The sequence below is a fragment of the Pseudomonas sp. 1 genome (assembly GCF_056626735.1).
The window spans coordinates 52908-109660 of the sequence record NZ_JBWXMQ010000015.1 but is presented as its reverse complement, the minus strand read 5'-3'; the positions used below and the strand labels follow the sequence as shown (position 1 = coordinate 109660).

Annotated in this window: 53 protein-coding genes (2 of these 53 cut by a window edge); 19 read left to right on the top strand and 34 right to left on the bottom strand. The window is 58.9% G+C overall.

The window, feature by feature from the left end; translation table 11 throughout:
- On the bottom strand, positions 1–269 hold the 5' portion of the coding sequence (locus AC1MDC_RS21915; RefSeq protein ID WP_480393633.1) for a sigma-54-dependent Fis family transcriptional regulator. It extends 1597 nt beyond the left edge of the window; only the first 269 of its 1866 coding nucleotides appear in the window; the start codon lies at positions 267–269; the stop codon falls past the left edge of the window.
- A 363-nt stretch (positions 270–632) separates the two neighbouring features.
- Here AC1MDC_RS21915 and AC1MDC_RS21910 point away from each other — a divergent pair, with 363 nt between their 5' ends.
- Genes AC1MDC_RS21910 through AC1MDC_RS21885 form a run of 6 tightly spaced genes read left to right on the top strand, consistent with a single transcriptional unit; the run spans position 633 to position 6585 of the window.
- On the top strand, positions 633–1727 hold the full coding sequence (locus AC1MDC_RS21910) for an ABC transporter ATP-binding protein (protein ID WP_085690014.1): 1095 nt from the start codon (positions 633–635) through the stop codon (positions 1725–1727).
- Positions 1727–2839, top strand: coding sequence for an ABC transporter ATP-binding protein (locus AC1MDC_RS21905; protein WP_085699085.1), 1113 nt, complete (start codon positions 1727–1729; stop codon positions 2837–2839). Before AC1MDC_RS21910 ends, AC1MDC_RS21905 begins: the two co-directional genes overlap by 1 nt.
- On the top strand, positions 2836–3702 hold the full coding sequence (locus AC1MDC_RS21900) for a carbohydrate ABC transporter permease (protein ID WP_007951487.1): 867 nt from the start codon (positions 2836–2838) through the stop codon (positions 3700–3702). Before AC1MDC_RS21905 ends, AC1MDC_RS21900 begins: the two co-directional genes overlap by 4 nt.
- A 9-nt stretch (positions 3703–3711) precedes the next feature.
- A complete protein-coding gene (locus AC1MDC_RS21895; protein WP_007951486.1) occupies positions 3712–4512 on the top strand; it encodes a carbohydrate ABC transporter permease in 801 nt (266 codons plus the stop codon).
- A 10-nt stretch (positions 4513–4522) separates the two neighbouring features.
- Entirely contained in the window at positions 4523–4795 is a 273-nt protein-coding gene (locus AC1MDC_RS21890) for a DUF2160 domain-containing protein (RefSeq protein ID WP_039767461.1), read from the top strand.
- A 47-nt stretch (positions 4796–4842) separates the two neighbouring features.
- Positions 4843–6585, top strand: a complete 1743-nt coding sequence (locus AC1MDC_RS21885; RefSeq protein WP_085699089.1) for an ABC transporter substrate-binding protein — start codon at positions 4843–4845, stop codon at positions 6583–6585.
- Positions 6586–6628: 43 nt separating this feature from the next.
- Here AC1MDC_RS21885 and AC1MDC_RS21880 read toward each other — a convergent pair whose 3' ends face one another.
- The 19 genes from AC1MDC_RS21880 to AC1MDC_RS21790 all read right to left on the bottom strand — a co-directional run bounded on the left by AC1MDC_RS21880 (position 6629) and on the right by AC1MDC_RS21790 (position 26739).
- Positions 6629–7507, bottom strand: coding sequence for an alpha/beta fold hydrolase (locus AC1MDC_RS21880; protein ID WP_480393632.1), 879 nt, complete (start codon positions 7505–7507; stop codon positions 6629–6631).
- Complete coding sequence (locus AC1MDC_RS21875) at positions 7504–8454, bottom strand: class I SAM-dependent methyltransferase (RefSeq protein ID WP_480393631.1); 951 nt, start codon at positions 8452–8454, stop codon at positions 7504–7506. Before AC1MDC_RS21875 ends, AC1MDC_RS21880 begins: the two co-directional genes overlap by 4 nt.
- Positions 8451–9674, bottom strand: a complete 1224-nt coding sequence (locus AC1MDC_RS21870) for a YcaO-like family protein (RefSeq protein WP_480393630.1) — start codon at positions 9672–9674, stop codon at positions 8451–8453. Before AC1MDC_RS21870 ends, AC1MDC_RS21875 begins: the two co-directional genes overlap by 4 nt.
- A gap of 50 nt (positions 9675–9724) precedes the next feature.
- Positions 9725–9853 (bottom strand): hypothetical protein, encoded by a 129-nt coding sequence (locus AC1MDC_RS21865; protein WP_256574697.1) that lies wholly within the window; start codon positions 9851–9853, stop codon positions 9725–9727.
- 257 nt (positions 9854–10110) lie between these two features.
- Positions 10111–10344, bottom strand: coding sequence for a hypothetical protein (locus tag AC1MDC_RS21860; protein WP_480393629.1), 234 nt, complete (start codon positions 10342–10344; stop codon positions 10111–10113).
- 179 nt (positions 10345–10523) lie between these two features.
- Positions 10524–11987 (bottom strand): NADH-quinone oxidoreductase subunit NuoN, encoded by a 1464-nt coding sequence (nuoN, locus tag AC1MDC_RS21855; protein WP_011334964.1) that lies wholly within the window; start codon positions 11985–11987, stop codon positions 10524–10526.
- Positions 11988–11994: 7 nt separating this feature from the next.
- Positions 11995–13527 carry an NADH-quinone oxidoreductase subunit M gene (gene nuoM / locus AC1MDC_RS21850; RefSeq protein ID WP_085699097.1) on the bottom strand — a complete coding sequence of 511 codons (1533 nt, stop codon included), beginning with the start codon at positions 13525–13527 and terminating at the stop codon, positions 11995–11997.
- A 39-nt stretch (positions 13528–13566) separates the two neighbouring features.
- Positions 13567–15420 (bottom strand): NADH-quinone oxidoreductase subunit L, encoded by a 1854-nt coding sequence (nuoL, locus tag AC1MDC_RS21845; protein WP_085699099.1) that lies wholly within the window; start codon positions 15418–15420, stop codon positions 13567–13569.
- Entirely contained in the window at positions 15417–15740 is a 324-nt protein-coding gene (gene nuoK / locus AC1MDC_RS21840; protein WP_085699101.1) for an NADH-quinone oxidoreductase subunit NuoK, read from the bottom strand. The genes nuoL and nuoK overlap by 4 nt, the downstream gene beginning before the upstream one ends.
- A 3-nt stretch (positions 15741–15743) precedes the next feature.
- A complete protein-coding gene (nuoJ, locus tag AC1MDC_RS21835; protein ID WP_085690004.1) occupies positions 15744–16244 on the bottom strand; it encodes an NADH-quinone oxidoreductase subunit J in 501 nt (166 codons plus the stop codon).
- Between the two features lie 9 nt (positions 16245–16253).
- The gene (gene nuoI, locus AC1MDC_RS21830) at positions 16254–16802 is read right to left on the bottom strand and encodes an NADH-quinone oxidoreductase subunit NuoI (RefSeq protein WP_085690002.1); all 549 of its coding nucleotides are present in this window, start codon (positions 16800–16802) and stop codon (positions 16254–16256) included.
- A gap of 11 nt (positions 16803–16813) precedes the next feature.
- On the bottom strand, positions 16814–17821 hold the full coding sequence (gene nuoH, locus AC1MDC_RS21825) for an NADH-quinone oxidoreductase subunit NuoH (RefSeq protein ID WP_007951460.1): 1008 nt from the start codon (positions 17819–17821) through the stop codon (positions 16814–16816).
- Positions 17818–20532 carry an NADH-quinone oxidoreductase subunit NuoG gene (nuoG, locus tag AC1MDC_RS21820; RefSeq protein ID WP_480393628.1) on the bottom strand — a complete coding sequence of 905 codons (2715 nt, stop codon included), beginning with the start codon at positions 20530–20532 and terminating at the stop codon, positions 17818–17820. The genes nuoH and nuoG overlap by 4 nt, the downstream gene beginning before the upstream one ends.
- A gap of 135 nt (positions 20533–20667) precedes the next feature.
- Positions 20668–22023, bottom strand: a complete 1356-nt coding sequence (gene nuoF / locus AC1MDC_RS21815; RefSeq protein ID WP_480393627.1) for an NADH-quinone oxidoreductase subunit NuoF — start codon at positions 22021–22023, stop codon at positions 20668–20670.
- On the bottom strand, positions 22020–22517 hold the full coding sequence (gene nuoE / locus AC1MDC_RS21810; RefSeq protein ID WP_003223804.1) for an NADH-quinone oxidoreductase subunit NuoE: 498 nt from the start codon (positions 22515–22517) through the stop codon (positions 22020–22022). The genes nuoF and nuoE overlap by 4 nt, the downstream gene beginning before the upstream one ends.
- Before the next feature lie 2 nt (positions 22518–22519).
- Positions 22520–24304, bottom strand: a complete 1785-nt coding sequence (gene nuoC / locus AC1MDC_RS21805) for an NADH-quinone oxidoreductase subunit C/D (protein WP_085699107.1) — start codon at positions 24302–24304, stop codon at positions 22520–22522.
- 69 nt (positions 24305–24373) lie between these two features.
- On the bottom strand, positions 24374–25048 hold the full coding sequence (locus AC1MDC_RS21800) for a NuoB/complex I 20 kDa subunit family protein (protein WP_007951456.1): 675 nt from the start codon (positions 25046–25048) through the stop codon (positions 24374–24376).
- A 10-nt stretch (positions 25049–25058) separates the two neighbouring features.
- On the bottom strand, positions 25059–25472 hold the full coding sequence (locus AC1MDC_RS21795; RefSeq protein WP_003223812.1) for an NADH-quinone oxidoreductase subunit A: 414 nt from the start codon (positions 25470–25472) through the stop codon (positions 25059–25061).
- 505 nt (positions 25473–25977) lie between these two features.
- Positions 25978–26739 carry an SDR family NAD(P)-dependent oxidoreductase gene (locus AC1MDC_RS21790; protein ID WP_480393626.1) on the bottom strand — a complete coding sequence of 254 codons (762 nt, stop codon included), beginning with the start codon at positions 26737–26739 and terminating at the stop codon, positions 25978–25980.
- A gap of 330 nt (positions 26740–27069) precedes the next feature.
- Here AC1MDC_RS21790 and AC1MDC_RS21785 point away from each other — a divergent pair, with 330 nt between their 5' ends.
- The 8 genes from AC1MDC_RS21785 to AC1MDC_RS21750 all read left to right on the top strand — a co-directional run bounded on the left by AC1MDC_RS21785 (position 27070) and on the right by AC1MDC_RS21750 (position 34870).
- Positions 27070–28314 carry an aminotransferase class I/II-fold pyridoxal phosphate-dependent enzyme gene (locus AC1MDC_RS21785; protein WP_480393625.1) on the top strand — a complete coding sequence of 415 codons (1245 nt, stop codon included), beginning with the start codon at positions 27070–27072 and terminating at the stop codon, positions 28312–28314.
- Complete coding sequence (locus AC1MDC_RS21780; protein ID WP_480393624.1) at positions 28314–29141, top strand: HpcH/HpaI aldolase/citrate lyase family protein; 828 nt, start codon at positions 28314–28316, stop codon at positions 29139–29141. The genes AC1MDC_RS21785 and AC1MDC_RS21780 overlap by 1 nt, the downstream gene beginning before the upstream one ends.
- A 10-nt stretch (positions 29142–29151) precedes the next feature.
- Complete coding sequence (locus tag AC1MDC_RS21775) at positions 29152–29676, top strand: MaoC family dehydratase (RefSeq protein WP_085699115.1); 525 nt, start codon at positions 29152–29154, stop codon at positions 29674–29676.
- A gap of 84 nt (positions 29677–29760) precedes the next feature.
- Positions 29761–30750 (top strand): ornithine cyclodeaminase family protein, encoded by a 990-nt coding sequence (locus AC1MDC_RS21770; RefSeq protein WP_480393623.1) that lies wholly within the window; start codon positions 29761–29763, stop codon positions 30748–30750.
- A 63-nt stretch (positions 30751–30813) separates the two neighbouring features.
- Entirely contained in the window at positions 30814–31791 is a 978-nt protein-coding gene (locus AC1MDC_RS21765) for an NAD(P)-dependent oxidoreductase (RefSeq protein WP_085703311.1), read from the top strand.
- A complete protein-coding gene (locus AC1MDC_RS21760; protein ID WP_085703237.1) occupies positions 31784–32527 on the top strand; it encodes a class II aldolase/adducin family protein in 744 nt (247 codons plus the stop codon). The genes AC1MDC_RS21765 and AC1MDC_RS21760 overlap by 8 nt, the downstream gene beginning before the upstream one ends.
- A 62-nt stretch (positions 32528–32589) precedes the next feature.
- Complete coding sequence (locus tag AC1MDC_RS21755; RefSeq protein ID WP_480393622.1) at positions 32590–33669, top strand: pyridoxal phosphate-dependent aminotransferase; 1080 nt, start codon at positions 32590–32592, stop codon at positions 33667–33669.
- 46 nt (positions 33670–33715) lie between these two features.
- The gene (locus tag AC1MDC_RS21750; protein ID WP_227232934.1) at positions 33716–34870 is read left to right on the top strand and encodes an MFS transporter; all 1155 of its coding nucleotides are present in this window, start codon (positions 33716–33718) and stop codon (positions 34868–34870) included.
- A 135-nt stretch (positions 34871–35005) separates the two neighbouring features.
- Here the strand turns inward: AC1MDC_RS21750 and aceA are convergent, their stop codons facing one another.
- The 10 genes from aceA to AC1MDC_RS21700 all read right to left on the bottom strand — a co-directional run bounded on the left by aceA (position 35006) and on the right by AC1MDC_RS21700 (position 46500).
- Positions 35006–36331 carry an isocitrate lyase gene (gene aceA / locus AC1MDC_RS21745; protein WP_039767419.1) on the bottom strand — a complete coding sequence of 442 codons (1326 nt, stop codon included), beginning with the start codon at positions 36329–36331 and terminating at the stop codon, positions 35006–35008.
- A gap of 475 nt (positions 36332–36806) precedes the next feature.
- A complete protein-coding gene (locus AC1MDC_RS21740) occupies positions 36807–37559 on the bottom strand; it encodes a secretin N-terminal domain-containing protein (RefSeq protein ID WP_007951453.1) in 753 nt (250 codons plus the stop codon).
- Positions 37560–37691: 132 nt separating this feature from the next.
- A complete protein-coding gene (locus tag AC1MDC_RS21735; protein WP_007951452.1) occupies positions 37692–38117 on the bottom strand; it encodes a GNAT family N-acetyltransferase in 426 nt (141 codons plus the stop codon).
- Entirely contained in the window at positions 38110–39285 is a 1176-nt protein-coding gene (locus tag AC1MDC_RS21730) for a ribosomal protein uL16 3-hydroxylase (protein ID WP_085699125.1), read from the bottom strand. The genes AC1MDC_RS21735 and AC1MDC_RS21730 overlap by 8 nt, the downstream gene beginning before the upstream one ends.
- 86 nt (positions 39286–39371) lie before the next feature.
- A complete protein-coding gene (gene purB, locus AC1MDC_RS21725; protein WP_480393621.1) occupies positions 39372–40742 on the bottom strand; it encodes an adenylosuccinate lyase in 1371 nt (456 codons plus the stop codon).
- A gap of 127 nt (positions 40743–40869) precedes the next feature.
- The gene (gene hflD / locus AC1MDC_RS21720; protein ID WP_011334953.1) at positions 40870–41493 is read right to left on the bottom strand and encodes a high frequency lysogenization protein HflD; all 624 of its coding nucleotides are present in this window, start codon (positions 41491–41493) and stop codon (positions 40870–40872) included.
- The gene (mnmA, locus tag AC1MDC_RS21715) at positions 41490–42614 is read right to left on the bottom strand and encodes a tRNA 2-thiouridine(34) synthase MnmA (protein ID WP_085699129.1); all 1125 of its coding nucleotides are present in this window, start codon (positions 42612–42614) and stop codon (positions 41490–41492) included. Before mnmA ends, hflD begins: the two co-directional genes overlap by 4 nt.
- A gap of 59 nt (positions 42615–42673) precedes the next feature.
- Positions 42674–43120: an NUDIX hydrolase gene (locus AC1MDC_RS21710; RefSeq protein WP_085699131.1), complete on the bottom strand. Its 447-nt coding sequence runs from the start codon at positions 43118–43120 to the stop codon at positions 42674–42676.
- A gap of 77 nt (positions 43121–43197) precedes the next feature.
- Positions 43198–43863: a hypothetical protein gene (locus AC1MDC_RS21705; RefSeq protein ID WP_085703233.1), complete on the bottom strand. Its 666-nt coding sequence runs from the start codon at positions 43861–43863 to the stop codon at positions 43198–43200.
- A 411-nt stretch (positions 43864–44274) separates the two neighbouring features.
- Positions 44275–46500 (bottom strand): NADP-dependent isocitrate dehydrogenase, encoded by a 2226-nt coding sequence (locus AC1MDC_RS21700; protein ID WP_480393620.1) that lies wholly within the window; start codon positions 46498–46500, stop codon positions 44275–44277.
- Positions 46501–46981: 481 nt separating this feature from the next.
- Here AC1MDC_RS21700 and icd point away from each other — a divergent pair, with 481 nt between their 5' ends.
- Positions 46982–48238, top strand: a complete 1257-nt coding sequence (gene icd / locus AC1MDC_RS21695; protein WP_085699137.1) for an NADP-dependent isocitrate dehydrogenase — start codon at positions 46982–46984, stop codon at positions 48236–48238.
- A gap of 78 nt (positions 48239–48316) precedes the next feature.
- Here icd and AC1MDC_RS21690 read toward each other — a convergent pair whose 3' ends face one another.
- Positions 48317–48598, bottom strand: a complete 282-nt coding sequence (locus AC1MDC_RS21690; protein WP_085699139.1) for a cold shock domain-containing protein — start codon at positions 48596–48598, stop codon at positions 48317–48319.
- Between the two features lie 224 nt (positions 48599–48822).
- Between AC1MDC_RS21690 and clpS the strand changes: the two genes are divergently transcribed.
- Complete coding sequence (gene clpS, locus AC1MDC_RS21685; protein ID WP_011334948.1) at positions 48823–49206, top strand: ATP-dependent Clp protease adapter ClpS; 384 nt, start codon at positions 48823–48825, stop codon at positions 49204–49206.
- Between the two features lie 30 nt (positions 49207–49236).
- Positions 49237–51507, top strand: coding sequence for an ATP-dependent Clp protease ATP-binding subunit ClpA (clpA, locus tag AC1MDC_RS21680; protein ID WP_085699141.1), 2271 nt, complete (start codon positions 49237–49239; stop codon positions 51505–51507).
- A gap of 164 nt (positions 51508–51671) precedes the next feature.
- Here clpA and infA read toward each other — a convergent pair whose 3' ends face one another.
- The 3 genes from infA to aat all read right to left on the bottom strand — a co-directional run bounded on the left by infA (position 51672) and on the right by aat (position 53450).
- A complete protein-coding gene (gene infA / locus AC1MDC_RS21675; RefSeq protein WP_002553999.1) occupies positions 51672–51890 on the bottom strand; it encodes a translation initiation factor IF-1 in 219 nt (72 codons plus the stop codon).
- A 112-nt stretch (positions 51891–52002) separates the two neighbouring features.
- A complete protein-coding gene (locus AC1MDC_RS21670) occupies positions 52003–52710 on the bottom strand; it encodes an arginyltransferase (protein WP_085699144.1) in 708 nt (235 codons plus the stop codon).
- Positions 52711–52769: 59 nt separating this feature from the next.
- Positions 52770–53450: a leucyl/phenylalanyl-tRNA--protein transferase gene (gene aat, locus AC1MDC_RS21665; protein ID WP_085699146.1), complete on the bottom strand. Its 681-nt coding sequence runs from the start codon at positions 53448–53450 to the stop codon at positions 52770–52772.
- A 520-nt stretch (positions 53451–53970) separates the two neighbouring features.
- Between aat and AC1MDC_RS21660 the strand changes: the two genes are divergently transcribed.
- Positions 53971–56379 (top strand): DNA translocase FtsK, encoded by a 2409-nt coding sequence (locus tag AC1MDC_RS21660; RefSeq protein ID WP_085687381.1) that lies wholly within the window; start codon positions 53971–53973, stop codon positions 56377–56379.
- A gap of 78 nt (positions 56380–56457) precedes the next feature.
- Positions 56458–56753 carry the 5' portion of an outer membrane lipoprotein periplasmic chaperone LolA gene (gene lolA, locus AC1MDC_RS21655; RefSeq protein WP_011334944.1) on the top strand. Its footprint extends 325 nt past the window's final position, so 296 of the gene's 621 nt are visible here — the first part of the coding sequence; the start codon lies at positions 56458–56460; its stop codon lies off the right edge, out of view.

Below are 56753 nucleotides of genomic sequence, written 5' to 3'. Positions count from 1 at the left end.
GTGCCCCAGGACGTCAAAACCTGGCCCTGATTGTCGGCCAGCATGATCAGGCAGTTGGAGTTGCTCAGGATGTTCTCGTAATACGGCAGCACTTCCTGGTGAGTGGTCTGCACCAGCGAACGATGACGGTCGAGCAACTGCGCGATGCCGGCGGCAGGCAGCTGATCGAAGGCCGGGGCGCTTTGATGATTGAGACCGAAGGCACGGCAACGGGACCAGGAGTCCTGGACGATCGCATCGTGGGTAAGCGGCGGTGCAGGTGCGGCCATGGCAGTCAGCCTCTGAATACAGCATTTTTATTATTGTTATTGAGATCTCTGTGGGAGCGAGCTTGCTCGCGATAGCGATGTGTCAGTTACATCAACGGTGAATGACATACCGCCATCGCGAGCAAGCTCGCTCTCACAGGATCCGTGCCAAAAAGCATCCATAGAGTGTTGTTCACGATTGTTCATTGTCAATCGCGCGACTGTTCAATTGTTCAGTCACAACTGTTCATTTGTGTTCAGCTACGAACCACGGTTTGCGTGGCTTTCAGTGAATTTGAAGGTAAATCAACAGCTTGCCGTTTCTGGCACGAATGTCGCTCTACAGGACAGGTCGCTTGACTCCAATAATAAAAAGGCCGAGCAATGTCACTCACCCTGGAGCACGTCAGCCGTACCGTCGAGGGCCAGACCTGGATCGACGATGCGAGCCTGAAATTCGAACCTGGATCCTTTAACGTTTTGCTCGGACGCACGCTGTCCGGCAAAACCAGTCTGATGCGCCTGATGGCCGGTCTGGACAAGCCCGACAGCGGCCGCATCCTGATGAATGGCGTCGACGTCACTCAGCGCCCGGTGCGTTTGCGCAACGTGTCGATGGTCTATCAGCAGTTCATCAATTACCCGACCATGACGGTGTTCGAGAATATCGCGTCGCCGCTGCGCCAGGCCGGGATCTCCAACGAGCAGATCCAGAGCAAGGTGCAGGAAACCGCGAAGATGCTGCGCATCGAGAAGTTTCTGAAGCGCTATCCGCTGGAACTGTCCGGCGGCCAGCAGCAGCGCACCGCCATGGCGCGAGCGCTGGTCAAGGATGCCGAACTGATCCTGTTCGATGAGCCGCTGGTCAACCTCGACTACAAATTGCGCGAAGAGCTGCGCCAGGAGATGCGCGAGCTGTTCAAGGCGCGCCATACCATCGCCATCTACGCCACCACCGAACCCAACGAAGCGCTGGCGCTGGGCGGCACCACTACCATTCTTCACGAAGGTCGGGTGATCCAGAGCGGCCCTTCGACCGAGGTCTATCACCAGCCGAAAACCGTGCTGGCGGCCGAATTGTTCTCCGAGCCACCGATCAACCTGATGCCGGGACGTATCGCCGGCAATGAAGTGAGCTTCGCCAACTTCGTACACTTTCCGTTGAACGTCGATCTGCGGCCGGTGGGCGAGGGCGAGTTCCGTTTTGGCGTGCGCCCGAGCCACATCTCGCTGGTGCCGAGCAACGATGACGACCTGGAACTGGCAGTGACCGTCGAGGTGGCGGAGATCAGCGGTTCGGAAACCTTCCTGCACGTGCGCAACGAGCATTTCCTGCTGGTGCTGCATCTGCCGGGTGTTCACGAATACGACGTCGATGCGCCGATCCGCATCTATATCCCGACCCATAAACTGTTTGTGTTCGATGCGCAGGGCCGGCTGGTGCAGGCACCGGGCCGGCGTGTCGCGAGGGTTGCCTGATGGCCGAAATCCGTTTGCAGCACCTCGCCCACAGCTACAGCAAAACCCCGAGCGGGCCCGAGGATTACGCGATCCGTGAGATGGACCACATCTGGGAGCAGGGCGGCGCGTATGCCTTGCTCGGCCCTTCGGGCTGCGGCAAATCGACCTTGCTCAACATCATTTCCGGTTTGCTCAGCCCGTCCCAGGGGCATGTGTTGTTCGACGGCAAAGCGGTCAACGACCTGACCCCGGAGAAGCGCAACATCGCTCAGGTTTTTCAGTTTCCGGTGGTGTACGACACCATGACCGTGTTCGACAACCTGGCCTTTCCCTTGAGAAATCAGGGCCTGGCCGAGGCGAAAGTACACAGCAAGGTGCAGGAAATCGCCGAAGTCCTCGATCTGCAAAACCTGTTGAGCAAAAAGGCGCGCAACCTCACCGCCGACGAAAAACAGAAAGTCTCCATGGGCCGTGGCCTGGTGCGCGACGACGTGTCGGCGATCCTCTTCGACGAGCCGCTGACGGTGATCGACCCGCACCTGAAATGGAAACTGCGGCGCAAGCTCAAGCAGATCCACGAGCAGTTCAACATCACCATGGTCTACGTCACCCACGATCAGCTGGAGGCGTCGACCTTCGCCGACAAGATTGCGGTGATGTACGGCGGGCAGATCGTCCAGTTCGGTACGCCACGGGAATTGTTCGAGCGGCCGAGCCACACCTTTGTCGGCTACTTCATCGGCAGCCCGGGGATGAATCTGATTGAGGTACAGCCGCAACCGGGCGGGGTCGGTTTCAACTCGACCCATCTGCCGTTGTCCGACGCCTTGCAGCGCCATATCGAACACGGCCAGTGGAAAAATCTGAAGGTCGGCATCCGCCCCGAGTTCATCCATGTGTGGGACGAGCCGTTTGATGACGCGATGCAGGCACGGGTCGTACACGTCGAAGACCTCGGCACCTACAAGATCATGACCCTGGACCTGGACGGCGCCCCGCTGAAGGTGCGTCTGGCCGAAGACAAACCGGTGCCGCAGGGCACGGCTTACATCAGTTTTCCGGCGCAGTGGCTGATGGTCTATGCCGACGAGTTTCTGCTGGATGCCACCGACAGCGAGGTACAGCCATGAACAAGGTGCAAAACAACAAGGCCTGGTGGCTGGTGTTGCCGGTGTTCCTGCTGGTGGCCTTCAGTGCCGTCATTCCGATGATGACCGTGGTCAACTATTCGGTGCAGGACATCTTCGACCAGTCCAGCCGCTACTTCGTGGGCGCCGACTGGTACAAGCAGGTGCTGCTCGATCCGCGTCTGCACGATTCGTTGTTGCGTCAGTTCATCTACTCGGCGTGCGTGCTGCTGATCGAAATCCCGCTCGGCATCGCCATCGCGCTGACCATGCCGACCAAGGGGCGCTGGTCGTCAGTGGTGCTGATCGTGCTGGCGATTCCGCTGCTGATTCCGTGGAACGTGGTCGGCACCATCTGGCAGATTTTCGGCCGCGCCGACATCGGCCTGCTCGGGTCGAGCCTCAACGCCATGGGCATCAGCTATAACTATGCGGCCAACACCATGGACGCCTGGGTCACCGTGCTGGTGATGGACGTGTGGCACTGGACTTCGCTGGTGGCGCTGTTGTGTTTCTCCGGGCTGCGGGCGATTCCCGATGTGTACTACCAGGCTGCGCGTATCGACCGGGCCTCGGCCTGGGCCGTATTCCGGCACATTCAGTTGCCCAAGTTGAAGAGTGTGCTGCTGATCGCGGTGATGCTGCGCTTCATGGACAGCTTCATGATCTACACCGAGCCGTTCGTGCTCACCGGCGGCGGGCCGGGTAACTCGACGACCTTCCTGAGTCAGACCCTGACCCAGATGGCCGTAGGCCAATTCGACCTGGGGCCGGCGGCGGCATTCTCGCTGGTGTACTTCCTGATCATCCTGCTGGTGTCCTGGCTGTTCTACACCGCCATGACCCACAACGATGCCAACCGCTGAGGCCCGGCCATGAGCAAAAGAAAGCTGATTCCCCTGCTGCTCTACATCCTGTTCCTGCTGGTGCCGATCTACTGGCTGCTGAACATGTCGTTCAAGAGCAACACCGAAATCCTCGGCGGACTGACCCTTTTCCCACAGGATTTCACGCTGGCGAACTACAAGGTGATCTTCACCGACCCGAGCTGGTACACCGGGTATATCAACTCGCTGTACTACGTCAGTCTGAACACGATCATTTCTCTGACCGTGGCACTGCCGGCGGCCTATGCGTTTTCGCGTTATCGCTTTCTCGGCGACAAGCACCTGTTCTTCTGGCTGCTGACCAACCGCATGGCGCCACCGGCGGTGTTCCTGCTGCCGTTCTTCCAGCTGTATTCGTCGATCGGCCTGTTCGACACCCACATTGCCGTGGCGCTGGCGCACTGCCTGTTCAACGTGCCGCTGGCGGTGTGGATCCTCGAAGGCTTCATGTCCGGGGTGCCGAAGGAAATAGACGAAACCGCCTACATCGACGGCTACAGCTTTCCCAAGTTCTTCGTGAAGATCTTCATCCCGCTGATCGGCTCCGGCATCGGTGTGACGGCGTTTTTCTGCTTCATGTTTTCCTGGGTCGAGCTGTTGCTGGCGCGCACGCTGACCTCGGTGAACGCCAAACCGATCGCAGCGGTGATGACGCGCACGGTGTCGGCGTCCGGCATTGACTGGGGTGTACTGGCGGCGGCGGGGGTGTTGACTATTCTCCCCGGCATGCTGGTGATCTGGTTCGTTCGCAACCACGTGGCCAAGGGCTTTGCCCTGGGCCGGGTCTGAGGAACTGATGATGGAATGGATGAGCTGGACCGTCCCGACGGCGGCGTTTTTCATCGTGATTGGTTTGATCCTGGTGGGCATGACCACCTGGGAACTGCGCTCGCCGAGCATCTTGCGGCGAGGGTTTCTGCCGATTGCCACCACCCGTGGCGATCGCTTGTTCATCGGTCTTCTCGGCAGCGCCTACCTGCATTTGCTGGTAATTGGCGTGACCGACTGGAGCATCTGGGTAGCGTCCGCGTTGTCCCTGGTGTGGCTGTTGGCTGTGATGCGTTGGGGCTAGTCGAATCGCTCGGCAATCTTGCTCCGAAAACCTAACAGGAGGTCTCTATGTTCGATAAGAAAAATAAGCTGCGACATAGCATTTCATTGGCAGCCATGCTGGCACTCAGCGGTTTGAGCGCGTCCGCCTGGGCCGACGCCTACGAAGATGCCGCAAAAAAATGGATCGGCAGCGAGTTCAAGCCGTCGACCCTGACAGCCGAGCAGCAGCTCGAAGAACTGAAGTGGTTCATCAAGGCGGCCGAGCCGTTTCGCGGGATGGACATCAAGGTCGTCTCGGAAACCCTGACCACCCACGAATATGAATCCAAGGTACTGGCCAAGGCCTTCAGCGAAATCACCGGCATCAAGCTGACCCACGACCTGTTGCAGGAAGGCGACGTCGTGGAAAAAATGCAGACCGTCATGCAGTCGGACAAGAACATCTACGACGGCTGGGTCAACGACTCGGACCTGATCGGTACGCACTTTCGCTACGGCAAGACCGAGTCGATCACCGACCTGATGGCCAACGAAGGCAAGAACTTCACCTCGCCGACCCTCGACATCAAGGACTTCATCGGCATCTCCTTTACCACCGCGCCGGACGGCAAGATCTACCAATTGCCCGACCAGCAGTTCGCCAACCTGTACTGGTTCCGCGCCGACTGGTTCGAACGCCCCGACCTGAAAGCCAAGTTCAAGGAAAAGTACGGCTATGAACTGGGCGTGCCGGTGAACTGGTCGGCCTATGAAGACATCGCCAGGTTCTTCAGCGAAGACGTCAAGGAAATCGACGGTAAGCGCATTTACGGACACATGGACTACGGCAAGAAAGATCCGTCCCTGGGCTGGCGCTTCACCGATGCCTGGTTCTCCATGGCCGGTGGCGGCGACAAGGGCATTCCCAACGGCTTGCCAGTGGACGAGTGGGGGATTCGTGTCGAGGATTGCCACCCGGTCGGTTCCAGCGTGACCCGCGGCGGCGACACCAACGGCCCGGCCGCGGTGTTCGCCACCACCAAATATGTCGATTGGCTGAAGAAGTACGCGCCACCGGAAGCGGCGGGCATGACGTTCTCCGAGTCCGGCCCGGTGCCGTCCCAGGGCAACATCGCCCAGCAGATCTTCTGGTACACCGCGTTCACCGCCGACATGACCAAACCGGGCCTGCCGGTGGTCAACGCCGACGGCACGCCGAAATGGCGCATGGCGCCGTCGCCACGCGGGCCTTACTGGGAAGAGGGGATGAAACTCGGTTATCAGGACGTGGGTTCCTGGACCTTCATGAAATCCACGCCTGAGAAGCAGAAACTCGCAGCCTGGCTGTACGCGCAGTTCGTGACCTCGAAAACCGTGTCGCTGAAGAAAACCATCGTCGGCCTGACGCCGATCCGCGAGTCGGACATCAACTCGCAAGCGATGACCGATCTGGCGCCGAAACTCGGTGGTCTGGTCGAGTTCTACCGCAGCCCGGCCCGGGTGCAATGGACGCCGACCGGCACCAACGTGCCGGACTATCCACGCCTGGCGCAACTGTGGTGGAGCCACATCGCCGAAGCCGCCAGCGGCGAGAAGACCCCGCAACAGGCCCTCGATGGTCTGGCCAAGGATCAGGACGCGATCATGACTCGCCTGGAACGCTCCAAGGCCCAAGCGGTGTGCGCACCGAAAATGAACCCCGAGCGCGACGCGCAATACTGGTTCGACCAGCCGGGCGCACCAAAACCGAAACTGGCCAACGAGAAACCAAAAGGCGAAACCGTGAGCTACAACGAACTGCTCAAGTCGTGGGAGGCGGCACGCAAGTAAGCGCTTTTGCAGGACGGAACGGCACCTTCGGGTGCCGTTTTTTTTAGCCTTCGATTTCACGTTTCACCGCCCGGCGCACCGCTTTGAGTGTGGCGTTTTCAAAAGCGTTGTGCCCGGTGTGCAGCAGTCGGCAGTGGATATTCATGCGTTGCCTGAGCCAGCGCACGCTGGCCATGCCATGGGTGTCGCGAATGCCCTGGATCAGCTGGGTGTTGTCATCGAGAGTCAGATCTTCATCCTTTGGCGTGAAGCCGTAGTTCTGCAGGTGGTAATGCAGTTCGAGGCGGATGGCGAGCACCGCTTCCTGATCGACAAAGCGCTCCAGGGTGTCGGGGCAGATCGTCTGTCCTGTGCGACGTAGAACAGCGTTCAACCATTCGATGGCGGCGCGGTATTGCTGCGATGGGCGGCCTTCGCCGAGTATCCGGTAGATGTCCCTGGCGCGTTGGCCGGACGATGATTCTGGCGATTGCCTCAGCCCGTCATTGAGCGCCTGATCGTAAGCCCGGACATTGGCGGCAAACGGCACGAATACCGAAACCAGCGTGGTTTTCAGCAGGTGCTGCGGGTAACGCTGCTGGTACTGAATCGCCAGCCAACTGCCCCATGACACCCCCAACACACTGATTCTTTCGAAGCCGAAATGCTGGCGCAGGGCATCGATGTCTTCGACACACAACCCGGTGGTGTTGTACTGCAGCTCGCCGTAGGGCGTCGAGCGCCCGCAACCTCGTTGGTCAAACAGAATGATGTCGAACCGGCCCAGGTCGAAAAACTGCAGATGGTGACGACTGATACGTCCGCCGGGGCCGCCATGGAGGAAAAACACCGGTTCGTGTCCCGGAACACCATGGCGTTCCCAATAGAGCCGATGGCCGTCACCAGTCGGGTAATAACCTCGGCTGTGCAGGGAAAAGGTCATGACGCGTGAACCGTCAGACGATAAAACTGGAACAGCTCGACTTGCCCCGGCCGGGCCGCGACGCTGGATTCAAGTTTCAGGTGGTGGATGGAGGCAAGCCAGGTGACCGGGATCAGCACCGGGGTGTGACCGAAAACGAGGATCGTGCCGCCGGGCTTGACGCAGCGGATCAGCGACTCGAATGCGGTTTGCGCCTCTCGGCGGGTCAAGACTTCGGCGTTGAGGAAACGCAGGATCAAGACATCGCAGCGAATCCCGGTATCGAAGGCCTCACTCGCCTCCAGCACGTCGAACTCGACGGATGTTCCGCTGTGCCATCGCCTGGCATGTTCGATCATCGAGGCCGAGCGGTCACTGCCCAGGCAAAGACAATCGGGCAGGGCGCGGGCGAGATGGGCGATGAACGCGCCCGTTGAACAAGCCGGGTCGTAAACCAGTGCGCCTTTTTCAGTGATGGCCTGGAGCAGCCCGGCGCAGTATTCGCGCAGGTGGTGCTCGTCAGTGTTCAGCTGTTCGGCCAGTGATTCGTTGCCTTGCCAGAACTCTGCCGGGCAGACCGCTTCCCGGCCCGCCTCATCCAGCAGTGGAAAGGGAGCCAGGATCTCGCTGTCAGCCTGGTGCAATGCATGTTCGAAGACCTGCGTTTTCTCCGCAGGGGAGGCCGTTCGATAGCCGATCGACAACCCGTCATCCCCCCACAATGAATGCAGATGCGGGCCAAACAACATGCCGGGTTTGAGCACGCTGCTGGCCTGCCAGCGAAAATGCCGGTCACGTTGCAGGAGCTTGCGGCCGACCCAGAGCTCATCGCTCACCCGCAGGAAAAAAACCTGATGCAGTCCGCTGCCTCGCGGTTCGAGGAAGTGGCCAACAGCGCCGTTCTCATTGAGATGAAGGCGCATGGATCGGGCCAATGTCAGTTCCCGGGTGCGATCGAGTCGGTTCATGGGGCTCGCCTCTCCAGCGTACGGCCCCGGGCTTGCGGGATGACGACGTTGCCGCTGGAAACCACGAAGAAGCGCTCAAGGCCGGGGATCACCACGTTGAGCAGGGTGGTGTCGAGCTCGGTTCGTTGCAGGACGGCTGTACCCAGCGTACGGCCATGAATCCGCAGGTCTTGAGTCAGCAAGTACAGCTGGTTTTCCACTGACAGGTTTTTAGCGCAATCCGGCAGTCTCACCTCGTGTTGAACGCAGCGATGCAGCAGCGTCTGCGTATCGAACTGCGCGCAGCGCAGCAGGCGCGGGAAGGGTCGCAGGTTGCGTAACGCATTGGCCAGCGTCTGGCAGTATTCGGGTTCGGCGGCATTCAGTTGCAATTGCACCAGTTCAGTGAGCGCCCGCCATGCCGCGTGGCGCGGGTCGAGAGAGCTGCCGCTGCCAAACACCTGTGGGTGAACGCCCGGCCTGGTCGTGAAGGCCAGAAAGGTCCGTACCTTGAATTCGGTGCTGATATCCACCAGGACGATCTCGCCGTCGATTTCCTGTTCGGCATCGGCCCACAGACGCCCGAGTGGGTCGCTTTCATTGAGACGCGCTACCCGTCGCAGCGGCGGATGGTTCTGGTAATAAAAATGATCAAGCAGAAACAACGACACGGCATCGCGCTCGATGCATTCGTTGGCGGCGTGCAGCATCGCTTCGTTGTAAGTGGCGCCAATCGCGGTGCCGCTGTTGCTGGCGTAGCGCCGCACGGCGCGGTAGTCCGCCATGCCCGGTGACGAGGGCAAACGTGAACCGTTCGGCGAAGTCAGCGCAACCGGATAGGAAAACCGGTCATGCCACGGCGGACAGACATAAGTCCGGCAGGCGATGCGCACGTTTTGCTGGCAGGTGAGCCTGTGCAGAAGCGAGTCATCGGCAAACATCGGCGCATCTTTGAAATAACCTTCTGTCTCGTGGTGAACATCGGAGGTACAGAGCTCATCGGTCCAGTAGTGTTCGAGTGCTTCATAAAGCGCACCCAGGTGTGCCTGATCGGCATAGCCTTTGCCGCAGCCACGGGCATGACGGTTGTCGCTGCCCTGCAGACTTGCGTGAACCGCAACGACTTTGCTGCCGAGGGTGCGGGTGTGCGGCGTGAGGCCCAGGCGTGAAAGTTCGGTATGAATACGCCGTTCTGCCTGATCGGCCGTGAGATTACGCTCGGCCAACGTTGTCTTGTCCATGATTCCCTTCCTGGAAAGCCTGCGAGGGCGCAAGGCCCTCGCAGGTTCTGTCACTCGGCGTTCAGCTCTGCCTGTTCTTCCTCGGTCAGTTGCAGTGCTTCGATCTGCTCTGCCGAGGGCGCTTCCTGCTCTTCAAGTTCGTCGATGTGGTTGGCATTCCAGTTGCCCATATAGCCCATGATGTCGCTCCTAAGTTGTTGGGGGAGTGTGCTGTTGCAAGCACGAGCCGAATCTAAAAGCGCGGTGAGGGCGGGTCAAAAATGTCCAGACGTTTCCAGCAGCGGGTTTCAGCGGTGTCGAAATACGTACTGATAAAACGTGAATTGACGCCGGGCGGACGTGTTTCTGAGAGGGGTAGCCCTGCGTGGGAGCGGGCGAACCAGGCGAAAGGAATCAGCTGTCTCAGGTGTTCTATCTGTTGTCGCTGTCAGACGTTTCAGCGCAGGGGGGGAGGCAAATTCTTACTGAAGGATTTACGAGGCTGTATGCAGCACTTGTGCGGCGATTTTTCCCATGGAGTTTGAGAAAAAACCGCACAAATCGGCTTGAGGGTTCTGTGCCGTTCCCGGTTCGTCGCGGGAAACAGCGTTGCGGCCGTCACCGGCATCACCGTGGACGACCCGACGACCACTACCAGAGCGGCCATCGATATTTTTGTATTGTTAACCATTAATCGCTCCTGAGTTCGGCAGACGGGAACGTGCTTCGGCGTGGGTTTTATTGTTCGACGGGCAAGGGCCCGCCGGCAGGGTCGCCGAAAGGGGAGGGTGTAGAAAATGGAAATCCCGCAAAAACAGAAACGGCACCCGAAGGTGCCGTTTCCGTTTGTAGCCGACTATCGCTGAGCGATCAGCCCGCCAGGCCCGATTGCTGAACCAGCGTCAGCAATGGTTGCGGGTAGACGCCGAGGAAGAACGCGACAACGGCGATCGCCAGCAGCATCACGCCGCCTGCTTTCTGTTCCCAGTGCAGCTGGGCGTCGTGGCGGCGCAGGTTCGGTTCGATCAGGTACAGGGTCACCATCACGCGCAGGTAGTAGAACACACCGATTGCGCTGCCCAGTACCAGCGAACCTACCAGCCACCATTGGTGCGACTCGACACCGGTAGCGATGATGTAGAACTTGCCGATGAAGCCTGCGGTCAGCGGGATACCGGCCAGGGACAGCATCATCACGGTCAGTACGGCGGTCAGGTACGGACGGCGCCAGAACAGGCCGCGGTACTCGTACAGCGCATCTGCGTCACGGCCGTTGTACGGCGAGGACATCAGGGTGATCACGCCGAACGCGCCGAGGCTGGTGATCACGTAGGTGACCAGGTACACGCCGATGGCTTCCACCGCCAGACCCTTGCTCGCCACCAGTGCGATCAGCAGGTAGCCGAAGTGCGCGATGGAGGAGTAACCGAGCAGACGCTTGAGGTTGCTCTGGGTCAGGGCCAGCAGGTTACCGAACAGGATCGAGGCGATGGCGATGATGGTCAGCACGTTGCTCAGTACGCCACTGCTTGCGGCAGGGGAGATCTGGAACAGGCGAACCATGACCGCGAACACAGCCACTTTCGACGCGGTGGCGAGGAACGCGGCCACCGGCGCCGGAGCACCTTCGTACACGTCCGGCGTCCACAGGTGGAACGGTACCAGCGACAGTTTGAACGCCAGACCGATCAGCATCATGCCCAGGCCCAGTTGCGCCAGCGAGCTTGGCAGGCCGGTTGCGGCCAGTGCCTGACCGATGCCGACGAAGCTCAGCGAACCCGAGTCTGCGTACAGCAGCGCCATACCGAACAGCAGGAACGCGGAACCGGCGGCCGACAGCACCATGTACTTGATGCCGGCTTCCAGCGAACGCTTGTTGAAGAAGGCGTAGGCCACCAGACCGTAGACCGGCACCGACAGCAGTTCCAGACCGATGAACAAGCCGGCCAGGTGCTGCGCGCTGACCAGAACCAGACCACCGGCGGCGGCCATCAGGATCAGCAGGTACAGTTCTTCACGGTTGCCCGGGTAACCCGAACCGCCATCGCCGAGATAGGCGTGGGCGAGGGTGACGCAAGCGAGGGTGGCGACCAGGATCAGCGCCATGTACAGGCAGGCAAAAGTGTCGATCTGCAGCAATGGAGTCACGGCCAGAGGCGCGACTTTCAGGGCCGGCAGGATCGACAGCAAGGCCAGGTTCAGACCCGCCACCGAAATCAGGAAGGTCTGCGAGTGGTTGCGGCGCCAGGCGATTGCCAGCATCACCACGATAATGGTGAGGCTGGTGATCAACAGTGGCGCTAGCGCAATAAAGTGTTGAATCGTGAATTCCATAGCGCTCTTACCGGGCCGAAGCGAGTTGAGTGAAGGCGGTGCCGAGCCACTGCTGCACGCCATGCATCGTGGCGGCAGAGGTGTCGAGGAACGGTTGCGGGTAGACGCCGAGGTAGACCAGCAGCACCGCAAGGCCCAGCACCATGATCAGTTCGCGAGCGTCCATGCCGTGCAGGATCGAATCCGATTTGGACGGACCGAAGTAGGCACGGTGGATCATGATCAGCGAGTAGACCGAACCGAACACCAGACCGGAGGTGGCAATTGCGGTGATCCATGGCGCGCTGGCGAAGGTACCGATCAGGATCAGGAACTCGCCGACGAAGTTACCGGTGCCCGGCAGACCCAGCGAAGCGGCTGCGAAGAACAGGCTGATCGCCGGCAGGTATGCGATACGCGACCACAGACCGCCCATCTCACGCATGTCGCGAGTGTGCAGGCGCTCGTACAGCTGACCGCTGAGGATAAACAGCGCGGCTGCCGACAGACCGTGGGCCAGCATCTGGACCACGGCGCCTTGCAGCGCCAGTTGGCTGCCGGAGTAGATGCCGATCAGTACGAAGCCCATGTGGGAAACGGACGAAAAGGCGATCAGACGCTTGATGTCGGTTTGTGCGAAAGCGAGGAACGCACCATAGAAGATCCCGATCAGACCGAGGGTCATGGCGATCGGCGCGAACTCGGCCGAGGCGTTCGGGAACAGCGGCAGGGCGAAACGCAGCAGACCGTAGGCCGCGGTTTTCAGCAGGATACCGGCGAGGTCGACGGAACCTGCAGTCGGTGCCTGGGCGTGAGCGTCAGGCAGCCAGGAGTGGAACGGAACCACTGGCAGCTTGACCGCGAAGGCGATGAAGAAGCCGAGCATCAGGATGTACTCGGTGGTCATCGACATCTTGGTCTTCAACAGATCGGCGTAGTTGAAGGTGATCACGCCGGTGCTGTTGTAGTTGACCAGGACCAGACCCAGGATCGCCACCAGCATGATCAGGCCGGAAGCCTGAGTGAAGATGAAGAACTTGGTCGCGGCGTAGATACGGGTTTTCTTGCCGTCCGAAGAACTGTGACCCCAGAGCGCGATGAGGAAGTACATCGGCACCAGCATCATTTCCCAGAAGAAGAAGAACATGAACAGGTCGAGGGCGAGGAACACGCCGACGACGCCACCCAGGATCCACATCAGGTTCAGGTGGAAGAAGCCAACGTGACGCTGGATCTCTTTCCACGAGCAGAGTACCGACAGGATGCCCAGCAGACCGGTCAGCAGGATCATCAGCAGCGACAGACCGTCGAGGGCCAGGTGCACGTTGATGCCGAAGCGCTGGATCCAGACATGCTTGAACTCAAGCGCCCAGGTCGGATCGGCGCCAGGCGCCGGAGCAAATGAATAGTCACCGTGGGCCCACAGCCAGAGGCCGAGGGCGAGTTCCAGGGTCATGGTCAACAGCGCAATCCAGCGGGGGAGGGTAGCGCCGAAGCGCTCACCCATCCAGCACAGCAGGCCGCCGATGAAGGGGATCAGGATTAGCCAAGGCAGAATCATGACGGGCTCGTTTCCTTTCGCAAATTCGCAAGGTTCATATCAGACCGCTACCAGCACGACAGCACCGATGACCAACACGGCACCAGCAGCCATCGAAGCAGCGTACCAACGCAGTTGACCGGTTTCGGTACGGCTGAGGGCAGTGTGACCACCCTTGGCCATGCGCGGGATCAGACCGATGGTCTGGTCGAGCGGGTCTTTGCGCAGCATGTGGCTGATCGCAAGGTACGGCTTGACGAACAGTTTGTCGTAGATCCAGTCGAAGCCCCAGGCAGCGAACCACCAGGCCGAAAGGAGACGGCCGATGCCGCTGTTGGCGATCGCGGTCACGAAGCGACGCTTGCCAAGGAACAGCAGGGCCGCCAGCAGGATACCGGCCAGGGCGATGGCGCCCGAGGCGATTTCCAGGCTGTGCTTGGCTTCGCCACCGGCATGGCCAACGCTCTCGGGCAGTACGCCGTGCAGCGGTGGAACGATCATGGCGCCGACGAAGGTCGACAGCACGATCAGCACCGACAGCGGCAGCCAGTGAGCGATGCCGTGACCGGCGTGGGCTTCGGTCTTGGCTTCACCGTGGAACGCGATGAAGATCAGGCGGAAGGTGTACAGCGACGTCATGAATGCGCCGACCAGACCTGCATAGAGCAGACCGTGGTTGCCGCTGGCGAACGCTTCCCAGAGGATTTCGTCCTTGGAGTAGAAACCTGCGGTCACCAGCGGCAGGGCGGCCAGGGCGGCACCACCGACGATGAAGCTGGCGTAGGCCAGCGGCAGTTTCTTCCACAGGCCGCCCATCTTGAAGATGTTCTGCTCGTGGTGGCAGGCAACGATCACCGCACCGGAGGCAAGGAACAGCAGGGCCTTGAAGAAGGCGTGGGTCATCAGGTGGAAGATCGCGCCTTCCCAGGCGCCAACGCCCAGCGCCAGGAACATGTAGCCGATCTGGCTCATGGTCGAGTAGGCGAGGATACGTTTGATGTCGGTTTGCACCAGCGCGGCGAAACCGGCCAGTACCAGGGTCACACCACCGACGATGCCGACTAGGTGCAGGATATCCGGCGCCAGGGCGAACAGACCGTGGGTACGGGCGATCAGGTAGACACCCGCAGTCACCATGGTTGCAGCGTGGATCAGTGCCGAAACCGGGGTAGGACCGGCCATCGCGTCCGCAAGCCAGGTCTGCAGCGGCAGTTGAGCCGACTTACCGACTGCACCACCCAGCAGCATCAGGGTCGCCAGCACGATCCAGAAATCGCCGACCTTGAAGTGCTCAGGCGCCTTCACCAGCAGTTCCTGGACGTTCAGCGTGCCCAGTTGCTGGAACAGGATGAACAGGCCGATCGCCATGAACACGTCGCCGATGCGGGTGACGATGAAGGCTTTGAGTGCGGCGTTACCGTTGTTGCGGTTGCTGTAGTAGAAACCGATCAACAGGTACGAGCACAGGCCCACGCCTTCCCAACCGAAGTAGATGAACAGCAGGTTATCGCCCAGGATCAGGAACAGCATGCTGGCGATAAACAGGTTGGTGTACGAGAAGAAGCGCGAGTAACCGTCTTCGCCACGCATGTACCAGGAGGCAAACAGGTGGATCAGGAAGCCGACACCGACGACCACACCGAGCATGGTCACGGACAGACCATCCAGGTACAGCGCAAAGTCAGGCTGGAAACCTTCCACCGATATCCAGCGCCACAGCACCTGGGTGTAGACGCCACCTTCCGGTGGAGCGACGTTGAACTGCCAGATCACGTAAGCCGCGACGATGGCAGACAGGCCGATGGAGCCGACACCGATCAGCGCCGACAGGTTTTCCGAGAAGCGGCCGCGCGAGAACGACAGCAACAGGAACCCGATCAGAGGGAATACGAAAGTCAGAAAGAGTAGGTTCATCCGCGCATCTCACTGGCAGCGTCGATATCGAGCGTGTGGAAGCGGCGATACAGTTGCAGCAGGATCGCCAGGCCAATACTGGCTTCGGCGGCTGCAAGGCTGATCACCAGGATGAACATGATCTGTCCATCCGGTTGCGCCCAGCGGGCGCCCGCGACGATGAAGGCCAGTGCAGAGGCGTTCATCATCACTTCCAGACTCATCAACACGAACAAAATGTTGCGGCGGACCATCAGGCCGACCAGACCAAGGCAGAACAGGATGCCGGCAACGGCCAGGCCATGCTCCATAGGTATAGAACCGAGAGGGATAACAGGCATGTTCTACTCCTTAGCCTCATTACGGCCCAAATGGAACGCCGTGACGGCTGCAGCGAGCAGCAGCATCGAGGCGAGTTCGACCACCAGCAGGTACGGACCGAACAGGCTGATGCCCACGGCTTTCGCGTCAACGGTGGTTTGACCGATGGCCTGACCGCTCTGGTGAGCGAACAGCACATACAGCAGTTCGGCCAGCAGCAGGGCGGCGAGAATCACCGGTCCTGCCCAGATGCCGGGCTTGAGCCAGGTGCGTTCCTGCTGAACCGAGGCCGGGCCAAGGTTCAGCATCATCACCACGAACACGAACAGCACCATGATGGCGCCGGCGTAGGCGATCACTTCCAGCACGCCGGCGAACGGTGCGCCGAGGGCGAAGAAGGTCATGGCCACGGAGATCAGCGAAATGATCAGGTAGAGCAGGGCGTGCACAGGATTGGTGTTGGTGACCACACGCAGTGTGGACACAACAGCGATACCCGATGCGAAATAGAAAGCGAATTCCATCGTTCTTCCTTAAGGCAGCAAGCTCTTCACGTTGATCGGCTCGGCTTCGTTTTGTGCGGCGCCTTTCGGCTTGCCCGCAACGGCCATACCTGCAACACGATAGAAGTTGTAATCAGGGTTTTTGCCGGGGCCGGAGATCAGCAGATCTTCTTTCTCGTACACCAGGTCCTGACGTTTGAACTCGGCCATTTCGAAATCCGGGGTCAACTGGATCGCGGTGGTCGGGCAGGCTTCCTCGCAGAGACCGCAGAAAATGCAGCGCGAGAAGTTGATACGGAAGAAGTCCGGGTACCAGCGACCGTCTTCGGTTTCAGCTTTCTGCAGCGAGATGCAACCCACCGGGCATGCCACGGCGCACAGGTTGCAGGCTACGCAGCGTTCTTCGCCATCGGGGTCGCGGGTCAGGACGATGCGGCCACGGTAGCGTGGCGGCAGGTAGACCGGCTCTTCCGGGTATTGCAGGGTGTCGCGCTTGCGAAAGCCATGGCCGAAGATCATGACCAGGCTGCGCAACTGGGTACCGGTACCCTTAACGATGTCGCCAATATATTTGAACATGGGTCAAATCCTCACTGAACCGCAACCGCAGGCGTGTTCCACAACACGATTGCAGCGGTCACCAGCAAATTGATCAGGGTCAGTGGCAGGCAGAATTTCCAGCTGAAATCCATCACCTGGTCATAACGCGGACGCGGGATGGAGGCGCGCAGCAGGATGAACAGCATGATGAAGAACGCAGTCTTCAGTGCGAACCAGACGAAGGACAGTTGCGGCAGGATGCCGAACGGACCGTGCCAGCCACCGAAGAACAGGGTGACCAGCAGCGCCGAGATCAGGATGATGCCGATGTATTCACCGACGAAGAACATGCCCCATTTCATACCGGCGTATTCAATGTGGTAACCGTCGGCCAGTTCCTGTTCCGCTTCCGGCTGGTCGAACGGGTGACGGTGAGTCACGGCCACGCCAGCGATGAAGAAGGTACAGAAGCCGAAGAACTGCGGAATGATGAACCACAGGTTCTGCGCCTGGTACTCGACGATGTCGCGCATGTTGAACGAGCCGACCTGCACCACGATGCCCATCAGGGCCAGGCCCATGAACACTTCGTAGGACACGGTCTGCGCCGAGGCACGCAAGCTGCCGAGCAGGGCGAACTTGTTGTTACTCGACCAGCCGGCGAACAGCACCGCGTAGACCGAAAGACCGGCCATGGCGAAGAAGAACAGCAGGCCGATGTTCAGATCCGCCACGCCCCAGGTCGGGGTGATCGGGATGATCGCGAAAGCGATCAGCAGGGCGGACATGGCCACCACCGGTGCCAGGGTGAAGATCACCTTGTCGGCAAACGGCGGGGTCCAGTCTTCCTTGAAGAACATCTTCAGCATGTCGGCTGCGATCTGGAACATGCCGAACGGGCCGACACGGTTCGGACCGTAACGGTCCTGCCACCAGCCCAGCAGGCGACGCTCGACAAAGCTGAGCAACGCGCCTGCGACCACCACGGCCAGCAGGATCACGATGGCTTTGATGACCGTCAGGATCACATCGATCACTTCAGGGGTGAACCAGGTCATTGCGCTGCCTCCTGCAGACCATCAACGGATACGCCGGCGAATGCCGGTGGAATGCCGGCGATGCCCGCAGGCAATGCCACCAGACCTGCGCCCAGTTCTTCATTGATGCGCAGCGGCAGACGCAGGGTCTGGCCGGCAACATTGAGGCTCAGCAGTGCGCCGTCGTTGACGCCCAGGCGATCCGCTTCGGACTTGGCCAGAGCAACGTAAGCCGCCGGAATGCGTTCCTGAACCGGAGCAGCCTTCGAAGAGGTTTCTTCGCTGCCGAACAGGTGGAAAAACGGCACGGCTTGCCAGGTGCCCGGCGCCGGGTTGAACGCACGTGGCGCAGCGGCGAACCAGTTCAGCGAATCACCGGTGCTTTCGATCAGGCGGGTGCCCGGATCGCCAGCACGCAGGTGACCACCGACTTCGTCCTGGAACTTGTTCCAGGCTTGCGGCGAGTTCCAGCCCGGCGACCATGCAAAAGGAACCTGCTGACGCGGTTCGGCGGAGCCCGAGTAACCTTCCATCGAGAAGGCGAACGCGGTGTCCTTGTCTTGCGGGGTGCGTGGTTCGTGAACGCTGATGTCGGCGCGCATTGCGGTGCGACCGGAATAACGCAGCGGCTCACGCGCCAGTTTCAGACCCTTGATGCGGAACGCAGCGGACGGAGCGGCATCGACGATGCGCGCCAGTTGCTCGGTGCTCGAAGCGACGGCAGCGGTCACGTGGTCGAGTTGCGTCCAGTCGATCGGCTGGTTCAGCAGCGTCGAGCGCAGGGCGTGCAGCCAGCGCCAGCCTTCGTGAACCAGAATGCTCGCGTCCATGTATTGCGGGTCGAAAACCTGGAAGAAGCGCTGGGCGCGACCTTCCTGGCTGACCAGCGTACCGTCGCCTTCAGCGAAGCTGGCGGCTGGCAGAACCAGGTGCGCGCGATCACTGGTGGCGGTCTTCTGATGGTCGGCAACGATCACTACTTTCGCAGCGTTGAGTGCCGCATCGACCTTGGCTTTGGCAGTGCGGGTGTACAGATCGTTTTCCAGCACGACAATGGCGTCGGCCTTGCCATCGATCACAGCTTGCAGCGCGGCATCAACCGATTCGCCACCGAGCATGGCCAGGCCGAGGCTGTTGGCTTCCGGCACGATCAGGCTGATTGAACCGTTCTTCTCACGCAGCTTCAGGGCCTTGGCGATGTTCGCCGCAGCTTCGATCAGGGCTTTGGAGCCCAGCGAAGTACCGGAGATGATCAGCGGACGCTTGGCAGCGAGCAGGGCGTCGGCGATGCGCTTGGCCAGTTCCAGGGCTTCGGCGTCCAGACCTTCAACGGCAGGCGCGCTGGCGTCCAGGGCGTGAGCCACGGCGAAACCGAGGCGTGCCAGATCGTCCGGAGCGGCGTGTACACACTCTTCGGCGATGTCGTCGAGCTTGGTTTCAGCCAGGCTGGCGATGAACAGCGGGTTCAGCTCGTGCTGACCGATGTTCTTCACCGCGGCGTCGAGCCAAGGCTGGACGCGCATGGCTTCGGCCATGTCTTCGGCCTTGCCTTTGACCGACTGACGCAGGGCCAGGGCCATGCGGGCGGCGGTTTGGGTCAGGTCTTCACCGAGGACGAACACGGCGTCGTGGTCTTCGATGTCGCGCATGTTTGGCACGGGCAGCGGGCTGTCTTTCAGCACTTGCAGGACCAGACGGATGCGCTCCAGCTCGGAGGCTTCGATACCGGAATAGAAGTGCTCGGCGCCGACCAGTTCACGCAACGCGTAGTTGCTTTCGAGGCTGGCACGCGGCGAACCGATACCGACGATGTTGCGACCGCGCAGCAGGTCGGCGGCTTTGTCCAGCGCAGCATCCAGCCCAAGCTTGGTGCCGTCGGCCAGCATTGGCTGACGTGGACGGTCGGTGCGGTTGACGTAGCCATAACCGAAACGGCCACGGTCGCACAGGAAGTACTGGTTCACCGAACCGTTGTAACGGTTTTCGATGCGACGCAGTTCGCCGTAACGCTCGCCCGGGGAGATGTTGCAACCGCTCGAGCAGCCATGGCAGATGCTCGGCGAGAACTGCATGTCCCACTTGCGGTTGTAGCGCTCGGAGTGAGTCTTGTCGGTGAACACACCGGTCGGGCAGACCTCGGTGAGGTTGCCGGAGAACTCGCTTTCCAGCGTGCCGTCTTCAACGCGACCGAAATACACGTTGTCGTGGGCGCCGTACACACCGAGGTCGGTGCCGCCGGCGTAGTCCTTGTAGAAACGCACGCAGCGGTAGCAGGCGATGCAACGGTTCATTTCGTGGGAAATGAACGGGCCCAGATCCTGGTTCTGGTGGGTGCGCTTGGTGAAGCGATAACGGCGCTCGTTGTGGCCGGTCATCACCGTCATGTCTTGCAGGTGGCAGTGACCGCCTTCCTCGCACACAGGGCAGTCGTGCGGGTGGTTGGTCATCAGCCATTCAACGACACTGGCGCGGAACGCCTTGGATTCTTCATCGTCGATGGAGATCCATGTGTTGTCGGTGGCAGGGGTCATGCAGGACATGACGATGCGACCACGGGTGTCGTTCTCGTCGGTGTACTGCTTGACCGCGCACTGGCGGCAGGCCCCGACGCTTCCAAGCGCGGGGTGCCAGCAGAAATAAGGGATGTCGAGGCCCAGCGACAGACATGCCTGTAACAGGTTGTCTGCCCCGTCGACTTCGAGCGCTTTGCCGTCTACGTGGATAGTGGCCATGGTTCAAAGGTCTTCGTTGGCCCGGTGTCAGCGGGCGTGGCTAATGGAATCTTGTTATCCGTCCGAATCCAGTCAGCCCCGAAAGGCGTCATCGGACGAAAGGCGAAGGGCACGGACCCTTCGCCTTTTAAGCGTTTACGCGCCGACTGTGATCGGCTTCGCCAGAGGCGGGACGGCGGCGCTTGCAGGCGCGATACCGGCTTCGAACTCTGGACGGAAGTATTTGATGGCACTGCCCAACGGCTCCACGGCACCCGGTGCGTGAGCACAGAAGGTCTTGCCCGGGCCGAGGAAGTTGACCAGACCCAGCAGGGTCTCGATGTCGCCTGGCTGGCCGCGGCCTTGCTCGATGGCCATCAGCAGCTTGACGCTCCATGGCAGGCCATCACGGCAAGGGGTGCAGAAACCGCAGGATTCGCGAGCGAAGAACTGCTCCATGTTGCGCAGCAGGGACACCATGTTGACGCTGTCGTCCACCGCCATGGCCAGGCCGGTACCCATACGGGTGCCCACTTTGGCGATGCCGCCGGCGTACATTTGTGCGTCGAGGTGTTCCGGCAACAGGAAACCGGTACCGGCGCCGCCTGGCTGCCAGGCCTTGAGCTTGTAACCGTCGCTCATGCCGCCGGCGTAGTCTTCGAACAGCTCGCGACCGGTCACGCCGAATGGCAGTTCCCACAGGCCCGGGTTCTTGACCTTGCCGGAGAAGCCCATGAGCTTGGTGCCCATGTCTTCACTGCCGTCGCGGGCCAACGATTTGTACCAGTCCACGCCGTCGGCAATGATCGCCGGCACGTTGCACAGGGTTTCAACGTTGTTCACGCAGGTCGGCTTGCCCCACACGCCAACGGCGGCAGGGAAGGGCGGCTTGGAGCGCGGGTTGGCGCGGCGGCCTTCGAGGGAGTTGATCAGTGCGGTTTCTTCACCGCAGATGTAACGCCCGGCGCCGGTGTGGACGAACAGCTCGAAATCGAAGCCGCTGCCCAGGATGTTCTTGCCCAGCAGGCCCGCTGCCTTGGCTTCTTCCACGGCACGGTTCAGGTGCTTGGCGGCGGTGGTGTACTCGCCACGCAGGAAGATGTAGCCACGGTAGGTTTTAAGCGCGCGGGCGCTGATCAGCATGCCCTCGATCAGCAGATGAGGCAGTTGCTCCATCAGCATGCGGTCTTTCCAGGTGTTCGGCTCCATTTCATCCGCGTTGCACAGCAGGTAGCGGATGTTGATGGATTCGTCCTTGGGCATCAGGCCCCACTTCACGCCAGTGGGGAAGCCTGCACCACCACGACCCTTGAGACCGGCGTCCTTCACGGTCTGGACGATGTCGTCCGGTCCCATGTCGGCGAAGGCCTTGCGCGCAGCGGCGTAACCGTTCTTGGCCTGGTACTCGTCGAGCCATACGGCTTCGCCGTCGTCACGCAGGCGCCAGGTCAGCGGGTGAGTCTCGGCCGAACGCTGAATGCGGTTGGCCGGGCCGAAAGAAGTCAGGGTCATACGTAGCCCTCGAGCAGTTTGGCGACGCCGGCAGGCTGGACATCGCCAAAGGTGTCGTCATCGATCATCAGCGCCGGTGCCTTGTCGCAGTTGCCGAGGCAGCAGACCGGCAGCAGGGTGAAGCGACCGTCGGCGGTGGTCTGACCCAGGCCGATACCCAGGTTGTTCTGGATTTCGCTGACCACCGACTCGTGGCCGCCGATGTAGCAGACCATGCTGTCGCAGACGCGAATGATGTGACGGCCGACCGGTTGACGGAAGATCTGGCTGTAAAACGTGGCGACGCCTTCAACGTCGCTGGCCGGGATGCCGAGGATCTCGCCGATGGCGTACAGAGCGCCGTCCGGCACCCAGCCGCGTTCCTTCTGGACGATCTTCAGGGCTTCGATCGACGCCGCGCGCGGGTCTTCGTAGTGATGCAGCTCGTGCTCGATGGCCGAGCGCTCGGTTTCACTCAGGGTGAAACGGTCTGTCTGGATAAGCGTGCTGTTCATGCTTAGCGGTCCACGTCGGCCATAACGAAGTCGATACTACCCAGGTACGCAATCAGGTCCGCGACCATGCTGCCTTTGATCACCGAAGGGATCTGCTGCAGGTGGGCGAAGCTCGGAGTACGGATCCGGGTACGGTAGCTCATGGTGCCGCCGTCGCTCGTCAGGTAATAACTGTTGATGCCCTTGGTCGCTTCGATCATCTGGAAGGATTCGTTGGCCGGCATGACCGGGCCCCACGAAACTTGCAGGAAGTGCGTGATCAAGGTTTCGATGTGCTGCAGCGTGCGCTCTTTCGGCGGCGGCGTGGTCAGCGGGTGATCCGCCTTGTACGGGCCTTCCGGCATGTTGCGCAGGCACTGGTCGATGATCCTGACGCTCTGGCGCATCTCTTCGACGCGAACCATGCAGCGGTCGTAGGCATCACCGTTGGCGGCCAGCGGCACTTCGAACTCGAAGTTCTCGTAGCCGGAGTACGGACGCGCTTTACGCAGGTCGAAGTCGCAACCGGTGGAACGCAGGCCGGCACCGGTGACGCCCCATTCCAGGGCCTCTTTGGTGTTGTACTGGGCAACGCCGATGGTACGACCCTTGAGGATGCTGTTCTGCAGGGCGGCCTTGGTGTATTCGTCGAGGCGCTTCGGCAGCCATTCAACGAAGTCTTTCACCAGTTTGTCCCAGCCGCGCGGCAGGTCGTGGGCGACGCCACCGATGCGGTACCAGGCCGGGTGCAGACGGAAACCGGTGATGGCTTCAATCACCGTGTACGCCTTCTGACGGTCGGTGAAGGTGAAGAACACCGGAGTCATGGCGCCGACGTCCTGGATGTAGGTACCCAGGAACAGCAGGTGGCTGGTGATCCGGAAGAACTCGGCCATCATGATGCGGATGACGTCGACCTTCTCCGGCACCTTGATGCCGGCCAGTTTCTCGACCGAGAGCACGTACGGCAGGTTGTTCATCACGCCGCCGAGGTAGTCGATACGGTCGGTGTACGGAATGAAACTGTGCCAGGACTGACGCTCGGCCATCTTTTCGGCGCCACGGTGGTGGTAACCGATGTCCGGAACGCAATCGACGATTTCTTCACCGTCCAGTTGCAGGATGATGCGGAACGCACCGTGAGCCGAAGGGTGGTTCGGACCCAGGTTGAGGAACATATAGTCCTCGTTCGGGCCGGAACGCTTCATGCCCCAGTCTTCAGGACGGAAGCGCGCGGCTTCTTCCTCAAGCTGTTGCTTGGCCAGGTTCAGGCTGAACGGGTCGAATTCGGTGGCGCGCGCCGGGAAGTCCTTGCGCAGCGGGTGACCTTCCCAGGTCGGCGGCATCATGATGCGCGACAGGTGCGGGTGACCTTTGAAGTCGATGCCGTACATGTCCCAGACTTCACGCTCGTACCAGTTGGCGTTCGGCCAGATGCTGGTGACGGTCGGCAAGCTGAGGTCGCTTTCGGACAAGGCGACCTTGATCATCACGTCACTATTACGTTCCAGCGACATGAGGTGATAGAACACGGTGAAATCGGCACCGCCCGGCAGCCCTTGACGCTTGGTGCGCAGACGCTCGTCCACGCCGTGCAGGTCATAAAGCATGACGTACGGCTTGGGCAGGTTGCGCAGGAAGGTCAGGACTTCGACGAGTTTGGCGCGCGCCACCCACAGCACCGGCATGCCGGTGCGGGTCGGCTGAGCGGTGAACGCTTCGGCGCCAAAACGGTTGTTCAGTTCGACGACCACATCCTGGTCGTCTGCCTTATAAGGCGGGATGTACAGAGCACTGCCTGTAGTCATGGTTATTTTTTCGCTTTCGGTCAACGTAAAGAATGAAGCCAGCTTCTCGTTTCTTTGAAACAGACTGGATCAGACTTCGTCAGGGCTGCGCAGGTTGGTGACTGCGATTCGCTGTTCGCGGCGCTGTTCCTTCTGCGAAGGCATGTCGGCGCGATAAACGCCTTGATCGCCAACGACCCAGGAAAGTGGGCGACGCTCCTGGCCAATGGATTCCTGCAACAGCATCAAGCCTTGCAGAAACGCTTCTGGACGGGGCGGGCAGCCAGGTACGTAGACGTCGACGGGCAGGAACTTGTCCACCCCCTGAACCACGGAGTAGATGTCGTACATGCCGCCGGAGTTGGCGCACGAACCCATCGAGATCACCCACTTGGGCTCGAGCATCTGCTCATACAGGCGCTGAATGATCGGCGCCATCTTGATGAAGCAGGTCCCGGCGATAACCATGAAGTCGGCCTGACGCGGTGATGCCCGGATAACTTCGGCGCCGAAGCGCGCGATGTCGTGGGGCGCCGTGAAGGCGGTGGTCATTTCCACGTAGCAGCAGGAAAGGCCGAAGTTGTACGGCCACAGGGAGTTTTTACGTCCCCAGTTGACCGCGCCACTCAGCACGTCTTCCAGCTTGCCCATGAAAATGTTTTTGTGGACTTGATCTTCTAACGGATCGGAAACGGTTTCCCGCTGGCCGATCGGATACTGCTCGTTAGGAGCATCGGGGTCGATTCTGGTGAGATTGTATTGCATTGCCAAAGCCTCATTGTTTCAGCTTCGCCTGCCGCTTGCGACGAGCTTCCGGAGCCCAGTCAAGGGCGCCCACTCGGAACAGGTAGACAAGACCTGCCAACAGAATTGCTATGAAAACGAGAGCTTCGACGAATCCGGTCCAGCCGCTTTCGCGGACGGACACAGACCATGCAAAGAGAAAGAGGGCTTCGATATCGAAGATCACGAACAGCATCGCGACCAGATAGAATTTGGCTGAGAGCCGCAAGCGGGCGCCACCGGTAGGTAGCATGCCGGACTCGAACGGTTCGTTTTTGCTGCGGCCCCAGGCTTTTGACCCGAGGAGGCTGGAGACGCCGAGCATGAAGGCACACAGGCCGACTACACCCAGAAGGAAAATGGCAAAGCCCCAGTTGTGGGCCATGAGTCCTGTCGCTTCGGGCATGCTGGAAATCCTTAACAGAGAGCAAAGGTCTCTGAGCTTGATAAAGAAATAAGGCAGTGACGATATGTCGCAGCAATCAATCGCGCTGATTTTATGGCTAAACACCCTGCAAGTAAAATTCCTATAGCGAAATTATTTATTGGAATAAGGACATAGCGCTCCTCGAAGGGCCCGCAGCCCATGCGTTGCGGGCATTAGCCGGGTTTACGGGAAATATGTTTTGTTTGGAATGTAACGAACATAGTTGCGGCCAAATGATAATCAATATTGTTTGCGGGGTTTTTTAGATTGTTAGGCGGGTGTGTGGGTGGGAAGTTGTCTTGAATAGCGGTTACTGCAAGTAGCAGCCGAGGTCGTTTTACCGCATTTTTCGAGGGGCGGATCTGCTCTGGATCAATGTTTCTGCCGAAGGCATGGCAAGGCGCGGGGCGAATCGCAGGCAAAAACCTCCCAACCCGTCGGTTAGCCTTGGGTCGGTCCGCAACAGGCGGCCGACCTCCGTAATTCAAATCGCGCTGTGGCCTCCATCAATGACCAGATCGGCACCGGTCATCCAGGAGGAGTCATCAGAGGCCAGAAGGATCGCCGCGCCTGCCATGTCTGAAGGTATTCCCGCTCGCTGCAGCGGAATGTGCTTTTTTCTTTCCTGCCATATCGCCGGGGCGTCCCGCCACTGGCTGGCGTTACCACCTGTCGCGGTCAGTCCGGGTGAAATCGTATTGACTCTGACGCCATGAGGAGCCAGTTCCACCGCGCAGCTTCGTGTGAGCATCGACAGCGCCGCCTTGCTGGCTTGATAAGCCGACAGGCGACTGACCGCCCTGAAAGCACTGACAGATGAGATGTTGATGACGCTACCGCCCTGACCGCGAGCGATGCAGTTTTTTGCGAAGCGCTGAGTGGCAAAAAAAGGAAAACGCAGATTGACCGCCAGCGTCTGCTCATACTCATCGTTGCTCAGTTCAAGAAAAGGCGTGCGGGTGATAAACGCGGGATTGTTGACGAGTACATCAATGGGCCCGATGGCGGCGTGCGCTTCATCAAAGAGCGCCTCGATGCAGACGCTCGTGGCTTCCATGAGGGTGAAGCTGGCGCGCTGACCCCGGCGCGCTGCGAACTCAAGAACTTCACGAGCCGCAGCTTCATCGGTGCGAGCGGTAATGAATACATCAGCGCCCTCGGTAATGAAGGCTTCGGCTATCGCTCTTCCAATGCCTGAGGACGCGCCGGTTATAAGCGCTCGCTTTCCTCTTAATCTTCCATTCATGAATAGTTCTCCATAATACAAAGCTGCAGTGCGCGCGCCTATAAGTTGTACGCAGCGCACGGTTAGAACGTAGATCCGTTAATGTGATTCGGCATGTGTAAATGATTATTTAAGAGTGTTCCTACGGATCATTCATTAATGGGTGAAGGAAGTTTCTTGAGTGTCTATAAGGGCTCTGATTTTAACCGCCGGTGGCGGGCTGTTGTCAGCTAAGCTTTGGTTGAGTAGAGGTCGGATGTTTATGGGTGTTCAGCATTGTCATTGAGTCGGCTACGTGCGAACGCATGTAAGTAATTGTTCCTGTTATATGGACTTATACTGAGGTCGTGTATGTCAGAACAACGAAATAAATTCATTAATACCGCCAGGTCCGTCGATATCGGTAACCCTTCCTGGGCCCTCGCGCAACAATCGGGATTGACCGATTTGAGCGTCAAACATACCCAGCAGGGGCGTATGCAGGATCAGAACGGTCATCCATTCATGAACATGTGCTCTTGTTCATACCTGGGTCTTGAGGTCAATCAGCGTCTGGCGCGCCGCGCCGCAGATTATGTGCTCAATAGCGGTACGGTGAATCTGCCCACCTCGCGTATCAGAATAAGGTTGCGAGAGCTCGATGAGCTTGAGGATGCCTTGTCCGCGCATTTCAACTGTCGAGCCTTCACCGCGACGTCCTGCAGTGCGGGTATTGTTGCCTCGTTGCCGCTTCTGGCTGCTGGCATGTTTACTGAAGGGCAGCGCCCCTTTTTGATCTTTGACAAGCACGCCCATTTTGCACTGAATCAGGTCAAGGCCATTTGTGGTGATGAAACGCAGGTGATGACCTGCAATCATAACGATGTAGATTTTATTGAGGATATGTGCAAGCGACATCCGTTGGTCGCATATGTTGCTGATGGTGCCTACAGCATGGGCGGAAGTGCGCCTATTGAACGGTTGTTGGCGTTGCAGGATAAATATGGGCTGTTTCTTTATTTTGACGACTCTCATTCCTTGAGTGCCTATGGCGATCGGGGTGAAGGTTATATCCGTACTTATATGCCTGAGCTCAATCCCAGAACGCTTCTGGTTTATTCATTGGCCAAGGCATTTGGTGCCAATGGTGGAGGCATATTCATGTCGGAGAAGGCCGATTATCAAAGTGTCTTCCGACGCTTTGGTGGTCCGATGTCTTATTCTCAATATATAAATCCGGCGGCTGTCGGGGCGGCCATGGCTTCGCTGGATATCCATAAGAGTCCTGAGCTTGGCGTCTTGCAGGACAAGCTACGTTGCAACATTCGCCTCTTCGACAGTTTGTTTGATACGGAACACGCGGGGTCCGAATTGCCGATTCGGGTTATTCCATTGGACAGCCCGGACCTGGCGATCAGCGTTTCCGAGGGCGTCTTCAAACGAGGGTATTACACCTCGGCGGTGTTCTTTCCCATTGTGGCCAGAAACAAGTCCGGTTTACGCGTGATGATGCGTGCCGATATGTCGCAAGAAGATATCCGCAGTTTTTGCTCCGCAGTCTGGGCAGAGATCGAAGAAGCCCGTCTGAACCCGAACCTGCCGAACGCGAGGTGGTGATGACTCATCCGATACCACGAAGCTTGTTGTATTGCTCTGCCTTGCACCCTGAGCAATATGCCAAGAGTGCCCTGACGGATGTCATGGTGATTGATCTGGAGGACGGCGTCCCGCTCCTCAAAAAAGCCGAAGCCCGCCTATGTGTCGAGCAGTTCTATCGATCCGCTGTAGTGCAGCGTACGGCACTGCGTATCAATCCCTTGCGTGACAATCAGGGATTGCTCGATTTGCTGCTGGTGCAGTCACTTGAACAGCGACCCGAGTATGTCGTCCTGGCAATGACTGAAGCCGCGGCCGAGATAGACGTGGTACGCGCCAACTTAGGGGGGCAGGGAAGCAGTCCGAAAATCCTGGTCACCGTCGAAACCCCGGCCTGTCTTCGGGATATTTACGCCATTGCATCCAGCGCCGACGGACTGATCTTCGGTTCCGCCGACTACGCGGCCAGCCTGGGTGTGCCGATTGGCGGCTGGAGCAACATCCTCCACGCCCGTGCAAGCATCATTGCCGCCGCCAGCGCAGCGGGTATTCCCGCGTTCGACACCGCTTACTTCAACCTTGATGACGAAGCCGGGTTACTGAAGGAATGCCAGGACACCCGGGAGTTGGGCTTCAGTGGCAAGACCTCCATTCACCCAAGGCAGATATCGATCATCAATGAGGCATTCACGCCTTCGATCGCGGAGTACGAACATGCCTTGGCCGTTGTGCAGGCTGCGCAAAACAGCGGTGAAAAAATCACCCGATTGAAGAATCTGATGGTCGGGCCGCCCTTTGTGAAGCTAGCCCGCAAAGTCATCCAGCGCGCCCAGGAACTGGGTCTTTAAGGAGGACGCCATGGAACCGATGATTCCGGCGCATGAACGGATTGGGGCGAATCGCTACCGTGAATCTTATGGGCTGCATTACGAAGAGTTTGTGGTGGGCGATGTGTTCGAGCACCGCCCCGGGCGCACGGTGACGGAGCTGGATAACATCTGGCAGTCACTGATGAACATGAATAACCATCCGGTGCATATCGATGTGGCTTACGCACAGCGCACCGAGTTCGAAAAGTTGCTGGTGAACAGCTCCGTGACCTTGTCGATTATCAGCGGCATGACGGTCGCGACGATGAGCGCACGAGCCATCGCCAACCTGGGCTGGGATGAAATACGCCTGCCCAGCCCGGTGTATGTCGGCGACACACTTTACGCGGAGAGCGAGGTGGTTTCCAAGCGTGAGTCCCGGTCGCGTCCGGGCCAGGGCATCGTCACCATCAGGGTGATTGGGCGTAAGCAGGATGGCACTCCGGTCATCACCTACCTGCGCACTTTTCTGGTTCCAAAGCAGGGGTTTTCCCAGGGCTACCCCCTCGGCTGAAGGTCAGCTTCAGTCAGCGTGGAAGCGCTGCCGGTGAGGGAATGGCCGGGACCTTCAAAGAGCCTTGATGGAAAAGGACAAACCATGCTGCTGCTTAATCGTGAAGATATAGGGCGTTGTGTCGAGTTGCCGTCGCTTGTGCGCGTACTCGAAAAAGCTCACCAGGGTTTTTCTCTCGCGGCACCCGTGGTTCCGCCACGTTCGATAATCACGCACTCGCGACAAAAAGCATTCTCTTTGTTCATGCCGGCCTTTTTGCCTGTGAGCCAGACGCTGGGCATCAAAGTGTCGTCGTTTCATCCCGGCAACGCCGTGCTGGGGCGCTCGGCGGTCAATGGCGCGGTTTTGCTGATCGACGTCGATAGCGGCAGGTTATTGGCGATGCTCGACAGTGCCGCTCTTACAACAATTCGCACCAGTGCCCTGAGTGCGTTGGTGACGGACAAACTCTGCCTGCAGGCCCGGCTCAATCTGGCGGTGATCGGGGCTGGGGCTCAAGCGGCGGCGCATATCCAGGCAATGGCCGCTATCAGGGAATTGGGGCAGGTCAGGATCTTTTCCCGCTCGATGGCCCGCAGTGTCGCCTTGGCCGAACGTCTGTCCATTGAACTTGCGCAGCCGGTCGAGGCTGTTGAGCGCATGGAGGATGCTTTGGCAGACGCGGATATTGTCTGTACGACAACCTCCTACGACAGTCCGCTGCCGTTGATCGGGGTACATCAGCTCAAACCCGATGCCCATATCAATGCCGTTGGCGGCAGTACGCAGCAGGCGTGCGAGGTCGATCCAAAATTGCTGGGCAGTGCTCAAGTACATGTCGATCATTTGGACGCCGCATGCCGCGAATCGGGCGAAATTGCCCAGGCCTTGGCGTGGTCGGTGATCAACCGCAAGGACATCCGTGAGATCAGTACTTTGGTTGTCGAGCAGCCTTCGCCGGTTACCCGCAAACAAGGCCTCAGTTACTTCCGCAGTGTTGGCCATGCCAGTCAGGACATGGTGGTTGCCGCCTGCATCTATGGCGCGGCCGTGGAGGGGCATATCGGCCAACAGTGCGACTACCTCAATGCCTGAGAGTCGCCGGGCGCAACGTTTTGAATCAGCAGTGCCAACGACGCAGGAAGGAAAAGGATGCCCATGAATATTTTGATGATCGATTCGCAGCGAGTGAACTACGTCGACCCCGGGGAATATGGCCCGGGGTCGGAGTATCGACACTACGGCGTGGAGGTGACGTTCCGGCCCTCGGATGAGCAACTGGCCAAAGCCGACGGCATCATCGCCTTTCATTCGGTGGTCATCGACGCGCCGCTGATCGCCAGAATGCATCGTTGCCGCGCATTGGTTAAGGCCACGATCGGCCTTGATGATGTGGACGTCGAGGCGTTGAGCGCGCGAGGCATTGTGTGCGCCAACATCGGTTCTGTAGGGGCGGAGGAAGTTGCCGAGCACGCCTTGGCATTGATCCTTTTTGCCCAGCGCAAGCTGTTCGACTACGCGGGACACACCCGCCAGGGAGGCTGGAACTGGCGAGCCCATACCGGTGAAGTGAGAGCCTGTGCAGACACCGTTCTGGGAGTCGTGGGTTATGGTGCAACAGGGCGAGCGTTGGCCCGCAGGGCGGCGGCCCTGGGTTACCGCATCTGTTTTTACGACCCCGGGGTCGAGCGCTGTGCCGAAGGCATTGCCACGGGCGTGACGCTGGATTCACTGCTCGAAACGGCCGATATTCTGTCGCTGCATCTGCCGCTTACCCCGGACACTGCGCATCTTATGAACGACGCGGCATTTTCACGGATGAAGCACGGTGCGACCTTAGTCAATACCGCGCGAGGTGGCATCGTCGACACCGATGCGCTGCTTCGGGCCTTGCAGGCAGGGGGCGTGTCCATGGCTCTGCTGGATGTCGTGCAGGAAGAGCCTGCTCCTCTCCAGGCCTTGATCGAGCATGAGCGGGTGTTATTAACGCCGCATGCCGCTTTTTACAGCGAGCGCTCTCTGGCCCAACTCAAAGCCAATGCCCTGGAAACCCTGCTGGCTCTGTTACAGGGGAAAACAGCCGAAACTGTGGTCAATTCCGATTGTGTATCGCGGGAGGCAGACGGATATGCCTGAATTGAAACGTGCGGGATTTGAATCGTCCCGAGCCGGGTTGCCACCTTGGTTCGACATGGCGATCGGCAACAGCATTGTTCAATACGGTCAGCGGCTGGCGGCGCGACAACTACTGGTCAATACGCTGGGCAATATCGCTGTACGCAGCCGCTCTCAGTACTGGCAACGCGACGTGATCTACACCAAACACCGCGGCATCTCTCTGGAAGAGTGCGGGCTTGAGCATTTGTCGGTGCTGGACATGCAATCCGATGAGCTTTTGCACGGTTGTTTCCGGCCCAGCCAGGGGCACCGGATGCATCGGGAAATCATGCGCTGTCGCGCCGATGTCAATGCGACGGTGCATCTGCATCCCAATGAAGTCATTTCCTTCTTCGCTGTCTCGCAGTGGCGTGAGATGAAATACGTGTCGAACGACACGGCATTGGTCATGGGCAAACCACCGTGCATTCTCGGCGAAGGTGTGAATATCGAGCTGGATGTCAGTGCCATTGGCCGCTGCGCGGGTGACACCAACTGCATTGTCATGCCCGGTCATGGCATTACCTGTTTTGGCCGCGACCTGTCGGAGGCGTTTCATCGCGCCGTGGCATTCACTGCCGAAATCAGCCGCTTGATTACCAGCCAGTTTCTATCGGCCGCCACGGGGAAATCGGTGGTGTATGCCAGTCACGAAGAGGTCAGGCAGATGTATGCGCTTGGCGAGCAGGTGATCTATGGAGGGATGCGCAAATGAAGTTTCACCCTCACATCTCATGTTCCGGATTATGGAAGGCGCCGGAGCGCGATCTTTCATCGGTGTTGCTGGATTTGAACGAAAACCAGTTTTTACAAAGGTTTCTGGCAGGGTTCATCGCCAACGAATTGAAGCCCCAGGATCTGTTCGTCTATCCCAATTACCGGCCGCTCCTTAACCAGCTCGCACAGTACTGCAAGGTCTCCACCGACCGTTTGCTGCTGACCAATGGCGCGGATCAGGCCATCGATCTGGTGATTCGGTTACTGTTTTCGCCAGGGGATCGGGTGGTGGTGCCTTCTCCGGTTTTTTCCTTTTATTACCAGATGCTCGACGTAAACGGTGTGGCTCCCGTGATCGTGGGGTTTGAAAAACAGGCCGAAAAATTCGTGCTGTCCACCGAGGCGGTACTCCAGTCCCTGCAAACCAGCCAAGGGCTGATCCTGTGCAACCCCAACAATCCACTGGGTGTTCGCATCGATCCAGAGCAATTGCAGGTGTTCGTCGAGGCTTGTGTCAGGCAAGACAAACCGATGATCGTGGACGAATGTTATTTCGAGTATTTGCAACAATCTTGTCTGGATGCATTCAGTGCGGTCAGGCAGTTGTTTGTGATTCGTTCGTTTTCCAAGTACTTCGGTCTTGCCGGGTTGCGCCTGGGGTATGTGGTCACGCGACCGGAATCCATACGTGAACTGATGAAAGTGCGTGGCCCATGGGATGTGAACCATGTAGCGGTGAAAGCCGGGCTGTTCTGTTTGCAGAATCAGAAAGTCTTGCAGCAGGCGCACGATCATCTTGCGCAGATCAAGACTGAAATAATCGAAGTCTGTCGGGCCAACGCGATCGTCGTCTATGAGAGCGACACGAACTTTCTGCTGCTGCAGGATGAGCACGACGGTCGTCTGGCCAGCGCTTTCGCTCAGGCCAATATCCGCGTAAGCAACTGCTCGCAATACCCGCACAGTTTTGGCCTGCTCGACAATTTACTGCGAGTGGCTGTCCCTTCATCGTCGGATCTCAAACTATTGCTGATGGCGATATTGCGCGGGAGCGGCAGCGCGGCTTGTTTGAGCGATGTGAAAATAGAACGCTGGATTGCCGGAAGACCAAAGCTGCGCACTGGCGGAGCATCGCGGTGATGCTCATATGAGGAGATGGCTGAAAAGGATCGGTCTGGCGGCAGGGATGCGCAATATCATTGCGCTGCGCTTGCTGTTCGTCATGGCCAACGCATTGGGGCCTTTTGCGGCATTGTTTTTCCAGCGGCATTACGAGCTCGACAGCGCGGCGGTGGCCTGGGTGATCACGCTGATGTCGGCATTTTATCTGCTGGGTAATCTGTTGGGTGGAGCGCTGATCGGTCGTTTTACCTTCCGGGCACTTTTGATCTGTACGTCGTCCTGTTCATCACTGTTTTTGTTGTTCGCTGCCGTATTCAGTTCAACGATCGCATCAATTGCGATGGTGCTGTTGTTCATGCTGTGCGCAGGCCTGATCACGCCGGTATTCAGTGTGCTTACGTCCCTGGCCGCGGACGACAGCAATCGCATCGCCTCCTTTGGTTATCTGCACCTGGCCAGCAATCTGGGGGGAGCGCTGCTATTTGTGATGGGTGGGTACTTGCTCGGTCTCGACAGTCACTATCTGGTGCTGTTTGCGATGGTTGCCAGTGTGTTGTGCCTGTTGGCGAGTGTGTTTCTGGTGTTGCCGGAGCGTCAGAATGTTTTAACTGAAACCAGAAGTGCTTCCATTCGCGCACTGGCCGATGTGCCAAGGATCGTGATCGTGGCGGGCGCCATGTTTTTTGCGTTGTCGGTGCTGGATGCCCAGCGCGAGTATCAGCTGCCTCTATGGCTTGATCAGGTGACGGTGGGGAAGGCCGCCGGGCTGTTTGGTGCGGTAGGTATCGTCAATGCATTGCTGGTGGTCGTGGTGACGCAGCCTCTGATTGCATTGACGTCGCGTTTCGGGGCGCTGACCAATTTGTCCCTGGCGGCGGTTTTTTACGGTATCGGATTTGGAGCCTATGCCTTTTTCGAGCAAACCGCACTGATCCTCTCGTTTGTTTTCCTCTGGACGCTGGGTGAGATTCTCGGTGTTACCTACATCACTGCGTTGATTGCGCAGAAAACCACGTTGCAAACCCAGGCCAGTCTGTTTTCGATAATTCCTGTAGTGCTGGCGTTGGCGAGGATGGTTTCTGTGGGCATCGGCGCCTCTTTGATCGCCGGGATCGGTTTCCAGTTGAGCTGGAGTGTCTACGGGCTGGTGGGCATTTTGTTCGGAAGCGCTTGTCTTTTACTTGCTACCAGAAAGAGCCGCTATGCGACTGCAGTCTGAAATGGCCTGTGTAAATGGCAGTAATGGTGAAAGCGCGAGTAAAAAAACGCCCCGAACCAGTCGGGGCGTCAGTCTTTCGGCAATGCGGTTAGCTTTCTAAACGGTCCGCAAAGGCCGTTTACTCGGTGAAGTCGATCAGTGGAACTGTTCTTCTTCGGTCGAACCGGTCAGCGCAGTCACCGAGGACGTGCCGCCCTGGATCACGGTGGTCATGTCGTCGAAGTAGCCGGTGCCCACTTCCTGCTGGTGAGCCACGAAGGTGTAACCCTTGGCGGCGTCAGCGAATTCCTGCTCTTGCAGCTTCACGTAGGCAGTCATGTCGTTGCGGGCGTAGTCGTGTGCCAGGTTGAACATGCTGTGCCACATGTTGTGAATGCCGGCCAGGGTGATGAACTGGTGCTTGTAACCCATGGCGGACAGTTCGCGCTGGAACTTGGCGATGGTCGCGTCGTCCAGGTTTTTCTTCCAGTTGAAGGAAGGCGAGCAGTTGTACGACAGGATCTGGTCCGGGTATTCCTTTTTGATCGCTTCGGCGAAGCGACGGGCTTCTTCCAGGTCTGGCTTGGCGGTTTCGCACCAGATCAGGTCGGCGTACGGTGCGTAGGCCAGGCCACGGGCGATTGCCTGGTCCAGACCTGCACGAACCTTGTAGAAACCTTCCTGGGTACGGGTGCCAGTCACGAACGGCTGGTCGTACGGGTCGCAGTCGGAAGTCAGCAGGTCGGCGGCGTTGGCGTCGGTGCGGGCCAGGATGATGGTCGGTACACCGGCCACATCGGCAGCCAGACGAGCGGCGGTCAGCTTCTGCACGGCTTCCTGGGTTGGAACCAGAACCTTGCCGCCCATGTGGCCGCATTTCTTCACGGAAGCCAGTTGGTCTTCGAAGTGAACGCCGGCGGCGCCTGCTTCGATCATGCTCTTCATCAGCTCGTAGGCATTCAGTACGCCGCCGAAACCGGCTTCGGCGTCAGCCACGATTGGCGCGAAGTAGTCGATGTAGCCTTCGTCGCCCGGGTTCTTGCCGGCTTTCCACTGAATCTGGTCGGCACGACGGAACGAGTTGTTGATGCGCTTGACCACGGTTGGAACCGAGTCCACCGGGTACAGCGACTGGTCCGGGTACATCGATTCGGCGGAGTTGTTGTCCGCAGCGACTTGCCAGCCCGACAGGTAGATCGCCTGGATACCGGCTTTCACCTGTTGAACAGCCTGGCCGCCGGTCAGGGCGCCCATGCAGTTGACGAAATCTTTCTCTGGGCGGAAGGACGGCTTGGCACCCTGGGTGACCAGGTTCCACAGTTTTTCGGCGCCCATTTTTGCAAAGGTGTGCTCTGGTTGAACCGAGCCACGCAGACGGACGACGTCAGCAGCGGAGTAATTGCGAGTCACGCCTTTCCAGCGCGGGTTTTCAGCCCAGTCTTTTTCAAGGGCTGCAATTTGCTGTTCGCGTGTCAGTGCCATGGAGATAAACCTCGTCGCGTCTTTATGAAAAGTTGTTCTGCGGTGGAAAATTCCTTGCGCTCGCTGACCAGAAGCTTAGGTGGTCAGGTCGGGTTCGGCGGGGCAGGCGACGGGATGAACGATGGGCTCGAGGGGAAGTGAGCAGGTAAAGGCAACTGGTGGGCGCATTCGGGTGTCGTGGGCCTTTATGCGAACTACAGTGTAAAGCCGGGTTACCTAATTACGCTTCCGTCCCTCGGGACAACTTCGTTCCAGTCGGCAACCTCGTCAAACACACCTTGTGGGCGGTACAGACACGAAACGGCTCGCGGGGATGGTTGCGAGCAGCGCTTCGAAGGCCCTTGCCAGGGCCTCTGATTAGCGGGAGCGAGGCCATCATGCCTTCGCTTTTTTGGCTCGTCAAATATTTTGTAGTGCTTTTTTTAAAGCACTACATCTTTCGTCTAATACGACTAATCAGTCAGTTTTTGGTGCTTTAGTCCAGTGTGTCGACTTTCACCCGCAAGGTCATGTCATCCCGGCCTTGAGTCGAGTAGCTGCGTGCCAGACCTTGTTTGTCGGCTTGAGTCTGGCGATTCACGCCGGCAAGGGTAATCCATTCACCCAGTCGTCCGGTGACAGTTGTGTCGGTGCTTTGCACGTTCACTACATCGGGACGTTCCTGGCTCATGCGGTCACGGTTGGTACTGATTGCCAGATGAACGGTTTCGCCAGTGACGCTGGCGGTGACGTAAAACCCCTGTGTGACGTTGCGATATTGGGTCTGGCTGCTGTAATCGCCGTACGAGTTGGTCTGGCTGCTGGTGATCGGTACGCTCTGGCCGACCTGAATCAGCGCCGGCGCTCCTTCGCTGGCTTGAATCTGCTGAATACCGCCGTCTCGGCTGGCAGTGCTGCGGCTGATGATGCGGGTCTGCGCGCCGTTGACCGAATAGCCTTCGTCGCCACGCCCGTTGTTTTCGTTGGTATCGACCGTGATCAGCAGGCGCTTGGGTGCGGTGTCGAGCTGCGAGAGCAAATCCTTGAGCTCTTCGATTTTGCCGGGCTCGGCCTTGACGATCAGTTGGTTGCCGTAGGCGCTGACCTGACCGTCCTTACCGATGAAGTCCTGAGCGACTGGCAGCATGTCGGCGCTGGTGTGGTACTTGAGGGGAACGATTTCTGTGGCTGCCATCACCGAAAAACTGCAGCCGAGCAGCAGGGTGGTGAGCAGGGTGCGTAGGGACATGTCCGTTATCTCCGCTTTCGAAAGGCTTGATATTGCCAGTTTGTCGGCCCGGGGTGGGGCAAGTTGAATCGTAGACAGCAAAACGCCCCGGCATCGGTCGATGGCGGGGCGTTTTGTGGTGCTCATCAAGTGTTATGCCGAATGGCGAACCATGTCGACATGCGGAATCCCGGCTTCGAGGAATTCCTCGCTGACCAGGTTGAAACCCAGGCGCTCATAGAACGCCGTAGCCTGCACCTGTGCGCTGAGCATCTGCTGCTTCAAGCCGCGCGCTTCCGCTTCGGCAATCACCGCTTGCATCAGCGCATCGCCGACCTTCAGCCCGCGCCAGTCCTTCAGTACCGAAACCCGGCCAACATGCCCGTCGGGCAAAAGGCGGGCGGTGCCGATCGGAAAGTCGCCTTCGAAAGCCAGGAAATGCACCGCCGTGGCGTCATCGGCGTCCCACTCAAGCTCGGGTGGAACCGATTGTTCGGCAATGAACACCGTTTCGCGAATGCGGCGGATCTCGGCGTTGTCCTTTTGCCAGTCTGCAACACGTACGCGAATCTTATTCATCGTCGGCGAACCCCAGACTGCCCTGTTTGACCAGTTCGCACAGCAGGCCGCGACCGTCTTCGTCGCTCAGCCACTCACCAAGGTTGTCGGTGTGCAGGGCGTCGGCGGAGCAGATCAGCTTCAGCAATTCACGCAGCTTGCCCGGCAGGTATCGGCTCTGGCCGCTGGCGAACAGCAGCAGATCGTCATCGACGTCCGACCACGCCAGGCGCGCGCTCGGGTTGCGGATCAGGATGGCGCCGTCTTCGAGCGCACCGAGAAGGTCTTCTTCCTCGACTTCTTCCGGGCCTACCACCAGCTCTGGATAGCGCGGCTCGGTCATGTACTGGCCGAACCAGGTCAGCAACAGGCGTTCGTCGCTCATGTGCTCGGCGAGCAGCGCTTTCAGGCGATCGAGGGCGTCGTGCTGGATCTGATGTGGATCGTCGCTGACCGGTTTGGCGTCGGCGTCGGTGTAGCGCTCTTCGTCAGTCAGGAACTGGCTGAGGAAGTCGGTGAAGTGGGTCAGTACTTCAGCGGCGCTTGGAGCGCGGAAGCCGACCGAGTAGGTCATGCAGTCATCGACGGCAACGCCGCAGTGAGCCAGGCGCGGCGGCAGGTAGAGCATGTCGCCCGGTTCCAGGACCCACTCTTCGGTCTCGTGGAATTCGGCGAGGATGCGCAAGTCTGCGTGTTGCAGCAGCGGGCTTTCCGAATCGCACATCTGGCCGATTTTCCAGTTGCGCTTGCCGTGGCCTTGCAGCAGGAACACGTCGTAGTTGTCGAAATGCGGGCCGACGCTGCCACCCGGGGCGGCGAAGCTGATCATCACGTCGTCGACGCGCCAGCTCGGCAGGAAGCGGAAGTTTTCCAGCAGCTCGCTGACTTCCGGCACGAACTGATCGACCGCTTGCACCAGCAGGGTCCAGTCGCGCTCCGGCAGCTTGCTGAATTCGTCTTCGGCGAACGGGCCGCGACGCAGTTCCCAAGGTCGCTCGCCGTGCTCGATCACCAGGCGCGATTCGACTTCTTCTTCCAGGGCCAGGCCGGCGAGTTCGTCGGCGTCGATCGGGCTTTCGAAATCAGGGATCGCCTGGCGGATCAGCAGTGGTTTTTTCTGCCAGTAATCGCGCATGAATTCGCGCGCCGTAAGACCACCCAGAAGTTGAAGAGGAATATCGGGATTCATATGTAACCTATTGAAAAAAAGCATTTTTCAGACGGGAATAAAAACGCCCGGCGCGGCCGGGCGTCTCAAACGGGTCAAGCAGTCGATCAGATGCGTTTGGCTTGCGCTACAGCGTTGCCGATGTAGTTGGCCGGGGTCAGTTGCTTGAGCTCGGCTTTCGCTTCGGTCGGCATGTCCAGGCCATCGATGAAAGTCTGCAGGGCTTCAGGGCTGATGCCCTTGCCGCGAGTCAGTTCTTTCAGCTTCTCGTACGGGTTTTCGATGTTGTAGCGGCGCATCACGGTCTGGATCGGCTCGGCCAGGACTTCCCAGCAAGCGTCCAGGTCGGTAGCGATCTTGTCAGCGTTCAGTTCAAGCTTGCTGATGCCTTTGAGGCTTGCTTCGTACGCGATCACGCTGTGGGCGAAGCCGACACCGAGGTTGCGCAGCACGGTGGAGTCGGTCAGGTCGCGCTGCCAGCGGGAGATTGGCAGTTTGCTCGCCAGATGCTGGAACAGCGCGTTGGCGATGCCCAGGTTGCCTTCGGAGTTTTCGAAGTCGATCGGGTTGACCTTGTGCGGCATGGTCGACGAACCGATTTCACCGGCGATGGTGCGCTGCTTGAAGTAACCCAGGGAGATGTAGCCCCAGATGTCACGGTCAAAGTCGATCAGGATGGTGTTGAAGCGCGCAATGGCGTCGAACAGCTCGGCGATGTAGTCGTGCGGCTCGATCTGTGTGGTGTACGGGTTGAAGGCCAGACCCAGCTCGTCTTCGATGAAGGCGCGGGCGTTGGCTTCCCAGTCGATCTGCGGATAGGCCGACAGGTGAGCGTTGTAGTTGCCGACAGCGCCGTTGATCTTGCCCAGCAGCGGAACGGCAGCGACCTGCGCGATCTGCCGCTCGAGACGATAAACCACGTTCGCCAGCTCTTTGCCCAGAGTGGTCGGCGAAGCCGGCTGGCCGTGGGTGCGCGACAACATTGGCACGTCGGCGAAACGCAGGGCCAGTTCGCGGATGGCGTTGGCAGTCTGGCGCATCAGCGGCAGCATCACGTCGTCACGACCTTCGCGCAACATCAGGGCGTGGGACAGGTTGTTGATGTCCTCGCTGGTGCAGGCAAAGTGGATGAACTCGCTGACCTTGGCCAGCTCCGGCAGCTTGGCCGCCTGCTCTTTTAGCAGGTATTCGATCGCTTTTACGTCGTGGTTGGTGGTGCGCTCGATCTCTTTGACGCGCTCGGCGTGCTCGAGAGAGAAGTTCTCGGCCAGTTCATTCAGAACGGCGTTGGCTTCGGCGGAGAAGGCTGGCACTTCCGGGATGCCGGCGTGAGCGGCCAGGCGCTGGAGCCAGCGCACTTCAACCAGAACGCGGGCACGGATCAGACCGTACTCGCTGAAAATCGGGCGCAGGGCCTGGGTTTTGCCGGCGTAGCGGCCGTCAACAGGGGAAACCGCAGTGAGCGAAGAGAGCTGCATGGGGTGTTCTCGGACAGTCGGGCAACGAAATGGGGCGCGTATCATACATGAAAAAATCCGCCGGTCCGTCGCCAACTGACCGGCGTATTACGCGTTACAGCCTACAAGGCTTTTATTGCGCGGCGATTTACTCGCTGCGCATCAACGGATACAGCTCTTTGAGCAACTTGCGCCGACTCACGACCAACTGCCAACGATGACCGCCGAGCTGACGCCACAGGCGTGCCGAGCGAATGCCGGCGAGCAACAGGGCGCGGATCTTCGAGGCATTGCTCGGCTGCTGCAGATTGCGCATGTCGCCGTGCACCTGAATGCGTTGGCGCAACGTGCTCAGGGTGTCCTGATACAGCGCGCCGCAGGCCGCGATCACGTTTTCGTGGGCCGGGCCGAAATGCTCGACCTGCGACTGGATCTGCGGCAAACGCTTGCCGATCACATCGAGCATGTCGTCGCGTTTGGCCAGCTGTCGCTCGAGGCCAAGCATCGACAACGCGTAGCGCAGCGGTTCGCGCTGCAAGGTGCTCGGATCGCGCTCGAGGGCGCCGATCAGCGCGCGGTAACCTTCGCGCAGGTTGATATCGTCGCCGCCGTACACATCCAGGGTGTCTTTCGGGTCGCGAACCAGCAGACTGCCGAGCATGCAGCTCAGGCCGGCCTCGTTGGTCTGGCCGGTCTTGGCGATCCGGTCCACCAGCACGGCGGCGAGAAACACGCCGCCCAGCGCCGTCAGTTGCTCCTGAGTCGGGCTCATGCCAGGCCGCTCCACGGCTCGGCAACTTCGATCACGCCGCCACCGAGGCAGATTTCTCCGTCATAGAACACCACCGACTGGCCCGGCGTGACCGCGCGCTGCGGCTCATCGAACACGGCGCGATAACCGGTTGCGGTTTTTTCCAGGGTGCAGGCCTGATCGCTCTGGCGATAACGGACCTTGGCAGTCAGTCGCAACGGCTGGCTCAGATCGATCGGGTTGACCCAATAGATTTCCGAAGCGAGCAGGGCACTGGAGAACAGCCATGGATGGTTGTTGCCCTGGCCGACGATCAGCTCGTTGGTGTCCAGATCCTTGCGCAGCACGTACCACGGCTCGTCGCCAGCGTCTTTCAGTCCGCCGATGCCTAGGCCTTGGCGCTGGCCGATGGTGTGATACATCAAGCCGTGGTGACGGCCGATGACTTCGCCTTCGGTGGTCTTGATCTCGCCCGGCTGTGCCGGCAGGTATTGCTTGAGGAAATCGCTGAAACGGCGCTCGCCGATGAAGCAGATCCCGGTGGAATCCTTCTTCTTGGCGGTCGCCAGCTCGTATTTCTCGGCAATGGCACGGACTTCCGGTTTTTCCAGCTCGCCGACCGGGAACAGGGTCTTGGCGATCTGTTCACCGCCGACGGCGTGCAGGAAGTAGCTCTGATCCTTGTTCGGATCCAGGCCCTTGAGCAGTTCGGTGCGGCCATCGATGTCGCGGCGGCGCACGTAGTGACCGGTGGCGATCAGGTCCGCGCCGAGCATCATGGCGTAGTCGAGAAACGCCTTGAACTTGATCTCACGGTTGCACAGGATGTCCGGGTTCGGCGTGCGGCCGGCCTTGTATTCGGCCAGGAAGTGCTCGAACACGTTGTCCCAGTACTCGGCGGCGAAGTTGGCGGTGTGCAGCTTGATACCGATCTTGTCGCACACGGCCTGTGCATCCGCCAGGTCGTCCATGGCTGTGCAGTATTCCGTTCCGTCGTCTTCTTCCCAGTTCTTCATGAACAGGCCTTCCACTTCATAGCCCTGCTCGATCAGCAGGAGAGCGGAAACGGAAGAGTCCACGCCGCCGGACATGCCGACAATGACGCGCTTCTTGGATGTGTCAGAAGGGGCTGGATCACGCATAGGGATTCAATGAGTGTCTTGAAAAAGGACGCGATTCTATCAGGCTCACGCCCTCAAGGCTAAAGGGAAGGGCGGATCAGTTCGAGGCCGAAGCGATTGCCGGCCAGATAATCATCGATGCAACGGATGATCAGCTCGCTGCGCCAGTTATCGCGCTGGGCCAATAATTCGTCGCGGGTCAGCCACTTGGCGCCGACTATGCCGTCGTCCAGTTGATAATCCGGGTGGTGCTTGACGGCTTTGGCGCTGAAGCACACGCGTTGGTAAGTCACGCCGTTGCTCGGTGCGGTGTACAGATAAATGCCGATCACGGCGGTGGGTTCGACGTCCCAGCCGGTTTCTTCGAGGGTTTCGCGCACGGCGGCTTCGATCAGGGTTTCGTCCGGATCCAGATGGCCGGCCGGCTGATTGAGCACGTTACGCCCGGCCTTGTGTTCCTCGACCATCAGGAAACGACCGTTGTCCTCGACGATGGTAGCGACGGTGATGTGGGGTTGCCAGTTCATGGACTGCTCTTGCTCGGGGGAGGGGCGCAAGTAAACAACAAGGCGTCGTAGTGCTCAACCGATTCATGCAGGTCTGCTTAATAAGGCATGCTCATAAAGTTTTTTGATTGAAAGCCATAACTTTCCAGGAAAGTCGAGATTTTTGAAATCTGTTCGTTCGTAAGTGCGGGTATTAATGAAATTACATTAAAGACTTGAACGTTGCCCGCAAAGCAGTGCCACTCGACAAGTGCGTAGGGGTCCGCCCAAATATACCGAGATGGAATGTTCGTGCCTCCAAATCCATAAGGCGCAGATCCTGGACTTGGATTGACAATGTTGACACTCAAGTCTGTGGCGATGAGATTCTTGGGGATGGCTTGTACGTAATACCATTTATCGACGGGGTTGTGATCGTAGACATCAACTTTTCCCACTGCCCAAAATATGGGTGCCAGCAAGTCCGGGAAAGTCACCCGGGGTTTGGTTGCCAGAATCTGGGATTCGTCTGTCGCAGCCATGCCACCATTTATTTTTTGATGGATCCAGCGGTAATACGCCTGATTTCCAAAAGGTAAATAAACTCTGAAACCTTGTGGCAGGCCTTTCAGAGTGTTGAAGAGTTGCATAGGGACCTGGAGGGCGGGAGGGTCAGTGCATGGTCCATCACTGATTGCCGGGTCATTCCATGAGAGAGTGTCGGCAGATGCTGAAGATATAAGTGCGGCCAATGCAAAGCTGGTGAGTAGGCTCGACGGTTTCATTTTTATCTCCTTGCGAGGTTTAAAGGTATCTGAAAAAGTTGTCTCTCAAAGTTTTTGTTGGGCTCGGATGTCTGCATCGGGGATGCAAGGTGTTGATTCGACTCGCTCGTTTTTTATTATTGATTCCGGAGTAATGGCCGGCCGGCTATTTCGGTGTTTTGTGTTGTCGGGAGCGTGAGTGAGGTGGCAGATATTTTATTTCGAGTGTTCTGAGATTAGTGGCTTGCTCGAGTCTTGTGACCTGTCAACTTTGACAGTTGATTATGCTTTTTTGCGATCGTCCATTGCGACGATGTGGAATAAGGCGCTCGATTCTCGGGGGGGTAAGTAAGACCGAAAACAAAATTTCAACCTTTTGAAAAAAACAAACCCCGGCGCATGGCCGGGGCTTGTGATGTTCCCTTTACAACCTTATACCAGCGCAGCAATCGCCGCGTTGAGGGTTGCGCTCGGGCGCATGGCCTTGCTGATCAGCTCGGCATTGGCGTGGTAGTAACCGCCGATGTCCACTGGCTTGCCTTGAACGGCATTGAGCTCGGCGACGATGGTCGCTTCGTTCTCGGTCAGGGTCTTGGCCAGAGTCGCGAACTGCGCTTGCAGTGCAGCGTCTTCAGTCTGGGCGGCCAGGGCTTGAGCCCAGTACATCGCCAGGTAGAAGTGGCTGCCGCGGTTGTCGATGTTGCCGACTTTGCGCGATGGCGACTTGTTGTTGTCCAGGAACTGGCCAGTGGCCTGGTCCAGGGTCTTGGACAGAATCAGCGCTTTCGGGTTGTTGTAGTTAACACCCAGGTGCTCGAGAGAAGCGGCCAGGGCCAGGAATTCACCCAGCGAATCCCAGCGCAGGAAGTTCTCTTCGACCAGCTGCTGCACGTGCTTGGGCGCCGAACCGCCGGCGCCGGTTTCGAACAGACCACCACCGTTCATCAGCGGCACGATCGACAGCATCTTGGCGCTGGTGCCCAGTTCCATGATCGGGAACAGGTCGGTCAGGTAGTCACGCAGTACGTTGCCGGTCACCGAGATGGTGTCCTTGCCTTCGCGGGTGCGCTGCAGGGTGTACTTCATGGCGTCGACCGGCGACATGATCTGGATGTCCAGACCGGCGGTGTCGTGATCCTTCAGGTAAGCCTGAACCTTCTCGATCACCACGCCGTCGTGGGCGCGCATCGGGTCCAGCCAGAAAATGGCCGGGGTGCTGCTTGCGCGAGCACGATTGACGGCCAGTTTGACCCAGTCCTGGATCGGCGCGTCTTTGGTCTGGCACATGCGGAAGATGTCGCCGGCTTCAACAGCCTGCTCCATCAGCAGGGAGCCTTTGCTGTCGGTCACGCGAACCACGCCGTCGGCCTTGATCTGGAAGGTCTTGTCGTGGGAGCCGTATTCTTCAGCCTTTTTAGCCATCAGGCCAACGTTTGGCACGCTGCCCATGGTGGTTGGATCGAAAGCGCCATTGGCTTTGCAATCTTCGATCACGGCCTGGTAGATGGTGGCGTAGCAACGATCCGGGATCACAGCCTTGGTGTCGTGCAACTGGCCGTCGGTGCCCCACATCTTGCCGGAGTCACGGATCATGGCCGGCATCGAGGCGTCGACGATGACGTCGCTCGGCACGTGCAGGTTGGTAATGCCTTTGTCGGAGTTGACCATCGCCAGCGACGGACGAACGGCGTAGACCGCTTGAATGTCAGCTTCGATCTGGGCTTGCTGTTCGGCCGGCAGGGATTTGATGCGGGCGTACAGGTCGCCGATGCCGTTGTTCAGGTTGAAGCCGATTTCGGCCAGCACATCGGCGTGCTTGGTCAGGGCGTCCTTGTAGAACTCGGCAACGATCTGGCCGAACATGATCGGGTCGGAGACCTTCATCATGGTGGCTTTGAGGTGAACCGACAGCAGCACGCCTTGTTGCTTGGCGCTGTCGATTTCAGCGGCGATGAACGCGCGCAGGGCCTTTTTGCTCATGACGGAGCAGTCAAGGATCTCGCCCGCCTGAACGGTGGTTTTTTCTTTCAGGACAGTCGCGGTGCCGTCTTTGGCGATCAGCTCGATCTTCACGGCGTCAGCGGCGTCGATCAGGGCAGCTTTTTCGCTGCCGTAGAAATCACCGGCGCTCATGTGAGCGACGTGGGACTTGGAGTCCTTCGCCCAGGCGCCCATTTTGTGCGGGTGCTTGCGAGCGTAGTTCTTGACCGACAGCGGAGCGCGACGGTCGGAGTTGCCTTCACGCAGAACCGGGTTCACGGCGCTGCCCTTGACCTTGTCGTAGCGCGCCTTGGCTTCTTTTTCGGCGTCGTTGGTCACGGTTTCCGGGTAGTCCGGCAGGTTGTAGCCCTGGGCTTGCAGTTCTTTGATCGCGGCTTGCAGCTGCGGAACCGAGGCGCTGATGTTCGGCAGCTTGATGATGTTGGCTTCAGGCGTAACGGCCAGGTCGCCCAGTTCGGCGAGGTGGTCGGCTACGGCTTTGTCGCCCAGTTGCTCGGGGAAGCTGGCCAGAATGCGTGCTGCAAGAGAGATATCGCGGGTTTCCACGGCGATATCGGCCGAGGCGGTGTAAGCCTCGATGATCGGCAGCAGGGAATAGGTGGCGAGGGCTGGAGCTTCGTCGGTGAAGGTATAGATGATCTTCGAGCGGGTGGGCATATTCGGATTAACTCTCTCTTCTTTGCTAAAGCGTGCGCAGAAACTCGAGGGGCGCCGGGTAAGCGCGTTCGTTCAAAGTCATCCATGAACCGAATGTCGAGAATCTTCGCGGTGATGTTGGGTGCATCAGTAGAGCGTCAAGCAGTCGGACTGCGGTAACAACCCGACCAATCAGGCGGAAAGTCTCGTGCTAGAGAGGCCAGCCGTCGTGACCCTTTGGTCAGCGGGCGGCATTATACATAGGTAGCTGGCAATCTGCCGATGGTTCATATGCAACGATTCTCGTCCATTGGTCTAAAGGTCGCAGGGCGGGGTGGGGCGTAGAGTCGCCGTGAATGCTTGGGATTGGCGCTTTTCCCTTTGCTTTCAGGCTTGTACGAAACGAGATGTGGTCGTGCCCGGAACAGAGGGTTTGCGTGTTGATTCAACTGGGTTACGCTCGAACCAAGCCAGATGTTCAATCCAAACAATGGAGTTCAGCATGGGTTACAAGAAGATTCAGGTTCCAGCCGTCGGCGACAAAATCACCGTCAATGCAGACCATTCTCTCAATGTCCCTGATAACCCGATCATTCCCTTCATCGAAGGTGACGGCATTGGCGTCGACGTCAGCCCTGTGATGATCAAAGTGGTTGATGCTGCCGTAGAAAAAGCCTACGGGGGCAAGCGCAAGATTTCCTGGATGGAGGTTTATGCTGGCGAAAAAGCAACTCAGGTTTATGACCAGGACACCTGGCTGCCCCAGGAAACCCTGGACGCCGTCAAGGATTACGTGGTTTCCATCAAAGGCCCGCTGACCACTCCGGTCGGTGGTGGTATCCGCTCCCTTAACGTTGCCCTGCGTCAACAGCTCGATCTCTATGTCTGCCTGCGCCCGGTGGTGTGGTTCGACGGCGTGCCAAGCCCGGTGAAAAAGCCTGGCGACGTCGACATGGTGATTTTCCGCGAGAACTCCGAAGACATTTATGCCGGTATCGAATGGAAGGCCGGCTCTCCTGAGGCCACCAAGGTCATCAAGTTCCTGAAAGAAGAAATGGGCGTCACCAAGATCCGTTTCGACCAGGATTGCGGTATCGGCATCAAGCCTGTTTCCAAGGAAGGCACCAAGCGTCTGGTGCGCAAGGCCCTGCAGTACGTGGTGGACAACGACCGCAAGTCGCTGACCATCGTGCACAAGGGCAACATCATGAAATTTACCGAAGGTGCCTTCAAGGACTGGGGTTACGAGGTGGCGAAGGAAGAATTCGGCGCCGAGCTGCTGGATGGCGGCCCATGGATGAAGTTCAAGAACCCGAAAACCGGCCGCGAAGTCGTCGTCAAGGATGCCATTGCCGACGCCATGCTTCAGCAGATCCTGCTGCGTCCGGCCGAATACGACGTGATCGCCACCCTCAATCTCAACGGTGACTACCTGTCCGACGCCCTGGCGGCGGAAGTGGGCGGTATCGGTATCGCGCCGGGTGCCAACCTGTCCGACACCGTGGCCATGTTCGAGGCGACCCACGGTACTGCGCCGAAATATGCCGGCAAGGACCAGGTCAACCCGGGCTCGGTGATTCTGTCGGCGGAGATGATGCTGCGCCACCTGGGCTGGACCGAGGCGGCCGACCTGATCATCAAGGGCACCAACGGCGCCATCAAGGCCAAAACCGTGACCTACGACTTCGAACGTCTGATGGAAGGCGCCACGCTGGTATCTTCTTCGGGCTTCGGTGAGGCGATCGTCAAGCACATGTAAAAAGGCAGCTGCAACGAAACCGCCCGGCTCGAGTGATCGAGCCGGGCGGTTTGCTTTCTGGCAGGTGTCCGTGTTGCTTCAACTGGTCACTGACTGATGCTGAACAGCGGTCGAGGCGGCATCTTTTGCAGCGTCGGCATTCTGAATTTTTGTGGCATGCAGGCCTTTGGGCCCTTGCACGATCTCGAATTTGACGATTTGCCCGGCTTTGAGGGTTTTGTATCCGTCCATTTCAATGGCGGAGTAGTGGGCAAAGAAATCGATCTCTTTGCCGTCCTCGTCCTTCCCCTCGCGGGAGTCGGTGTTGATGAAACCGAACCCCTTGGCATTGTTGAACCATTTCACCTTGCCGACAGCCATGCTCAAATCCCTCTGCAACAGTCTCCATCGCTGGAGTATCATCCAATTCATCCGCAGTCGAATCCGTTAAAAAGATTGACTCCGCGGATCTTTTTTCCCCACTGTGGGTTCTATTGGTTGTAACACCGTTTTCCCGATAGTCAAGGTGACCGGGCAGTCGGAGTTGAAAACGTGTCAAGCCGCCCCCACCACTGTATTTGCACAACTGACGAACCTTTCTTTCCATGCATGCAATCAGCCAGATTCGACTAACATTCAATCAGGATCGCCCGCTTCTCCAAAAGGATCTTCCACAGGAGCACGACGACGATTCGGCAGGCGTTGCTGTTCAGGAAGCAAAGCCCGCGTTACAGGCGCCGCCGATGTACAAGGTGGTTTTGTTCAATGATGACTACACACCGATGGATTTCGTCGTCGAAGTGCTCGAGGTGTTTTTTAACCTGAATCGCGAGCTGGCGACCAAGGTCATGCTGGCCGTCCACACAGAAGGGCGGGCAGTATGTGGAGTGTTTACCCGCGACATCGCCGAGACAAAGGCCATGCAGGTCAACCAGTACGCCAGGGAAAGCCAGCATCCGCTACTCTGTGAAATCGAGAAGGACGGTTAATCGCCGACCACTTGGGTATGAGGTGAAGCTATGTTAAACCGCGAGCTCGAAGTCACCCTCAATCTTGCCTTCAAGGAGGCTCGTTCGAAGCGTCATGAATTCATGACCGTCGAACACCTGCTGCTGGCCCTATTGGACAATGAGGCTGCCGCCACTGTATTGCGTGCCTGCGGCGCAAACCTCGACAAACTCAAGCACGACCTGCAGGAGTTCATCGACTCCACCACGCCACTGATCCCCGTCCACGACGAGGATCGCGAAACCCAGCCAACCCTGGGCTTCCAGCGTGTGCTGCAACGTGCTGTCTTTCATGTGCAGAGCTCGGGCAAGCGCGAAGTGACCGGCGCCAACGTGCTGGTTGCAATCTTCAGTGAGCAAGAGAGTCAGGCGGTGTTCCTGCTGAAACAGCAGAGCGTTGCACGCATTGATGTCGTCAATTACATCGCTCACGGCATTTCCAAAGTGCCGGGGCATGGCGATCACTCTGAAGGTGAACAAGATATGCAGGACGACGAGGGCGGTGAGTCTTCTTCTTCAGGCAATCCGCTGGATGCGTATGCCAGCAATCTCAACGAACTCGCGCGCCAGGGCCGGATCGATCCGCTGGTTGGGCGTGAAACGGAAGTCGAGCGTGTGGCGCAGATTCTCGCGCGTCGTCGCAAGAACAATCCGCTGCTGGTAGGCGAGGCGGGCGTGGGTAAAACCGCGATTGCCGAAGGCCTGGCCAAGCGCATCGTCGACAATCAGGTGCCGGACCTGCTGGCCAACAGCGTCGTTTATTCCCTTGATCTGGGTGCTTTGCTCGCGGGCACCAAGTATCGCGGTGATTTCGAGAAGCGCTTCAAGGCGCTGCTCAGCGAACTGAAAAAACGTCCGCAGGCGATCCTGTTCATCGACGAAATCCACACCATTATCGGTGCGGGTGCTGCGTCCGGTGGCGTGATGGATGCCTCGAACCTGCTCAAACCGCTGCTGTCGTCTGGCGACATTCGCTGCATCGGCTCGACCACGTTCCAGGAATTCCGTGGCATTTTCGAAAAAGACCGTGCTCTGGCACGGCGCTTCCAGAAGGTCGACGTCGTCGAGCCGTCGGTGGAAGACACCATCGGTATCCTGCGCGGCCTGAAAGGTCGTTTCGAACAGCACCACAACATCGAATACAGCGATGAGTCGCTGCGCGCCGCTGCGGAACTGGCTTCGCGCTACATCAATGACCGGCACATGCCGGACAAGGCCATCGATGTGATCGACGAGGCTGGCGCTTTCCAGCGTCTGCAACCGGTCGAGAAGCGTGTGAAGCGCATCGAAGTGTCTGAGGTCGAGGACATCGTGGCGAAAATCGCGCGGATTCCGCCGAAGCATGTCACCAGCTCCGACAAGGAACTGCTGCGCAACCTCGAGCGTGACCTGAAACTGACGGTGTTCGGTCAGGACGCGGCGATCGATTCGCTGTCGACCGCGATCAAACTGTCCCGTGCCGGTCTCAAGTCGCCTGACAAGCCTGTCGGTTCGTTCCTGTTTGCAGGTCCGACCGGTGTCGGTAAAACCGAAGCCGCGCGTCAACTGGCCAAGGCCTTGGGCATTGAGCTGGTTCGCTTCGACATGTCCGAGTACATGGAGCGCCACACCGTATCGCGTCTGATCGGTGCACCTCCGGGTTATGTCGGTTTCGACCAGGGCGGTCTGTTGACCGAGGCGATCACCAAGCAACCGCATTGCGTATTGCTGCTCGATGAAATCGAGAAGGCGCATCCGGAAGTCTTCAACCTGCTGCTGCAGGTGATGGACCACGGTACGCTGACCGACAACAACGGGCGCAAGGCGGATTTCCGCAACGTGATCGTGATCATGACCACCAACGCCGGTGCTGAAACGGCGGCGCGTGCTTCGATCGGTTTCACCCATCAGGACCACTCGTCCGATGCGATGGAAGTGATCAAGAAGAGCTTCACGCCGGAATTCCGCAACCGCCTGGATACCATCATTCAGTTTGGTCGCCTCAGTCATGAGGTCATCAAAAGCGTGGTGGACAAGTTCCTCACCGAGCTTCAGGCGCAGCTGGAAGACAAGCGTGTGCTTCTGGAAGTTACCGATGCGGCGCGCAGCTGGCTGGCGGCCGGTGGTTACGATTCGGCCATGGGCGCTCGTCCGATGGCGCGTCTGATCCAGGACAAGATCAAGCGTCCGCTGGCGGAGGAGATTCTGTTTGGCGAACTGGCCGAGCATGGCGGTGTGGTTCACATCGACATCAAGGATGGTGAGCTGACGTTTGACTTCGAGACTACTGCGGAAATGGCCTGATGGTTGTTGGTCTGTTGTAAAGCGAAAGGCGCCTTTTGGTGCCTTTTTGCTGTCTGCGGTTTTGGGTGTATAGCCGTTACCGCAGCAACGGATATACACCCAAACTCAAAAAACGCACAGACAAAAACGCCCGGCATTAAGCCGGGCGTTCTGTATTGACTTGATTAGCGAGCGCGGTAAGTAATACGCCCTTTGCTCAAGTCATAGGGCGTCAGCTCGACGCGCACTTTGTCACCGGTAAGAATACGAATGTAGTTCTTGCGCATCTTGCCGGAGATATGCGCGGTTACGACGTGCCCATTTTCCAATTCCACGCGAAACATGGTGTTTGGCAGGGTGTCGACGACAGTGCCTTCCATTTCGAAGCTGTCTTCTTTCGACATGCAGTAAAGCCCTCGGTGTCCAGTGAATGGCCCGGTGCAACTGCGCCAGGCAAAAGCGGCGTGCATTGTGCCCGAAAAATGGGGTTTACGCCAAGGGGTTTAGGGTTTGCGTTTAGTTCAGGATGACCCAGCGCTGGTTGATCAGCAGTTCGATAGGCCGATATTGGGTCTTGTAGTTCATCTTTTTGCAGTTTTTGATCCAGTAGCCAAGGTACACCGCCTCAAGCCCCAGGCGCCGGGCTTCGGCGATTTGCCAGAGGATCGCGTAGCGCCCCAGGCTGCGGCGTTCTTCCTGCGGTTCGTAGAAGGTATAGACCGCCGACAGTCCGTTGGGCAGCAGATCGGTCACGGCGACCGCCAGTAACCGTCCGTCGAGCCGGAACTCGTAAAAGCGTGAGAAGGGCAGGTCGCGTACCAGAAAAGTCGAGAATTGATCCCGGCTCGGCGGGTACATGTCGCCGTCGGCGTGGCGCTGTTCGATGTAGCGCTGATAGAGGTCGAAGTATTCTTCGCTGAATGCCGGCTTGACCGGGCGCACCTGCAAATCGATGTTGCGTTTGAAAATGCGTTTTTGCTGACGGTTGGGGGTGAACTGCGCCACCGGGATGCGCGCCGGCACGCAAGCATTGCAATTCTGGCAATGCGGGCGGTACAGATGGTCGCCGCTGCGACGAAAGCCCATTTCTGACAGGTCTGCGTAGACATGCACATCCATGGGCTGGCTCGGGTCGAGAAACAGGGTCGTCGCCTGTTCCTCGGGCAGATAACTGCAAGAGTGAGGCTGAGTGGCATAAAACTTCAACCGCGCCAACTCGGTCATGATCAACCCTCAAGGGTAAGCTGGTGAAATTAAGTGTAAGCCACGCGCGCAAAAGTCGCTCAGCAAACCCAGGTTGCATGATTGGGTTGGTCGAGGTGCCGGGCCAGGTATTCGGCGAATGTCTGCCGTGAAATGGCCCGGGCGCCGAGGCTGTGCAGGTGATCGGTAGGCATCTGGCAGTCAATCAATACGAAACCCGCTTCTTTCAGATGTTGCACCAGCGTCGCAAAACCGTACTTGGAGGCATTGTCCGCGCGGCTGAACATCGACTCACCGAAGAACAGTTGCCCCATCGCCAGACCGTACAGGCCGCCGACCAGTTCGCCCTCATCCCAGACTTCCACTGAATGAGCAAAGCCGCGTCGATGCAATTCGACATAAGCGTCCTGCATCGCTTCGGTGATCCAGGTGCCGTCGGCGTAATCCCGGGGAGCGGCACAGGCACGGATTACCGCTTCGAAATCCTGATCGAAGGTCACTTGATAACGCTGTTTGCGCATCAATTTTCCGAGGCTGCGCGAGACGTGCAGTTCGTCGGGAAAAAGTACGGTGCGCGGATCCGGCGACCACCAGAGAATCGGCTGACCTTCGGAAAACCATGGAAAGCAGCCGTGGCGATACGCCTGGATCAGGCGATCGGCGGACAGGTCGCCACCGGCCGCCAGCAATCCGTTGGGATCGCGCATGGCCTTATCCAGTGGCGGGAAAGTCAGTGAATTGCGTTGTAACCAAGTCAGCATGGCGTCCGGGCTTGCAGAAGGGGAGGGCGGTGGGCGCTGGGCCCGCGGTAAAGTGTGCCGGGAAATGACGCGAATGTCCTCCGTTGCAGTGGGATGATTGGGCTGCTGCAACTTGAGCATCCGGATGCGGTCGTAATCGGGCGCAACACCGCTGCGGGCAAGGTGACCGATGCCAATGTGCGGCGCTCAGGGGGGATGAGGCGCGAATGCTTCGCTACGTTCATCAAATACACCTCATAAGCCTTTGTCACAAAAGACAATGCATGCTCAAATTGAACGCCGGGCCTTGTGCCTTTGGCTATGCTTGAACCAGGGGCAGCGAAGCATGGCGTCGAACGCGCAAACCCGTACAATGCCGGCTGTTACAGAATATTCGCCGCGTACCGTGTTTATAAAAGGCGGGGCGCAGTGTTAAAAGTAGTCTCCGTTGCGCCCGTCATTTTTTTACCTGCCTGGATCGGGCAGTTTTTTATCGTCATTCAATAGATGGACGCGCCTCTGGCGCAGGAAAAGAAGCGTTTTGAAGAAATCCACGGAAGCACCAAAAACAGTCGTTCCGCTCTGGCGTCAACAGTTGCACTACCGGCTCAAGGAAGGTGCATTGATCGCCATCGGCGCCTTGTGCCTGTTCCTGATGATGGCGTTGCTGACTTACGGCAAGGACGATCCAGGCTGGAGCCACAACAGCAAGATCGACGATGTGCAGAACTTCGGCGGTCCGGCCGGCTCCTACAGCGCCGACATCCTGTTCATGGTGCTGGGTTACTTCGCGTATATCTTCCCGTTGCTGCTGGCGATCAAGGCGTATCAGATCTTCCGTCAGCGTCACGAGCCATGGCAGTGGAGCGGCTGGCTGTTTTCCTGGCGCCTGATTGGCCTGGTGTTCCTGGTGTTGTCCGGCGCCGCGCTGGCGCACATCCACTTCCACGCGGCCACTGGTTTGCCCGCTGGCGCCGGCGGTGCGCTGGGTGAAAGCCTCGGTGACCTGGCCCGCAATGCTCTGAACATACAGGGCAGCACTTTGCTGTTCATCGCGCTGTTCCTGTTCGGGCTGACGGTGTTCACTGACCTGTCGTGGTTCAAGGTGATGGACATCACCGGCAAGATCACCCTCGACCTGTTCGAACTGTTCCAGGGCGCGGTCAACCGCTGGTGGTCGGCGCGTACCGAGCGCAAGCAACTGGTCGCGCAATTGCGTGAAGTCGATGATCGAGTGCATGACGTGGTTGCACCGACCGTCACCGACAAGCGCGAGCAGGCCAAGGTCAAGGAGCGTCTGATCGAGCGCGAGCAGGCCCTGAGCAAGCACATGTCCGAGCGCGAGAAACAGGTGCCGCCGGTCATCGCCCCGGCCCCGGTCAAGGCGCCGGAGCCGAGCAAGCGCGTGCAGAAAGAGAAACAGGTGCCGTTGTTTGTCGACAGCGCCGTCGAAGGCACCTTGCCACCGATCTCGATTCTCGACCCTGCGGAAAAGAAACAACTCAATTATTCGCCCGAATCCCTGGCGGCGGTCGGCCACTTGCTGGAGATCAAGCTCAAGGAATTCGGCGTCGAAGTCACCGTGGATTCCATCCATCCCGGCCCGGTCATTACCCGTTACGAAATCCAGCCTGCTGCAGGCGTGAAGGTCAGCCGTATCGCCAACCTGGCGAAAGACCTTGCACGTTCGCTGGCCGTGACCAGCGTCCGGGTGGTGGAAGTGATTCCTGGCAAGACCACGGTCGGTATCGAAATTCCCAACGAAGACCGACAGATCGTGCGCTTCTCAGAAGTGCTGTCGACGTCCGAATACGACAACTTCAAGTCGCCGGTCACTCTGGCCCTGGGCCACGACATCGGCGGCAAGCCGGTCATCACCGACTTGGCGAAGATGCCGCACTTGCTGGTAGCCGGTACCACCGGTTCCGGTAAGTCGGTGGGCGTGAACGCGATGATTCTGTCGATCCTGTTCAAGTCCGGTCCGGACGACGCCAAGCTGATCATGATCGACCCGAAAATGCTTGAACTGTCGATCTACGAAGGCATTCCGCACCTGCTGTGCCCGGTCGTGACCGACATGAAGGACGCCGCCAACGCCCTGCGCTGGAGCGTTGCCGAGATGGAGCGCCGCTACAAGCTGATGGCGAAGATGGGCGTGCGAAACCTGTCCGGCTTCAACGCCAAGGTCAAGGAAGCCCAGGACGCCGGCGAACCGCTGAGCGATCCGCTGTACAAACGCGAAAGCATCCACGACGAAGCGCCGCTGTTGCAGAAGCTGCCGACCATCGTTGTGGTCGTGGACGAGTTTGCCGACATGATGATGATCGTCGGCAAGAAGGTAGAAGAACTGATCGCCCGTATCGCCCAGAAGGCGCGTGCGGCCGGTATCCACCTGATCCTCGCGACCCAGCGGCCGTCGGTGGACGTGATCACGGGTCTGATCAAGGCCAACATCCCGACGCGGATGGCGTTCCAGGTATCGAGCAAGATCGACTCCCGAACCATCATCGATCAGGGCGGCGCCGAACAATTGCTTGGTCACGGTGACATGCTCTACATGCCGCCGGGCACCAGTCTGCCGATCCGGGTTCACGGCGCATTCGTGTCCGACGATGAAGTTCACCGGGTGGTGGAAGCCTGGAAACTGCGCGGCGCACCGGAATACAACGACGACATCCTCAACGGTGTCGAGGAGGCGGGCAGTGGTTTCGAAGGCAGCAGCGGCGGCGGAGACGGCGACGATCCGGAAGCCGACGCGCTGTACGACGAAGCCGTGCAGTTCGTACTGGAAAGTCGCCGCGCCTCCATCTCCGCTGTGCAGCGCAAGCTGAAGATCGGTTACAACCGTGCCGCGCGCATGATCGAAGCCATGGAAATGGCCGGGGTCGTGACGTCCATGAACACCAACGGTTCCCGCGAAGTTCTGGCCCCTGGCCCGGTACGCGACTGATTCGATACCCTGATCCAAATGCAATGGACGGTGCATGAAGCGCCGTCCACTTTCCCACGAGTATTCAAGAGGACTCCCATGCGTCTTATCCGCATGTTGCTGCCGGTACTGGCTCTGACCACCCTCACGGCTCACGCCGATGACAAGGATGTGGCTCGCCTGACCCAATTGCTCGAAACATCCAAGACTCTGACTGCCAACTTTTCCCAACTGACCCTCGACGGCAGTGGCACCCAGTTGCAGGAAACCACCGGCGACATGACCCTGCAGCGCCCGGGCCTGTTCTACTGGCACACCAATGCGCCAGCCGAGCAGACCATGGTGTCCGACGGCAAGAAAGTCACCCTGTGGGACCCGGATCTGGAACAGGCCAC

Excerpts from the sequence above, each read along its gene's own strand:
- nuoL (WP_085699099.1), bottom strand. The coding sequence starts at position 15,420 with ATGAACCTACTCTTTCTGACTTTCGTATTCCCTCTGATCGGGTTCCTG.
- nuoG (WP_480393628.1), bottom strand. The coding sequence starts at position 20,532 with ATGGCCACTATCCACGTAGACGGCAAAGCGCTCGAAGTCGACGGGGCA.
- AC1MDC_RS21710 (WP_085699131.1), bottom strand. The coding sequence starts at position 43,120 with ATGAACTGGCAACCCCACATCACCGTCGCTACCATCGTCGAGGACAAC.
- AC1MDC_RS21900 (WP_007951487.1), top strand. The coding sequence starts at position 2,836 with ATGAACAAGGTGCAAAACAACAAGGCCTGGTGGCTGGTGTTGCCGGTG.
- AC1MDC_RS21670 (WP_085699144.1), bottom strand. The coding sequence starts at position 52,710 with ATGACCGAGTTGGCGCGGTTGAAGTTTTATGCCACTCAGCCTCACTCT.
- AC1MDC_RS21785 (WP_480393625.1), top strand. The coding sequence starts at position 27,070 with ATGTCAGAACAACGAAATAAATTCATTAATACCGCCAGGTCCGTCGAT.
- nuoI (WP_085690002.1), bottom strand. The coding sequence starts at position 16,802 with ATGTTCAAATATATTGGCGACATCGTTAAGGGTACCGGTACCCAGTTG.
- hflD (WP_011334953.1), bottom strand. The coding sequence starts at position 41,493 with ATGAGCCCGACTCAGGAGCAACTGACGGCGCTGGGCGGCGTGTTTCTC.
- mnmA (WP_085699129.1), bottom strand. The coding sequence starts at position 42,614 with ATGCGTGATCCAGCCCCTTCTGACACATCCAAGAAGCGCGTCATTGTC.
- nuoK (WP_085699101.1), bottom strand. The coding sequence starts at position 15,740 with ATGCCTGTTATCCCTCTCGGTTCTATACCTATGGAGCATGGCCTGGCC.
- AC1MDC_RS21860 (WP_480393629.1), bottom strand. The coding sequence starts at position 10,344 with ATGGTTAACAATACAAAAATATCGATGGCCGCTCTGGTAGTGGTCGTC.
- clpA (WP_085699141.1), top strand. The coding sequence starts at position 49,237 with ATGTTAAACCGCGAGCTCGAAGTCACCCTCAATCTTGCCTTCAAGGAG.
- purB (WP_480393621.1), bottom strand. The coding sequence starts at position 40,742 with ATGCAGCTCTCTTCGCTCACTGCGGTTTCCCCTGTTGACGGCCGCTAC.
- AC1MDC_RS21750 (WP_227232934.1), top strand. The coding sequence starts at position 33,716 with ATGCGCAATATCATTGCGCTGCGCTTGCTGTTCGTCATGGCCAACGCA.
- AC1MDC_RS21795 (WP_003223812.1), bottom strand. The coding sequence starts at position 25,472 with ATGCCCGAAGCGACAGGACTCATGGCCCACAACTGGGGCTTTGCCATT.
- AC1MDC_RS21775 (WP_085699115.1), top strand. The coding sequence starts at position 29,152 with ATGGAACCGATGATTCCGGCGCATGAACGGATTGGGGCGAATCGCTAC.
- aceA (WP_039767419.1), bottom strand. The coding sequence starts at position 36,331 with ATGGCACTGACACGCGAACAGCAAATTGCAGCCCTTGAAAAAGACTGG.
- AC1MDC_RS21700 (WP_480393620.1), bottom strand. The coding sequence starts at position 46,500 with ATGCCCACCCGCTCGAAGATCATCTATACCTTCACCGACGAAGCTCCA.
- infA (WP_002553999.1), bottom strand. The coding sequence starts at position 51,890 with ATGTCGAAAGAAGACAGCTTCGAAATGGAAGGCACTGTCGTCGACACC.
- nuoJ (WP_085690004.1), bottom strand. The coding sequence starts at position 16,244 with ATGGAATTCGCTTTCTATTTCGCATCGGGTATCGCTGTTGTGTCCACA.
- AC1MDC_RS21735 (WP_007951452.1), bottom strand. The coding sequence starts at position 38,117 with ATGAATAAGATTCGCGTACGTGTTGCAGACTGGCAAAAGGACAACGCC.
- aat (WP_085699146.1), bottom strand. The coding sequence starts at position 53,450 with ATGCTGACTTGGTTACAACGCAATTCACTGACTTTCCCGCCACTGGAT.
- AC1MDC_RS21780 (WP_480393624.1), top strand. The coding sequence starts at position 28,314 with ATGACTCATCCGATACCACGAAGCTTGTTGTATTGCTCTGCCTTGCAC.
- AC1MDC_RS21895 (WP_007951486.1), top strand. The coding sequence starts at position 3,712 with ATGAGCAAAAGAAAGCTGATTCCCCTGCTGCTCTACATCCTGTTCCTG.
- AC1MDC_RS21880 (WP_480393632.1), bottom strand. The coding sequence starts at position 7,507 with ATGACCTTTTCCCTGCACAGCCGAGGTTATTACCCGACTGGTGACGGC.
- AC1MDC_RS21890 (WP_039767461.1), top strand. The coding sequence starts at position 4,523 with ATGGAATGGATGAGCTGGACCGTCCCGACGGCGGCGTTTTTCATCGTG.
- AC1MDC_RS21790 (WP_480393626.1), bottom strand. The coding sequence starts at position 26,739 with ATGAATGGAAGATTAAGAGGAAAGCGAGCGCTTATAACCGGCGCGTCC.
- AC1MDC_RS21910 (WP_085690014.1), top strand. The coding sequence starts at position 633 with ATGTCACTCACCCTGGAGCACGTCAGCCGTACCGTCGAGGGCCAGACC.
- AC1MDC_RS21705 (WP_085703233.1), bottom strand. The coding sequence starts at position 43,863 with ATGAAACCGTCGAGCCTACTCACCAGCTTTGCATTGGCCGCACTTATA.
- AC1MDC_RS21765 (WP_085703311.1), top strand. The coding sequence starts at position 30,814 with ATGAATATTTTGATGATCGATTCGCAGCGAGTGAACTACGTCGACCCC.
- AC1MDC_RS21740 (WP_007951453.1), bottom strand. The coding sequence starts at position 37,559 with ATGTCCCTACGCACCCTGCTCACCACCCTGCTGCTCGGCTGCAGTTTT.
- AC1MDC_RS21865 (WP_256574697.1), bottom strand. The coding sequence starts at position 9,853 with ATGGGCTATATGGGCAACTGGAATGCCAACCACATCGACGAACTTGAA.
- nuoF (WP_480393627.1), bottom strand. The coding sequence starts at position 22,023 with ATGACCCTGACTTCTTTCGGCCCGGCCAACCGCATTCAGCGTTCGGCC.
- AC1MDC_RS21905 (WP_085699085.1), top strand. The coding sequence starts at position 1,727 with ATGGCCGAAATCCGTTTGCAGCACCTCGCCCACAGCTACAGCAAAACC.
- AC1MDC_RS21730 (WP_085699125.1), bottom strand. The coding sequence starts at position 39,285 with ATGAATCCCGATATTCCTCTTCAACTTCTGGGTGGTCTTACGGCGCGC.
- nuoM (WP_085699097.1), bottom strand. The coding sequence starts at position 13,527 with ATGATTCTGCCTTGGCTAATCCTGATCCCCTTCATCGGCGGCCTGCTG.
- nuoN (WP_011334964.1), bottom strand. The coding sequence starts at position 11,987 with ATGGAATTCACGATTCAACACTTTATTGCGCTAGCGCCACTGTTGATC.
- nuoH (WP_007951460.1), bottom strand. The coding sequence starts at position 17,821 with ATGACCTGGTTCACCCCTGAAGTGATCGATGTGATCCTGACGGTCATC.
- AC1MDC_RS21875 (WP_480393631.1), bottom strand. The coding sequence starts at position 8,454 with ATGAACCGACTCGATCGCACCCGGGAACTGACATTGGCCCGATCCATG.
- AC1MDC_RS21760 (WP_085703237.1), top strand. The coding sequence starts at position 31,784 with ATGCCTGAATTGAAACGTGCGGGATTTGAATCGTCCCGAGCCGGGTTG.
- AC1MDC_RS21690 (WP_085699139.1), bottom strand. The coding sequence starts at position 48,598 with ATGGCTGTCGGCAAGGTGAAATGGTTCAACAATGCCAAGGGGTTCGGT.
- AC1MDC_RS21800 (WP_007951456.1), bottom strand. The coding sequence starts at position 25,048 with ATGCAATACAATCTCACCAGAATCGACCCCGATGCTCCTAACGAGCAG.
- nuoC (WP_085699107.1), bottom strand. The coding sequence starts at position 24,304 with ATGACTACAGGCAGTGCTCTGTACATCCCGCCTTATAAGGCAGACGAC.
- nuoE (WP_003223804.1), bottom strand. The coding sequence starts at position 22,517 with ATGAACAGCACGCTTATCCAGACAGACCGTTTCACCCTGAGTGAAACC.
- AC1MDC_RS21870 (WP_480393630.1), bottom strand. The coding sequence starts at position 9,674 with ATGGACAAGACAACGTTGGCCGAGCGTAATCTCACGGCCGATCAGGCA.
- icd (WP_085699137.1), top strand. The coding sequence starts at position 46,982 with ATGGGTTACAAGAAGATTCAGGTTCCAGCCGTCGGCGACAAAATCACC.
- AC1MDC_RS21770 (WP_480393623.1), top strand. The coding sequence starts at position 29,761 with ATGCTGCTGCTTAATCGTGAAGATATAGGGCGTTGTGTCGAGTTGCCG.
- AC1MDC_RS21885 (WP_085699089.1), top strand. The coding sequence starts at position 4,843 with ATGTTCGATAAGAAAAATAAGCTGCGACATAGCATTTCATTGGCAGCC.
- clpS (WP_011334948.1), top strand. The coding sequence starts at position 48,823 with ATGCATGCAATCAGCCAGATTCGACTAACATTCAATCAGGATCGCCCG.